The following is a 56365-nucleotide window of genomic DNA, read 5'->3' on the forward strand; positions in this document are numbered from 1 at the left end:
GCGTCGGCGTCTGCACCCGCCCGACCGTGGTCAGGAAGAAGCCGCCGCCCTTGCTGTTGAACGCGGTCATGGCCCGCGTGCCGTTGATGCCGACCAGCCAGTCGGCTTCCGAACGGCAGCGCGCGGCGTCGGCGAGCGGTTGCATTTCCTCGTCGCTGCGCAGACGGGCGAAGCCGTCGCGGATCGCGCCGGCTGTCATGGACTGCAGCCAAAGACGCTGCACCGGCTGCTTGGCCTTAGCGTGCTGCGCGATCAGGCGGAAAATCAGCTCGCCCTCGCGCCCCGCGTCGCATGCGTTGATCAGGCGGTCGACGTCCTTGCGCTTGAGCAGCTTGGTCAGCACCTTCAGGCGCGACTCGCTCTTGGCGATCGGATTGAGATCGAAATGCGGTGGGATGACGGGCAGATTGGCGAAACTCCACTTGCCGCGTTTGACTTCATAGTCTTCGGGCGCGGCGATTTCCAGCAAGTGGCCGACTGCCGAGGAAAGGACGTAGTCGTCGCTTTCGTAGTACTCGTCATGCTTGGTAAAACCGCCCAAAGCGCGCGCGATGTCGTTCGCGACGGAAGGCTTTTCGGCGATGATCAGTGCTTTGGACATGACTCGATGTGAGGTTGGTAGATCCGGGTTGATGGCCTTGAGTGCGCTTTTGCCAGCGCGACCCTCGTTTGCGACCTTTGCGACCCATTAACGACCGCTTTATAGCACACGCCGCGCGGGCGGCGTGTCAAGTGCCATAAAAGCGCGCCATCATAATTGCGCGCCTGGCGCCTGGGCAAGCTGCGGAAAACGCGCCGTGAACGGCCCGCAACGCCCATGCCGGTGGTCTTGCCGCTCAGGCGACCGTCAGCGCCGGACGCAGCTTCGGCGCGCCGCTGACGCCCGGCACCGCCGTCAGGTCGGACAACATCCGCTCCACGATCGCCACCTGCGGTAATACCGTGCCGAAGAATCGTGTCGTTACCGAGTCTTCGATCAGGATGGTCGGAAAATTTTCGACATCCAGATCGTCGAAACGGTCCGCGTGGTTTTCGATGTCGATCCATGCGAAACAGATCTCCGGATGACGCTCGGCCAGCTTGTCGAAGGCGTCCCGGTAATCGCGGCAGGTCCCGCACCACTCCGCGCACAGGCAGGCGACCAGCAGCGTGTCGGGTTCGTTGACACGCTCGGCGATCCGGTCCTGGTCGGTGTCGAGGTTCAGCGCGGGCATGGTGGTTCCTTACGTTACGTATTGTGTCGGGTGCTTTGGCGCGAATGTAGCATGGCCGTTCCACGCGAGTGATCAACCCGGGCCGGAGTGAGGACGGTCGCGGCTCGCCCGTGTGAAGCGTCCGCCCGGCAGCAGCGTGATCTGGCCGGCGAGTTCGAGTTGCAGCAGGGCGGTCTGCAGCGCGGAGTCCTCCATCTCGGTTCGGGCGGCCAGAATTTCAAGCGTGGCCGGTGAATGACCCAGTGCGGCGAGGAGTTTTTCCGTCTCGACGGTGCCGGGAGCGGTAGTCCCCGATTCAACCTGCCCGGCTTGCGCTCCGGTCGTTGGCGCCGCTGCGTTCCCCGCTGTCGGCGCGATGCTCATTCTCGCCGTGTGCGCCGCTTCCGTCGCTTGCGCCGCCGCTGGCTGGCGTGCAAACCCAAGTTCCTCCAGCACCTCGCTGGGCGTTTCCACCAGTTTCGCACCCTGCTTGATGATGCGATGGCAGCCGCGTGACAACGGTGCGTGAATCGACCCTGGTAGCGCGAAAATGTCGCGTCCCATCTCGTTGGCGAGCCGCGCGGTGATCAGCGAGCCGGAGCGCATCGCCGCTTCGACGATCACCACGCCGCTGACCAGCCCCGCGATCAGCCGGTTGCGCTGAGGGAAGTGGGCGGCGCGGGCGGGCGTGCCGAGCGGCCATTCGGACAGGATGGCGCCTTCCTCGGCGATGCGTCGCGCCAGCGAATGATGCGCCGACGGGTACACGAGGTCCGCGCCGGTGCCGATCACCGCGACCGTGCTGCCGACTCCCGTCAGTCCACCGCGATGCGCCGCACCGTCGATGCCGAGCGCGAGGCCCGACACGATCGTCACGCCGGCCGCCGACAGCTCCCGCGCGAACCGTTCCGCGTCCTCGACGCCTTGCGGCGTCGCGCTGCGGCTGCCGACCAGCGCAACCGCGCGGGCATGCAGCAGCTCCAGCCGTCCCTTTATATATAGCAGCGGCGGCGGATCGGGCATGGTGAGCAACGCGGGCGGGTACGCCGGGTCGTCGAGCGTGACGAGCTGATTGCCGGCCGATGCGCGCCAGGCGAGCACCGCGTCGAGCTGGGCGTCGAACGACGGACCGGGCGGCGCCAGCGCCGCGCGCGCCGCGGCCATGCCGGCGACTTCCGCCAGTTCGTCCGGCGAGCGCTCGAGAATCGCTTGCGGCAGCCCGAAGGTGCATAACAGCAGACGTAGCGCGGCGGGTTTCAGGCCGGGAGCGAGCGACAGCCGCAGCCACGCGGCGAGTTCAAGATGGGTTGCAGGCAAGCTGTGCATTGCGGGTCGTTCCTCCTGCAGGGCCAGCGGGCAGGCGGGCGCCATGCTAAAATTTTCATCATCCGAAATAACAGTAGCGCCGCGCCCACCCGCGCGGGCTCGTCGTATCGCGCTGGTTGGCGCGTTGAATCGAACCGGTTCGACAGCATCTATCCTGTGCGGAACGCAGTCTGTCTACAACCTGGCCGAATGGCTAACGCAAGCCTTCCCAAGGTCAGCGGCGCCTAAAATCACACTCGAAATCATGGCTTTACTGAATATCCTCAATTACCCCGACAAACGGCTGCACAAGATCGCGAAGCCGGTCGACACGGTCAACGACCGCATCCGTCGCCTCGTCAAGGACATGGCCGAAACCATGTACGCGGCGCCCGGCGTCGGGCTCGCCGCCACCCAGGTCGACGTGCACGAGCGCGTGATCGTGATCGACGTATCGGACACGCACGACCAGTTGCTCGCGTTCATCAACCCGGAAATCATCTGGTCGAGCGACGAGCGGAAACTGTCGGAAGAAGGTTGCCTGTCGGTGCCGGGTATCTACGACAACGTCGAGCGCGCCGAGCAGGTGCGCGTGCGCGCGTTGAACGAGCAGGGCGAAACCTTCGAACTGGACTGCGAAGGCCTGCTCGCGGTGTGCATCCAGCATGAAATGGATCACTTGATGGGCCGCGTGTTCGTCGAATATCTGTCGTCGCTGAAGCAGACGCGCATCAAGAGCAAGATGAAGAAGCTCGCCCACGCGATGTAACGCGCGCCAACCGTCTACTGCCCACCCGTACATGAGTCATTCGTTGCGCGTCATCTTTGCCGGTACGCCGGAGTTCGCCGCGGCCGCGCTGGCCGCGATTCACGACGCCGGCTTTCCGGTGCCCCTCGTGCTGACGCAGCCGGACCGCCCGGCCGGTCGCGGCATGAAGTTGCAGGCGAGCCCGGTCAAGCGCTACGCCGAAGAACACGGCCTCGCGGTCGCGCAGCCGCCGTCGTTGCGTCGCGCCGGCAAGTATCCGGAGGAAGCCGCTGCCGCGATCGAGCAACTGCGTGCCACGCCGCACGACGTGATGGTCGTGGCCGCCTACGGCCTGATCCTGCCGCAGGAAGTGCTCGACATTCCGCCGCATGGCTGCATCAACATCCACGCTTCGTTGTTGCCGCGTTGGCGCGGCGCGGCGCCGATTCATCGCGCGATCGAAGCGGGCGACGCCGAAACCGGCATCACGCTGATGCAGATGGACGTCGGCCTCGACACCGGCGCGATGATCTCGGAAGCGCGCACGGCAATCGCTGGAGAGGACACCACCGCGACCTTGCACGACCGTCTCGCGCAAGACGGCGCGAAGCTGATCGTCGACGCGTTGATCGAACTCGAACGCAGCGGCAAGCTGGCCGCCACGCCGCAACCGGCGGATGGCGTGACCTATGCCGAGAAGATCGGCAAGCACGAAGCCGCGCTCGATTGGCGTCGCCCGGCGGCCGAACTCGCGCGCCAGGTGCGTGCGTTCGATCCGTTCCCCGGCGGCCTCGGCACGCTGGAGGACGGCACGTCGATCAAGATCTGGGCCGCCACGGCTCCGGCTGCGGTTCCCGCCTCGACGAATGCGTCCAGCGGTAAAGCCCCCGGCACCATCGTCGATGTATCGGCCGAAGGCGTGCTGGTGGCCTGCGGCGAAGGCGCGCTACGTCTCACGCAGTTGCAGAAACCCGGCGGCAAGCGTCTGCCGGTGCGCGAATTCCTGGCCGGCTCGACGCTGGCCACGGGCCAGCGTTTCCAGCTTCCCGACGCAAAATAACCGCGTCCCGCGGGTCTTGAACATCCCCCATCCGGCCGATGCTCGAGACCCTGCGTCACACCCTTCCCGCGCGTTAAAATCCTGCATGCAGTGGCCTACGTATCGAGGATTTTCATGTTCGGCATCACCCATTTCGGATTTTTCGTCGTCGCCGTTTTCCTGTTGAACGTGACGCCCGGCCCGGATACCGCTTACATCGTCGGGCGCAGCGTGGCGCAAGGGCGGGGTGCGGGCTTGATGTCCGCGCTCGGCATTTCGGCGGGTTGCTGCGTGCATTCGCTCGCCTGCGCGTTTGGCCTGACGGCGCTGCTGGCCGCATCGGCTACCGCGTTCACCGTCATCAAATTCGTCGGCGCCATTTATCTGATGTATCTCGGCGTGCGTCTGCTGCTGGCCAAGCCGGCGAACGATCAAGCCGATCAGGCCACGCAGGCGACGGGCGAGGCGCGCGCGGCCGGCGGCGCCAAATCGCTGCGGCAGCTGTTCCTGCAAGGGTTCTGGACCAACGTGCTGAATCCGAAGGTCGTGCTCTTTTTCGTGTCGTTCTTCCCTCAGTTCGTGACCACCGGCAGCGACCACAAAGCCTTGGCGTTCCTCACGCTCGGCGGCGTCTTCGTCGTGATGAGCATGGTGTGGAACAGCTTCGTCGCCTGGATCGCGGGAAGCGTGACGCAGCGCTTCGCCGGCAAGCAGTCGCTGAAGAAGTGGCTCGATCGCGGCGTCGGCAGCGCGTTCGTCGGGCTCGGCATCAAGCTGGCCACGGCATCGAGATAATTGAATTTTCCGTACGCGCCCATATCTAACAATTCGCTTACAATCGAGCGCCGCATGTGGTGGTGCAGATATGAACCCGCGTAGGGGCAAGGAGTAGCAGACATGTTCAATTGGGTCAAAACCGCGATGTTGATGGCCGCGATCACGGCCCTGTTCATCGTGATCGGCGGCATGATCGGCGGATCGCGCGGCATGACGATCGCGCTGGTGATCGCGCTCGGCATGAATTTCTTCTCGTACTGGTTCTCGGACAAGATGGTGCTGCGCATGTACAACGCGCAGGAAGTCGACGAAACCAGCGCGCCGCAGTTCTACCGCATGGTGCGCGAACTCGCCACGCGTGCGAATCTGCCGATGCCGCGCGTCTACCTGATCAACGAAGACGCGCCGAACGCGTTCGCCACTGGCCGTAATCCGGAGCACGCGGCGGTGGCCGCGACCACCGGCATTCTGCGCGTGTTGTCCGAGCGCGAAATGCGCGGCGTGATGGCGCACGAACTGGCGCACGTGAAGCATCGCGACATCCTGATCTCGACGGTGTCGGCCACGATGGCGGGCGCGATTTCCGCGCTGGCGAACTTCGCCATGTTCTTCGGCAGCCGCGACGAAAACGGCCGTCCCACGAATCCGATCGCGGGCATTGCGGTGGCGTTGCTGGCGCCGATCGCGGGCGCGCTGATCCAGATGGCGATTTCGCGTGCGCGCGAATTCGAAGCCGACCGTGGCGGCGCGCAGATTTCCGGCGATCCTCAGGCGCTGGCGTCGGCGCTCGACAAGATTCATCGCTATGCGAGCGGGATTCCGTTTCCGGTGGCCGAGCAGCACCCAGCCACGGCGCAGATGATGATCATGAATCCGCTGTCGGGCGGCGGCATCGCAAATCTGTTTTCGACCCACCCGGCGACTGAAGAACGCGTGGCGCGTCTGATGGAAATGGCGCGTACGGGGCGCTTCGAATAAGCATCCGCGGCGTTCAGGCGCTGTAACGAAAGGCGAGTCTTCGGGCTCGCTTTTTTATTGGCGGAATTCCGCGCGCGGGCGCATGTGCGTGTGCTCGCTTCACGTCGCAGGTAGGCGAGCAACGTCGCGCAATGGTTGCCGTTAAAACCGACGGCACCGCCGGCACTAACGCCAACGCCGGCGCCACTCCGCCGGGCCGCTCTCCCTGCCACGCTACAATGTGTGCAGTTTGCGCCGCGCGCACCGTGCGGCCTGTTTTTGTCTTTTTCATGACCCCAAAGCCTTCTTCGCGTTCCGCAACTTCCTCGGCGCGACCGCGCGAATCCCGTTTGTCGTTGCTGCATCTCGCGCCTGAATCGCTCGGTTTCGCGCTCGACTGCGCCGCTCAGGCGGTGGGCGCCGTGCGTACCGGTGCGGCGCTGCCGGCGGCGCTGCAATCCGTTTTCGCGTCCGCGCCAGAGGGCAGCGCGGCTGCCGCGCGCGGGGCGGTGCAGGACATCGCGTACCGGACCATGCGACGTCTGGCAACCGCCGAGTGGCTGATCGCGAAGCTGGTGAAAAAAGCGCCGCCGCCGCATGTCGGTCACGTGCTCGCGTGCGCATTCGCGCTTCTCATCGACGATGAAGCGAGCGCCGCCTACACGCCGTTCACCGTGGTCGATCAGGCCGTGAGCGCCATCAGCGCGCGTCGCGAATTCGCGTTCGCCAAGGGGCTGGTCAACGCCGTGCTGCGCAATTTCCTGCGCGATCGCGACACGCTGCTCGCGGCCGCGCAAGCCGATGAAGTCGCGCGCTGGAACTATCCGTCGTGGTGGATCGACGCAATCAAGCGCGCGTGGCCCGACGCCTGGCAGGCGGTGCTCGCCGCCGGCAACACGCATGGCCCGCTGACGCTGCGCGTCAACGCCCGTCATTCGACGGTCGACGCCTATCTGCAAACGCTGCGCAACCATCACATCGCCGCGACGCGAGCCGGCGACTACGCGGTCCGGCTCGCGACGCCGATGCCGGTCGACCGCATTCCCGGCTTCGCCGACGGCGTCGTCTCCGTGCAGGACGCCGGCGCGCAACTCGCCGCGCAACTGCTCAACGTGCGCGACGGCATGCGCGTGCTCGACGCGTGCGCGGCGCCCGGCGGCAAGACCGGTCATCTGCTCGAACTCGCGAACCTGCAGCTCGTCGCGCTGGAAAGCGACGCGTCGCGCGCGCGGCGCATCGGCGAAAATCTGCAGCGGCTCAAGCTCGAGGCGGAAGTGCGCATCGGTGACGCGGGTTCACCGGCGCAATGGCACGACGATCTCGACCAGCCGTTCGACCGCATTCTCGCCGACGTGCCGTGTTCCGCATCGGGCATCGTGCGGCGTCATCCGGATATTCGCTGGCTGCGCCGCGAGACCGATATCGCGGCGCTGGTCGCCGAGCAGCGGCGCATTCTCGGCGCGCTGTGGCCGCTCGTGAAACCGGGCGGCGAGTTGCTTTACGTTACGTGCTCGATCTTTCCCGAAGAAGGCGAGTTGCAGGCGCAGTGGTTTGGAGACAAGTACCCGGATGCGGTACGATTGGACGCGCCGGGGCAACTGCTGCCTGCAGTCGTCCGCGCGCCCGCCGATACATCGGCCGGTTCCGATGCCGGACCGCTCGTCGAAGAGCGTGCCGACGCGAACTCAGACCACGACGGATTTTTCTACGCGCGCTTTCAGAAACGGTGACCACCAAACGCTTCTTCCCGCTTCGGCTCGCTGCCGTGCTCTGGATCGCGCTGGCCTTCTGGCTTGCGGCACCGGGCGCGGCGCATGCCGACTCGATCGCGGTGCAGCGCGCGTCGCTGCAATCGGACAATACCGGCTGGAATCTCGACGCGCGTTTCGACTTCGACCTGAACAGCAATCTCGAAGACGCGGTCAATAAAGGCATCCCGCTTTATTTCACGACCGACTTCGAATTGAGCCGGCCGCGCTGGTACTGGTTCGACGAGCAACCGGTCAGCGTGTCGCAAAGCGTGCGGCTGTCGTTTCAGCCGTTGACGCGCGAGTACCGCGTGTCGAGCGTGTCGTCGGGTGGTTTGCAACTCGGCTTCGCGACGCTGAAGGAAGCGCTCGCCGTGATCAAGCACGTCACGTCGTGGCACGTGATCGAACGCAACGACGTGCGCGCCGGCGAGACCTACAACGCATCCGTGCGCATGCAACTCGACATCGCGCTGATGCCCAAGCCGTTCCAGATCGACGCGGTGAACAACCGCGACTGGAGCCTCTCTTCCGACTGGAAGCGTTTTACCTTCACGGTGACCGAACGTGCTAAATAAAGTGCGCCAGGCAACCAGCGTCAGCAGCATCGTCGTGCGCGTGCTGGTGTCGACGGTCGCGGTCACCGCCGTGCTGCTGCTCGTGCTGCTCGCGGCCGCGAGCGCCAACACCGAGTTCTTCGACCGCTATTACCAGTGGCTGTACGCGGCCAACCTCGTGGTCGCGATGATCTTCCTGCTGGTGGTGGCGACGCTCGTCATCATCATCATCGCGCGACTCAGGAAGGGGAAATTCGGCACACGGCTATTGGCGAAGCTCGCGTTCTTCATGGCGCTCGTCGGCGTCGTGCCGGGCGGGATCATCTACGTCGTTTCGTATCAGTTCGTGTCGCGCAGTATCGAATCGTGGTTCGACGTGAACGTCGAAACGGCGCTCACTTCCGGGTTGAATCTCGGGCGTGGCATGCTCGACGCGTCGCTGTCCGATCTGCAGACCAAGGGGCGGTTGATGTCGGAGCAGATCGCGAGCGCGGACGCCGCCGGCACCACGCTCACGCTGCTGCGGTTGCGCGATCAGTTCGGCGTGCAGGACGCGACCATCGTCGAGCCGACCCGCAGCATGTCCGGCGCGACGCCCGAGATGCACGTCGTCGCGCAGGCCTCCAGCAATTACGCGACGCTGGTGCCGAACGACCTGCCCACGCAGTTGATGATCGACCAGGCGCGCGGCCGCGGCTACGCGGCGATCGAAGGCGAAGTGGATGGCGATCCGAAAGAGCATGGCAGCAAGGGCGCCTTGCGGCTGCGCATCGTGCAGCGCATTCCCGATTCGAATGCCGCGTTGCTGCAGCCCGTCGAACGTTTCCTGCAACTCACGCAGCCCGTGTCGCCGACGCTCGCGCGCAATGCCGATGCGGTGCAACGCGCATATCGCGAATATCAGGAGAAGGCGCTGGGCCGCACGGGTCTGCGCAAGATGTATATCGGCACGCTGACGCTCGCGCTATTCCTCGCCACCTTCATCGCGATGATGCTGGCGCTCGCGCTCGGCAACCAGCTTGCGCGGCCGTTGTTCCTGCTCGCGCAGGGCACCAAGGAAATTACCGAAGGCGATTACACGCCGAAGCGCGAAATCAAATCGCGCGACGAACTCGGCTTTCTCACGCAGGCGTTCAATGCGATGACGCGCCAGTTGTCCGAGGCGCGCGCGGCGGTCGAGAACAACCGCATCGCGCTGGAACATTCGAAGGCCTATCTGGAAAGCATTCTCGCGAATCTGACCGCGGGTGTGTTCGTGTGCGACCGGCAGTTCCGACTCACTACCGCGAATCGCGGCGCCGAGCGGATTTTCCGTCAACCGTTCCAGGCGGCGATGGGCTCGGGCCTCGACCAGATCGCCGTGCTGAGCGAGTTCGGCGCGATGGTGCGCAAGGCGTTTGCCGATCGCGAAGCGGCCGTCGGCGACGGTCACGACGATCGCGGGCACTGGCAGCAGCAGTTCTCGATTCAGGTGCCGGGCGAAACCGAGCCATTGACGTTGCTGGTGCGCGGCGCGCGTCTCGTGTCGGCGACCGAGGGCGATACGGAAGACGTGCAAACTTCCGGCTACGTGGTCGTGTTCGACGATATCTCCGACGTGATCTCCGCACAGCGTTCGATCGCCTGGGGTGAAGTCGCGCGGCGTCTCGCGCACGAGATCAAGAATCCGCTCACGCCGATCCAGCTTTCCGCCGAGCGTTTGCAGATGAAGCTGGCCGACAAGCTGGCGCCGTCGGATGCGGACGTGCTCAAGCGCGGCGCGACCACCATCGTCAATCAGGTCGCGGCGATGAAGCAGATGGTCGACAATTTCCGCGACTACGCGCGCACGCCGCCGGCGGTGCTTGCGCATCTGCAACTGAACGATCTGGTCAGCGAAGTGCTGACGCTGTACGGTATCGAGGAAGGCAAGGGCGCGATCCAGGTGGAACTCGCCGCGTTGCCGGCGATCCGCGGCGACGCGACGCAACTGCGCCAGGTGATCCACAACCTGCTGCAGAACGCGCAGGATGCGGTGGCCGAGGTCCAGCAGCCGCGCGTGTTGCTCGAAACGAGGACAGTAGAATACGGAGACCCCGACGCGGAAGGCAAGGCGCGCGTCGCGGTGCGTTTGACCGTGTCGGATAACGGACCGGGCTTTCCCGCGCGTATCCTCACACGTGCATTCGAACCTTATGTCACGACCAAGGCCAAAGGTACGGGTCTGGGTCTTGCGATGGTCAAGAAGATCGTCGACGAACATGGCGCACGTATCGACATTCGCAATCGCATGAAAGCGGGCGACGTGATCGAGGGCGCGCAGATCTCGATCCTCTTCCTTCAACTCGCGGACGACACCGCGGCGCCCGGTACGGGACCGCGTCCGGCGCACGGTGGTGCGTCGCAGGGAAAGACAAAAGCAACAGTGCAGACAAGGGCAGCGTAAATGGCAACCATCCTGGTGGTAGATGATGAAATGGGCATCCGGGAATTGCTCTCGGAGATCCTGAGCGACGAAGGGCATGTCGTGGAGGCCGCGGAAAACGCGCAGGAAGCGCGCGAATTCCGTTTGCGTCAGGCGCCGGACCTGGTGCTGCTCGACATCTGGATGCCCGACACCGACGGCGTGACCCTGCTGAAGGAATGGGCCGCGCAAGGTCAGTTGACCATGCCGGTGATCATGATGTCCGGTCACGCGACCATCGACACGGCTGTCGAGGCGACCAAGATCGGCGCGCTCAACTTCCTCGAGAAACCGATCGCGCTGCAGAAGCTGTTGAAGGCGGTCGAGCAGGGTCTCGCGCGCGGCAATGCGGCCAGCGCGCCGGGCGGCGCGGCGGCCAAGCCGGTGCTGCCGGTCAGCGCGTCGGCGGTGGCGTCCGCGGCCGCGCTGCCGATGCTCTCCACCGACGGCCTGGGCAGCGGCGCACTGGCGGCGCAAACCGCATCGATCTCGTTCGACATCCCGTTGCGCGACGCACGCGATGCATTCGAGCGCGCGTACTTCGAGTATCACCTCGCGCGCGAGAACGGCAGCATGACGCGCGTCGCCGAAAAGACCGGGCTCGAACGCACGCATCTGTATCGCAAGCTCAAGCAGCTCGGCGTCGATCTCGGCAAGAACAAAGGCGAGTGAAACCCCCGCGCGGCGCGGCGAAACCGCTCCGCGCAGATTTTTTCGACGAGGGGCTTGCCGACCTGCCGACCCTTTGATATGATTTCGTTCTTCGTTGGCCCGGTAGCTCAGTTGGTAGAGCAGCGGATTGAAAATCCGCGTGTCGATGGTTCGATTCCGTCCCAGGCCACCAGGATTCAGCCCCAGGAAATCGCAAGATTCCTGGGGCTTTTCCTTTTTCAGGCGGGCATGCGTTATTGCGGTGTGGTTGGCCGCCGAGGCCTTGCGGGTGCGTCGGCAGGCTCGCGGCGAGCTTGAGCATCGCATGATAAAATCGCGCCAGTTCAAGGACTTGCATGTCCGGTGCGGCGCGTGAACGGTTGAGCGAAGCACCGTGTGAACGGCACCCGGGAGCGTGGTCCGAAGCGCAGTCCGATTGCCGCGCGGTCGAGCCGGCACAGCAAGGCCGACGCCCGCCGAATCCTTCGCCCGACGATTAACGGTATAAGCGCCCAGCGGCTTCGCATGCGGAAGCCGCCGCCTATACTGCTTTGGGCCGGCGCAGTGCCGGCACGCGTCGCGCCGCGTTGCTTGCATGGCGCACCTCGCGCAGCGCGACGTGGCACTCATCATTCACGGAGTTTCACGGTGATCCGCAACGACGCTAAACGTAGCGCTCTGGTGCTGTTTTCAGGCGGCCAGGATTCCGCCACGTGCCTCGCATGGGCACTCGATCGCTACGACACGGTCGAGACGCTCGGCTTCGATTACGGTCAACGGCATCGCGTCGAGCTCGAATGCCGCGAAGGGTTCCGCAACGCGGTGGCTCGCGATTTCCCGGCATGGACCGAGCGCCTCGGCGACGATCACATGATCGACCTGTCGGTACTTGGCTCGATCAGCGAGACCGCGATGACGCGCGAGATCGAGATCGAAGCCTCGGCCAGCGGCCTGCCGAATACGTTCGTGCCGGGCCGCAATCTGATGTTCATGACCATCGCCGCCGCGATTGCGTATCGGCGTGGTTTGCAGGTGCTGGTCGGTGGAATGTGCGAAACGGACTTCTCGGGCTATCCCGATTGCCGCGACGACACGATGAAGGCGTTGCAGGTCGCGCTGAACCTCGGCATGGACACGCGTCTCTCGCTCGAAACGCCGTTGATGTGGCTCGACAAGGGCGACACGTGGCGCCTCGCGCACGCATTGGGCGGTGACGAACTGGTCGAGCTGGTGCGCGTCGAGACGCATACCTGCTATGTCGGTGAACGCTCGGAGTTGCACGATTGGGGCTTCGGTTGCGGTGAGTGCCCCGCGTGCCGTTTGCGCAAGCGTGGCTACGAGGCGTACCTGTCCGGTGAGAAGGTCACCGAGGCGCCGGCCTGACGCGGTGACGTTCGAGCCCGGCGCGACGGCGTGCAAGCACCACACGCACAAGCACGCACGAGCACGCTGTCGCGCCGTCACCGTCGCCGTCACGCAGCAGCAACGCAACTCAGGCAACCATTTTTCAGGAACACAAAGGCAGAACGCAGCATGACGTACGCGGTCAAGGAAATCTTCTACACATTGCAAGGCGAGGGCGCGAATGCCGGGCGTCCGGCCGTGTTCTGCCGCTTCGCCGGCTGCAATCTGTGGTCGGGCCGCGAAGAAGATCGCGCTGACGCGGTGTGCCGCTTCTGCGATACGGACTTCGTCGGCACCGACGGCGAGAACGGCGGCAAGTACCGCACGCCCGAGGAACTCGTGCAGATGATCGCGTCGCAATGGCCGGAAGGCGAAGGCCAACGCTTCGTCGTGTGCACGGGCGGCGAGCCGATGTTGCAGATCGACCCGCCGCTGGTCGACGCGCTGCATGCCGCCGGCTTCGAAATCGCGATCGAAACTAATGGCTCGCTGCCGGTGCTCGACACCATCGACTGGATCTGCGTGAGTCCGAAGGCGGATGCGCCGCTCGTCGTGACGAAGGGCAACGAGCTGAAGGTCGTGATTCCGCAGGACAACCAGCGTCTGTCCGACTATGCGAAGCTCGACTTCGAGTATTTCCTCGTCCAGCCGATGGACGGTCCGTCGCGCGATCTCAACACCAGGCTCGCGATCGACTGGTGCAAACGCCATCCGCAATGGCGCCTGTCGATGCAGACCCACAAGTATCTGAACATTCCCTGATTTGCCGTGCTGACGATTACACGAAAACTCGAATTCGACGCGGGTCACCGCATCCCCGATCACCGCAGCCAGTGCCGCAATCTGCACGGGCATCGCTACGTGCTCGAAATCACGCTGCAAGGCGATCTGGTCGACACCGAAGGCGCGCCCGATCGCGGCATGGTGATGGACTTCGCCGACGTCAAGTCGCTGGCCGTCGAGCATCTGGTCGACCGCTGGGACCACGCGTTTCTGGTCTATGAAGGCGACACGCAGGTGCGCGGCTTTCTGGAGACCATGGCCGGTCACAAGACCGTCGTGCTCGACCGTATTCCGACCGTCGAAAATCTGGCCGCCGTCGCGTTCGACATTCTCGCGAACGTCTACGACGCGCACTATGGCGTGAATCTGCGTCTGCACAAGGTGCGGTTGTACGAGACGCCGAATTGCTGGGCCGACGTGGTCCGCGATTAATCTCTCGTCCGTCCTGAGATTCCCCACGAGTCCCTGATAGGGACTCGCTCAACCCTCGCGTTTTTGTCACGGTATGATCGCTCCGATAACCACACGGAGCGAGACATGCCGGTCATCGCGTTGCGTCGCAGCAAGCCAGCCGGTAGCGGCGACTTCCGCTACTGCCGTCATCGCCCAGGAGTACGGCGATGAGCACCTTCACCAATCCCCTCAAGCAGCGTCTCAAGGAAACCGATCCATTGTTCGGTTTGTGGCTGTCGCTCGGCAGCGATGCGGCCGCCGAGGCGCTCGCGCATGCCGGCTACGACTGGCTGCTGATCGACATGGAACACGCGCCGAACGATAGCGGCGACGTCACCTCGCAATTGCGCGCGATTGCCGCCGCGCATCTGCCGAGCGAACCCGTGGTGCGCGTGCCCGCCAGCGAGGCGTGGCTCGTCAAGCGCGTGCTGGATGCCGGCGCGCGCACGCTGATGTTCCCGAACATCGAATCCGCGGAAGAAGCGGCGCAGGCCGTGCGCCTCACGCGGTATCCGGGCGCCGATGCGCCCGACGGTCAGCGTGGCGTCGCCGGCGTCGTGCGCGCGGCGGGCTACGGCATGCGGCGCGATTACGTGCAGACCGCCAACGCGCAGATTGCGACCATCGTGCAGATCGAGTCGGCGCGCGGTCTGCAGGAAGTGGAAAAGATCGCAGCGACGCCGGGCGTCGATTGCCTGTTCGTCGGACCGGCCGATCTGGCCGCGAGCCTCGGTCATCTCGGCGATTCGAAGCATGCCGACGTGCAGGCGGCGATGGCGCGCATCGTCAGCGCCGCCCAACACGCCGGCATCGCCGCCGGCATTTTTGCCATGGACGTCGCGAGTGCCCGGCAGCATCGCGATGCAGGTTTTCGGTTTATCGCTCTGGCCGCCGACGTCATCTGGATGTTGCGCGCGACTCGCCAGGCGTTGCAGGAGGTGAGGTCATGAAGGGGAAGGTACGGTGCGCCGCGATGCGTGCGGCGCTGAGCGCAGCGTTGCTGGCGGGTGCGGCGGCGAGCATGACGGCAAGCATGGCCGCTCAGGCGCAGGGCAATGTCGCGAAGTCCAACGATCCGCAGACGCAGACGGCGGTCGCGGATTACAACGCGGGCAATTTCGGCGCGGCGCTGACCGAGTTCCGCAAGGCGGCCGAACACGGCAGCCGGCTCGCCGAGTTCAACTACGCGATGATGCTGCTGAACGGCGAAGGCACCACGGCGAACGTCGACGAGGGCAAGAAATGGCTGCGCAAGGCCGCCGACGCCAACATGTCGCACGCGCAATACGTGTACGGCAAGATGTATGACGATGGCGAGTTCGTCGGGCGCGATCCGGTCGAGGCGCATCGCTGGTTCCTCAAGGCCGCGCAGCAGGGCCACGTGCAGGCGGAGCTGGCGCTGGCCAATCAGTTCCTCGATGGACGCGGCACCGGGCGCGACAACAAGCAGGCGTTCGTCTGGTACAAGAAGGCGGCTCAGGGCGGCGATATGACCGCGCAGTACGTGGCCGGCTCGTTCTATGAGCGTGGTGGCGACGGTGTCGAAAAGAATCTCAACGTGGCGCGCGCGTATTACGCGGCGGCGGCGGCGCAAGGCGATCCGGCGGCGCGGCTCAAGTACCAGCAGCTCAGCGCGCAGTTGAGGGATCAACAGGAAGTGAAGCCGCAGTAAATGCGGTGCATCGCGTTCTTCAAAGCAGAAGGGGCGCTCCACCGGAGCGCCCCTTCTGCTTTTCGCCGCCTTTTTTCGTAACGCTCGCCGCTAGCTCTGCATCAACCGCTTCTGCCGCGCGACGCTCATGATGAGGCCGACCGCGACACCCAGCGTCGTCAGTGCCGTACCGCCGTAACTCATGAACGGCAACGGTACGCCGACCACCGGCAGAATGCCGCTCACCATGCCGATATTGACGAACGCATAGGTGAAGAACGCCATGGTCAGCGAGCCCGCCAGCAGGCGCCCGAACAGCGTCGCGCCATTGGCCGCGATATACAGCCCGCGCGCGATCAGCAGCATGTAGAGCGTCAGCAGCACGACGCCCCCCGCCAGACCGAATTCCTCCGAGAACACCGCGAAAATGAAGTCGGTGTGCTTCTCCGGAATGAACTCCAGATGCGCCTGGGTGCCCTTCAGCCAGCCCTTGCCGAGCGGGCCGCCCGAGCCGATCGCGATCACCGCCTGAATCGTGTGGAAGCCCTTGCCGAGCGGGTCCGAGGTCGGGTCGAGCAGCGTGCAGATGCGGTGCTTCTGATAGTCGTGCATCAGCGGCCATTGCACTTCGGGCTGACAGATCTTGTCCTGGAACGTCGCGATCGCCGCGACGCCGATCACGGCCGCGATCAGCACCGGCACGATCAGCTTGAAACTCAGGCCGGCGAAGTAGATCACGAAGAGGCCCGCCGCGAACACCAGCACGGCGGTGCCGAGGTCCGGCTGCTTGGCGATCAGGCCGACCGGCACCGCGAGGATCACGAAACCGACCAGATAGTCGTACCAGCGCATCACGCCTTCGCGCCGCTGGTAGTACCAGGCGAGCATCAAGGGCGTGGCGATCTTCAGGATCTCGGACGGCTGGATCACCACGCCGACGTTGATCCAGCGCTTCGCGCCCTTGCGCGTGAGCCCGAACAGCGCGACCGCGACCAGTAACGCGATCCCGAAAGTGTAGAGCGGGACGGCGAAGCGCATCAGCGTGGTGGGTGGCACATTGGCAAGCGCCCACATCAGCACGAAGGTCAGCATGATGTTGCGCAACTGGTCTTCCACGCGGCCGGGCACGTCCAGACTCGCGCTATACAGCGTGACGATGCCGACGCACAGCAGCAGAAACACGATCAGCGCGAGCGGACGGTCGAAGCCCGCGAACATCCGCTTGATGCGGTCGAGCCAGGCGCGCTTGTCGAATTGCATGCCTTTCTCCTTATTCGTCGATGCCGCCGGTCGCCGGCTGGCGCGGCGACGTGGCGTCGGTGCCGTCGTCACGCGACGGCGCCGTCGCGGTCGGCGCCGGTTCGCTGGCGGGGCGGGGCTTATGGGGTGTGCTGGGTTTGCGCGGCGGCGAATTTTTGGCGGCGGCCGTGCCGGTATCGGTACCGGCTGCATCGGCGCTGGAAGCCGGCGTTACCGAGGACGCCGAGCGGGCCTTGCCCGCTGTCTTCATGCCTTTGGCGCCCGATGCGCCCGCAGGCCCCGTAGCGGCCCCCGCCGGCGCGGTGGACGAGCCCGCCACCGGCGCCGAGGCCGCCGCAGCAGCGGACGCTGCCGAGGCAGCCGCCGCCGCCGATGCCGCGCCCGGAATCGGCAACGCGGTAAAGCCCGCGGCGATCTTGACCGGTTGCGCGCCGGCGTCCGGCTCGGGCGCCCCGCCGACTTCCGGCGCGGACGCATCCTGCGTCGCCGAGGCGGCGGCAGCAACCGCCGCCGCCTCGGCGCCCGGCTTGTTCTTGCCGACGAGGTAGTAATCGAGCACCTTGCGCGCGATCGGCCCCGCCGCCTCCGCGCCCCAACCGCCGTTTTCGACGATCAGCGCGACCGCGATCTTCGGCTGGTCGACCGGCGCGAACGCGATGAACAACGCGTGGTCGCGCAGATGCTCGGCGACCGCATGGCCCTTGTAGTTCGCGCCTTGCAGCGAGTAGACCTGGGCGGTACCGGTCTTGCCGGCGGCCTGGTACTGCGCGCCGATAAAGAGCTTGGACGCCGTGCCGTTGGTGACCACGCCTTCCATCGCGCGCTTGATGATGTCGATGTCCGACTGCTTGACGGCGATCTTGTCGCTAGGATCGCGCACCACCGCGCGGGTGTCCTTGGTGATCGGATTCTCGATGTCGCGCACGAGGTGCGGTTTCATCACGATGCCGTTGTTCGCGAGCGTCGCCGTGGCGTGCGCGAGTTGCAGGATGGTGAATGAGTTATAGCCCTGGCCGATGCCGAGGCTGATCGTTTCGCCTTCGTACCAGCGCTGCTGTTCGGGCTTGCGGTACGCCTTGCGCTTCCATTCCGTGGACGGCAGGATGCCGCGCGCTTCGCCCGAAATGTCGATGCCGGTGATCTGTCCGAAGCCCCACGGCTTCATGAAGTTGGCGATGTTGTTGACGCCGAGATCGTGCGCGAGCATGTAGAAATACGTGTCGTTCGACACGACGATCGCGCGGTTCATGTCCACCCAGCCCTGGCCCGAGCGCACGTCGTTGCGGAACGTGTGGCCGCCGAAGGTGTACGAACCCGGATCCTGGAAGCCCCAGCCCGGCGTGCGCTTGTGCAGCGTCAGCGCGGCGAGCGCCATGAACGGCTTGTACGTGGAGCCCGGCGGATAGGTGCCGTGCAGCGGACGGTTCAGCAGCGGGTGATCCGGCGAGTTGTTGAGGTCGTCCCAGGTCTGCTGGTCGATCCCGTCGACGAACGAATTCGGATCGAAGCTCGGTGCGGACACGAACGCGAGCACGTCGCCGGTGGCTGGCTCGATCGCGACCAGCGCGCCGCGCCGGCCCGCGAACGCCTGCTCCGCGACCTGCTGCAAGCCAATGTCCAGCGACAGCACGAGATTGTTGCCCGGCGTGGCCTGGGTGCGCGACAGCGTGCGCACCGGCCGGCCGCCGGCGGTCACTTCCACTTCCTCGAAACCGGTCTGGCCGTGCAGTTCCGTCTCGTAGCTCTGCTCGACGCCGATCTTGCCGATGTAGTCGGTGCCCTTGTAGTTGTTCGCGTCGAGGCGCGGATCGTAGTGATCCGGATCGCTGTCGTTCTGATCGCTGGCGTCGTCGATACGGTCCTGATCGCGCTGCGAAATCCGCCCGATGTAGCCGATCACGTGCGCGGCCGTCGGCCCGAGCGGATATTGGCGGAACAGGCGCGCGCGCACTTCCACGCCGGGGAAACGGAAGCGCTGCGCGGTGAAGCGCGCGACTTCGTCGTCGGTCAGACGGGTGCGGATCGGCAGGCTTTCGAAGTTCTTCGAGTCTTCCTGCAGCTTCTTGAAGCGGCGGCGGTCGCGCGCGTCGATCGACACGACCGTGGCCAGATTGTCGATCACGTTTTCGAGCGAGTCGTTCAGCTTCGATGGCGTGATTTCCAGCGTGTACGCCGAGTAGTTCTTGGCCAGCACCACGCCGTTCCGGTCGGTGATGATGCCGCGGTTCGGCACGATCGGCGCGACCGAAATGCGGTTTTCATCGGCCTGCAGCGAGTATTTGCTGTAGTGCCAGACCTGCAGGAACAGGAAGCGGAAGCCGATCAGCCCGAAGCAGACGAACACGAACAGGCCCGCCGCCGCGACGCGCAGGCGGAACTTCGAGAGCTGTTGCTGAGTGTCCTTGAATTCGGTCATGCGATTCTGCAAAAGGCCAGTGAAGGCCAGGTGAGGGCCACGTGATGGCCTTCATGAGTGTGCGCCTGATCCGGCCGGAACCGGAAGGCATGAACGGCGGCGCGGACTACGCGCGCCGTGCGTGCTGGCGGCGCGGGTGGCTCGGCCACTTGCGCGGCGCCACCGCCGCCGCGCCTGCGCGCGGTTAAATCGGCCGGGTGTCGTCCGGATCGGCCGGACGGCGCTGCGGCATCAGCAACAACACGCTGGCCACCGGCCACAGCGCGGCTTCGACGAAACCGTCGATCAGATAACCCCAGCCCGGAAACGCCGCGCCGGTCAGCAGACGGATCACGAACGGCACCAGTTGCGCGACCACCAGCAGCGGCATCACCGCAAAAGTCTGCACGCCGAGCGACATCCACAGCACGCGGCGGTGAATCGTGATCGCGCCGTACGACAGCAACGTGTACGCCAGCGCGTGCTCGCCGAGCAGGCTGGCGTTATGCACGTCCATCAGCAAGCCGAGGAAAAACGCGATGCCCATGCCGACCTTGCGCGGCTGGTGCACGTTCCAGAACAGCAGCACGAGCGCGACGAAGTCCGGCACGCCGATCAGGCGGCCCCACGGCATCAGGTTCAGCAGGAACGCGGCGGCGAGGCTGAAGGCGATGAAGTACGGATTGACCGGCTGCAGGATGTATTGCGGACGGTTCATGGCTGCGCCCCCGGCGTGGCTTGCGGCTTCGCGTTCCTGTCGGCGGCCGGCTTTTTCTCGGCGGCCGGTTTCTTCTCCGCGGCGCTGGGTTTGGCGGGCGATTTTTCGCCTGCCTTGGGCGCTGCCGGTTTTTCCGCGGCGGTTTTATCGCCCGCAGCTTTTTCGCCTGGCTTCGGCGCGGCGGACTTGTCGGCCGCGGCCTTGCCGTCAGCCGGCTTGGCGCCTTTCTTCGACTTCGCGTCCTTGGCGACGGTCGCGGCGTCGGGTTCGTCGGCGGGGCGCGGCGGCACGTTGTTCACGTAGTGCAGCACCAGCAGTTGACGCGCGCCGCGCACCGGAGCGACCGGCAGGCAAATCACGCGCGCGAATGCCGTGTCCGCCTGTTTGTCGACCCGCACGACCTTCGCGACCGGCAACCCGGGCGGATACGTACCGTCGAGCCCGCTGGTGACGAGTTCGTCGCCGGTCTGCACGTCGGCGCTGATCGGCACGAAGCGCAGGTCGAGCGTGTCGCCCTTCGGCGTGCCGTAAATCACGCTGCGCAAACCCGTCCGCACGATCTGCACGGGCACCGCCTGATCCTTGTCGGTGAGCAGCGTGACTTCGGCCTGCAGCGGGAACACGCGCGTGACCTGACCGATCACGCCGTCTTCGTTGACGACCGGCGAGCCGTTCTGAATGCCCTGTTGCGCGCCGCGGCCAATCACGACCTTCTGCGTGAACGGATCGCGCGTGTCGTACTGGATTTCGGCGGGCAGGGATTCGGTGGTCGAGCGCTGCGACAGTTGCAGCAAGGCACGCAGATGAGCGTTTTCGGCAGCCAGCCCGGCGGCCGTGTTGGCCTGTTGCGAGAGCTGCAGATCCTTGGTGCGAAGCTTGTCGTTTTCGCTGCGCAACGTGGCGCTGGTCACAGCCAGATCGGCGGCGCCCATGAAGACGTCGCGCGGCACGAGCGCCGCGCGTTGCAACGGATAAAGACCCGCGCCGAGCACGCCGCGAACGATTTCGAGCGTTTTGAAGCGTGCATCGGAGATCAGCAGGGCCAGCGCCAGCACGACGAAAAACACCAGTCGGGCGAGGGCGGAAGGGCCTTGCTTGAACAGGGGCGGCGGACTGTATTCCATGGTCGGCGCCGGGGGCGTGAGCGGTTGGGTGAGACGGCGGCGCGCGAGGAACGCGCGTTCAGCGCGCGGAGGCCGGTAGGCCCAGCCAATGGCAAACCGGCCCGCAAGGGGCCGTGTGCCAGATCCGCGCTACTGACATGGAGACGGGCTCGCTTACTCGTACGAGAAGATGCTGCCCAGCTTGTCCATGCGTTCGAGCGCCATGCCCGAGCCGCGCACAACGCAGGTCAGCGGGTCTTCGGCGACGAGCACCGGCAGGCCGGTTTCCTCGGCGAGCAGGCGGTCGAGGTCGCGCAGCAGTGCGCCGCCGCCCGTGAGCATCATGCCGCGTTCGGCGATGTCCGCGCCCAGTTCCGGCGGCGTCTGTTCCAGCGCGATCTTGACCGACGACACGATCTGGTTCAGCGGATCGGTGAGGGCTTCGAGGATTTCGTTGCTGGAGATGGTGAAGCTGCGCGGAATGCCTTCCGACAGATTGCGGCCCTTCACTTCCATTTCCTTGACTTCGGAACCCGGGAAGGCGGAGCCGATTTCCTTCTTGATGGCTTCGGCGGTTTGCTCGCCGATCAGCATGCCGTAGTTGCGGCGGATGTAGTTGACGATGGCTTCGTCGAACTTGTCGCCGCCGACGCGCACCGAGCCTTTATAGACGATGCCGCCCAGCGAGATCACGCCGACTTCGGTCGTGCCGCCGCCGATGTCCACCACCATGGAGCCGGTTGCTTCCGACACCGGCAGACCGGCGCCGATGGCGGCCGCCATGGGTTCTTCGATCAGGTACACCTGCGAGGCGCCGGCGCCGTGCGCCGCTTCCTTGATCGCGCGACGCTCGACCTGGGTCGAACCGCACGGCACGCAGATGATGATGCGCGGCGACGGCGAGAACATGCGCGATTCGTGAGCGGTCTTGATGAACTGCTTGATCATCTGCTCGGTGACCGTGAAGTCGGCGATCACGCCGTCTTTCATCGGGCGGATCGCCTCGATGTTGCCCGGCACCTTGCCGAGCATCTGCTTGGCTTCCTTACCGACTGCCTGAATGGTTTTCTTGCCGTTGGGACCGCCTTCCTGGCGGATCGATACCACCGACGGTTCGTCTAGAACGATGCCCTTGCCACGCATGTAGATGAGCGTGTTGGCGGTGCCGAGGTCAATCGCCAGATCGTTGGAGAAGTAGCTGCGCAAAAAACCGAACATTCAAAATCCTGTCTCGCTTGGGGCCGGGCCTCGCAACTTATGCGCAGGGCGGCAGCGGAAAAAATAACAGCTTCAACCGGGCGGAAGCGGCGCCACAGGAACTTGAAGCTGCGAGGGAGTCTACCGGAGGCCGTTGCAAAGCCAGGCCGGAAATCCGAACGATCTTGTGGGAATTGTCCAGAAAGGCCTTGGTAAGTCGGTCCGGGTTTGGGTCGAACGCGTAATGATACCTTATAATTTTGGATGTTTTGAAGGAAACGGACGGCACTTTTTGCCACCGCTGGCCCCTTTTTCGAGGTCTTCCTCCAGTGTCGTAACCCGCTGTCGCAGCATTGTTTTTTCCCTTGCGGCGGCGTTCCACCACAATTTCCGGTGACTGCATGGCTCTGACCCTGACCGATGTTAAGCGCATCGCGCATCTTGCGCGGCTCGAACTGGCTGATGCCGACGCCGAGCACACGCTCGTCCAGCTCAATGATTTCTTCGGCCTCGTCGAGCAGATGCAGGCGGTCGATACCACCGGCATCGCGCCGCTTGCCCATCCGATCGAACAGATCGAAGACGTCGCGCTGCGTCTGCGTAACGACGCGGTGAGCGAGACGATCGAACGCGAAGCGTTCCAGCGCCCCGCGCCCGCCGTGCAGGATGGCCTGTACCTCGTGCCCAAGGTGATCGAGTAAGACCCGCGCGGCGAGCCCGGCGCGATGTGCTGGCGCAGCCGCGCTCTTCAGGATAAAAACGCAATGCATGAAAAAAGTCTGACCGAACTGCGCGCCGCGCTGGCGGCCAAGGAATACTCCGCAGTCGAACTGGCGCAGCACTATCTGAAGCGGATCGACGCGGCCAACGGCCTGAACGCGTTCATCCAGGTCGATCCCGAACTGACGCTCGCCCAGGCGAAAGCTGCCGACGCGCTGCTGCACACCGGCCACGCCGGTCCGCTGGTCGGCCTGCCGATCGCGCACAAAGACGTGTTCGTCACCAAGGGCTGGCGTTCCACCGCCGGCTCGAAGATGCTGGCGAACTACGAAAGCCCGTTCGACGCGACCGTCGTCGCGCGTCTGCAGCACGCCGGCATGGTGTGCGTCGGCAAAACCAATATGGACGAGTTCGCGATGGGCTCGTCCAACGAGAATTCGCATTTCGGTCCGGTGCAGAATCCGTGGGACGTCAAGGCCGTGCCGGGCGGTTCGTCGGGCGGCTCGGCGGCGGCCGTGGCCGCGCGTCTCGCGCCCGCCGCGACCGGTACCGACACTGGTGGCTCGATCCGTCAGCCCGCGTCGTTCTCCGGCATCACCGGCATCAAGCCGACGTACGGCCGCGTGTCGCGTTACGGAATGATCGCGTTCGCGTCGTCGCTCGATCAGGGCGGCCCGATGGCGCGCAGCGCCGCCGATTGCGCCACGCTGCTCAACGCCATGGCCGGCTTCGACGAACGCGATTCGACCAGCCTCGCGCGCGAAGACGAAGACTACACGCGCTATCTCGGCCAGCCCTGGCAGGCGGATAACGCGAGCAAGCCGCTCGCCGGTCTGCGCATCGGTCTGCCGAAGGAATATTTCGGCGCCGGTCTCGCCGACGACGTGCGCGCTTCGATCGACGCCGCGCTCAAACAGTACGAAGCGCTCGGCGCCACGCTGGTCGAGGTATCGCTGCCGAAAACCGAGCTGTCGATTCCGGTGTACTACGTGATCGCGCCGGCCGAAGCCTCGTCGAACCTGTCGCGTTTCGACGGCGTGCGCTTCGGCCATCGCGCCGCGGAGTATCGCGATCTGCTCGACATGTACAAGAAGTCGCGCGCCGAGGGGTTCGGCCCGGAAGTGAAGCGCCGCATTCTGGTCGGCGCATACGTGCTGTCGCACGGCTACTACGACGCGTATTACCTGCAGGCGCAGAAGATCCGCCGCATCATCGCGCAGGACTTCCAGGAAGCGTTCAAGCAGTGCGACGTGATCATGGGTCCGGTCGCGCCGTCGGTGGCGTGGGATCTCGGCGCGAAGGGCGACGATCCGGTGCAGATGTATCTGGCCGACATCTACACGCTGTCGGTGAGCCTCGCCGGTCTGCCGGGCATGAGCGTGCCGTGCGGTTTCGGCGTGGGCGCGAATGCGCAGCGCCCGGTGGGTTTGCAGATCATCGGCAACTATTTCAATGAAGCCCGGATGCTGCAGGTGGCCGACGCGTTCCAGCGTGCGACCGACTGGCACCGTCAGGCACCGGCTGGAGTGTGAGCACCATGACCAAGCAATGGGAAGTCGTGATCGGTCTGGAGACCCACGCGCAACTGTCGACCGAGTCGAAAATCTTCTCGGGCTCGCCGACCCGCTTCGGCGCCGCGCCGAACACGCAGGCGAGCCCCGTCGATCTGGCGTTGCCGGGCACGTTGCCGGTGATGAACCGCGGCGCCGTCGAGCGCGCGATCCAGTTCGGCCTCGCGATCGGCGCGACGGTCGCGCCGCGCAGCATCTTCGCGCGCAAGAATTATTTCTATCCCGATCTGCCGAAGGGCTACCAGATCAGCCAGTACGAGATCCCGGTCGTGCAGGGCGGCCAGGTGACGATTCAGGTCCCGGCCAACGAGAAGGCGGGCAAGGAAGCGTACGAGAAGGTCGTCAACCTGACGCGCGCGCACCTTGAGGAAGACGCGGGCAAGTCGCTGCACGAAGACTTCGCGGGCATGACCGGCATCGATCTGAATCGCGCGGGCACGCCGCTGCTCGAAATCGTCACCGAGCCGGAAATGCGCAGCGCGGCCGAAGCGGTCGCCTATGCGAAGACGCTGCATACGCTCGTCACATGGCTCGGCATCTGCGACGGCAACATGCAGGAAGGCTCGTTCCGTTGCGATGCGAACGTGTCGGTGCGTCCGGTCGGTCAGGTCGAATTCGGCACGCGCGCCGAGATCAAGAACCTGAACTCGTTCCGCTTCCTCGAAGAAGCGATTCAGTACGAAGTGCGCCGTCAGATCGAACTGATCGAAGACGGTGGCACCGTGGTGCAGGAAACGCGTCTGTACGATCCGGACAAGCGCGAGACCCGTTCCATGCGCAGCAAGGAAGACGCGCACGACTACCGCTATTTCCCCGACCCCGATCTGATGCCGCTCGTGATCGACGCCGCGTGGATCGAGCGTGTGAAGAGCGAGATGACCGAGCTGCCGGAAGCGATCCAGCAGCGCTTCGTGTCGCAATACGGGTTGACGCCGTACGACGCGAACGTGCTGACGTCGAGCAAGGCGATGGCGGCGTACTACGAAGCGGTGGTCGTCAAGGTCGGCCCGTCGCATGCGAAGGTCGCGGCGAACTGGGTGATGGGCGAAGTGTCGTCGCAACTGAATCGCGAAGGGCTGGAGATCGGCGACTGCCCGGTGTCGGCCGCGCAACTCGCGCTGGTGCTGCAACGTATCGCCGACGGCACGATCTCGAACAAGATCGCCAAGGAGATTTTCCTCGCGATCTGGGAAGAGAAAGCCACCGACGAAACCGCCGCTGACCGCATCATCGAAGCGAAGGGTTTGAAGCAGATTTCGGATACCGGCGCGCTGGAAGCGATCATCGACGAAGTGCTGGCCGCCAACCAGAAGTCGGTCGAGGAATTCCGCGCGGGCAAGGAAAAGGCGTTCAACGCGCTGATCGGCCAGGCGATGAAGGCGACCAAGGGCAAGGCCAACCCGGCGCAGGTGAACGAACTGCTGAAGAAGAAGCTGTCCTGAGTCGACAGATCAATTGAGTTGACCGGCAACGGCTCGGGCTGAACGTCCGCGCCGGATGTCCGGACACCGCGGGCCGTTGCCGGAAACGAAAGTGGGGCAACGGCCCGTTTTATTTTGCAAGCGCTGCCCCGGTGGTGGCGCAAACCGTTGAACGCTAATCAGGGAGTGTGTGGATGGCGAAGCAACCCGAACTCGACGATTTCCGCGTGCCGTTTTTCGACGACGGCAAGAAAAACAGCAAATTCTCGCTCGACGCTTTCGACCCCGGCGCGAAGCCGTTTTCCACCGGCTCGAAGGATTCCGACAAGGCGCGTTTGTCGGAGATCGGCGAGAAGCTCGACCAGTCGCAGGAGCGTCTGCACGCGCAGCGCAAACGTCGCGTCTTGCTGGTGCTGCAAGGCATGGACACGAGCGGCAAGGACGGCACGATACGCGCGGTGTTTCATGAAGTCGATCCGCTCGGTTTGCGCATCGTGCCGTTCAAGGCGCCGACGCCCGTCGAACTCGCGCACGACTTCCTGTGGCGCGTGCATTCGCAGGCGCCTGCCGCCGGCGAACTGACCATCTTCAACCGCAGCCATTACGAAGATCTGCTGGTGCCGACCGTGCTCGGCACGCTGGACGAGCAGGCCTTCGAGCAGCGTTGCTGCCATATCCGCCAGTTCGAGGAATTGCTCGCGTACAGCGGCACGACGATCATCAAGTGCATGCTGCACATTTCGAAGGACGAGCAGCGCGCGCGTTTGCAGGCGCGCATCGACGACCCGAGCAAGCACTGGAAATTCGACGAATCCGATCTCGACGCGCGCAAGCAGTGGGACAAATATCAGGCCGCGTATCGCGATGCGCTGGCCGTGACGTCGACCGAATACGCGCCGTGGTACGTGATTCCAGCGGATTCGAAAACGCATCGCAACGTGATGGTCGCGGAATTGCTGTTGCGCACTTTCGAAGCGTTGAAGCTCGACTATCCACCGGCCAGGGAATCGCTGAAGGGCATCAAGGTCGAGTGAGCGTGCGTGGCCACGGGGTCGAGGAATCCCGCTATTCAACCCTATCCAGAGAATCGAACATAAAAAGGAACGACATGTTGCGTGTCATCACCGCCAACCTGAACGGCATTCGCTCAGCGGCGAAAAAAGGTTTTTTCGACTGGTTCGGCGAACAGAAAGCCGACGTGCTGTGCGTGCAGGAAATCAAATGCTCGCAGGACGACATGACGCCGGAATTCCTGGCGCCGCACAATTTCACCGGCTATTTCCAGCATGCGGTGAAAAAAGGCTATAGCGGCGCGGGCGTCTACACGCGCCACGAACCGGACGAAGTGGTGATCGGTTTCGGCAGCGAGGAATTCGATCCGGAAGGGCGCTATGTCGAACTGCGCTTCGGCAAGCTGTCGGTGATCTCGGTGTATGTGCCGTCGGGATCGAGCGGCGACGAGCGTCAGCAGGCCAAATTCCGCTTCATGGACGAGTTCATGCCGCATCTCGCCGAACTGGCCAAGGAGCGCGAAGTGATCGTGTGCGGCGACGTGAACATCGTCCACAAGGAAATCGACATCAAGAACTGGAAGAGCAACCAGAAGAACTCGGGCTGCCTGCCGGAAGAGCGCGCGTGGCTCGACAAGCTGTTCGACGAAGTGGGGTACGTCGACGTGTTCCGCACGCTCGACCAGCGGCCCGAACAGTACACGTGGTGGAGCAATCGCGGCGCGGCGTATGCGAAGAACGTCGGGTGGCGGATCGATTATCAGATCGCGACGAAGGAGATCGCGAGCAAGGCGAAACGCACCGACGTGTTCCGCGACATCAAGTTCAGCGACCACGCGCCGCTGACGGTCGACTATGACCATAAGGTCAAGAAGTGAACTGAGGACGTGAGGTCAAGCCGTGGCGTACCGCGGTGGCTTGCCCCTTAACTTAATCCACCCTATCCACTCAATCGCGCGGTGTTTTGCGCTTCGGCCTGCCGATGCCGGCGTAGTCCGGCAGCGCATCCACCGATTTGCCGATGGCCTTTGCGTACAGCGGCAGCATGTCCGGCAGGCGCTTCACGATGTCCTGGCGGCGCACCGGTGTGTACGGGTGCACGTAGATAAAGCCCTGATTGCGGTTGCTCTGCGTCGCCTGCGCGAGCTTGTCCCACAGCGTGACCGCCGCGCGCGGATCGAAGCCCGCGCGCGAGGCGATGTCGCTGCCGATCACGTCGGCTTCGGTTTCGTCGGTCGGCGCGTACTTCATTTCCAGCAACCGCGAGCCGATCCCGAGCGGCGCCGCGCCTAGATCGGCGAGGCCGAACAACTGCGGAATCGTGCCGGACGAATCGAGCTGGCTCGACTGCAACTGGCCAAGCCGTTCGCGCGCATGTTCGCGCAATGCATGCGCGATCTCGTGGCCGATCAGCATGCCGAGTTCGTTGTCGTTCAGTCGCGCACGGTCGAGCAGCCCGCCATACACGACGATCTTGCCGCCCGGCAGACAGTACATGCGGATGTCGGGCGAGCGGATCACGGCCACTTCCCACTTCCAGTTCTTCGCCCGCTCGTTCCATTTGAGCGAGTAGGGAACCAGCTTGTCGACGATCGAGCGCACGCGCGTGACGTGCGCGTCGGTGTCGGCGTACAGACGGTTCGCGTGTTCCGCGCCGTAAGTGATCTGGCTGAATTCCTCGGCGGCCTGCGCTTCGAGCACCGGCGACGGGATCAGGTTGCGAAACACCATATAGCCGCCGAATCGCAATTGCGGGCTCGGACTATACGAGCCGGCGGCGGTCGACGGCATGGTGTTGGCGACGGGCGCTTTAGCGCCCGCTGCCGGTGCGGCCGACGGTGCCGACATGGCGGCGGGCGTGCGCGCCGTGACCGGCGTTTGAGGCGCGGACGTCTGGGCAGGCTGGGCCGATGGCGACAAAGGTGAGGAGCTCGATGTCGCGGCGGCTGGTGCGCTGCCGGCGTTGCTGTTGCTGGTGGCGCCATTCGGCGCGGCCGGTGTCGCATTCTCCGCGCCGTTCACGCCTGCGGAAGATTTCGCGGCCGGCGCGGTAGCGGCTGAGTTGGCATTAGCGTTGGCGTTTGCGTTCGCCGCGCTGGTTGCCGTTGCCGCACTGTTGGCCGTGGCGGCGGGCATCGCGGTCGCATAGGCGCTCATCGGCACGACGCACGCCGGGACGAACCATACGATCGCCAATGCCGCACGCAACGAGGCCACGCGATCGCCGGACTTCAGGGACGAACCGCGCGCCCAACCGTGCAATGCCCTCGCGCGTTGCAACTTGCGCAAGGCCAACGACATCGACATCGACGCGGACATCGACGTGGACAAGCGCGCGCTCACGAGCGGGTTCTCCACGGCGCGATGCGCAGCAGAAGCAGCATGCCGGGCAGCGCCAGCGCGGTACAGACGATGAAGTAATCGAACCAGCCGATCTTCGCGACCACATAGCCGCTCGCCGCCGACGCCAGCGTGCGCGGCACCGACGCGAGGCTCGTGAACAGCGCGAATTGCGTGGCGGTGTAGCGAGGATCGGTGGTGCTGGCGATATAGGCGGTGAAGGCCGCCATCGTCAGACCGGTGGCAAAGGTTTCGAGGCCGTAGATCAGCGCCAGCGCGACCGAGCGCGGATCGAGCTGCACGGTCCAGTCGATGCCGACCAGCGCCAGCAGTTTCGTCGTCGCCTGACTCACGCCCACGGCGACGTCGTAAATCGCGGCGAGACCCGGCGAAGCCGGTCCGAGATGCGCGAGCCACGCGAAGCCGAGCGTCGACACCATCTGCAGGATGCCGAAGATCCACAGGCCGCGGCCAATGCCGATCTTCATCAGCCACACCCCGCCGACAATCCCGCCCGCCACGCTCGCGACGAGCGCGGTGGTCTTCGCGATCACGCCGATCTGCGTCCGCGAATAGCCGATGTCGAGGAAGAACGAGGTGGACAGCGTGGTCGCCATCGTATCGCCGAGCTTGTACAGAAAGATGAAGCCGAGCACGAACAGCGCGCCGCGCCAGCCGTCGCGCTGAATGAATTCCTTGAACGGCTGCACGATCGCTTCGCGCAGGTTCTTCGGCGGCGTGCCGTGCACTTCGGGTTCGCGCACCACCAGCGTCATCACCATGCCCGGCAGCATGAATGCCGCCGTTACCATGAACACGGTGGTCCACGGCAAATGATCGGACAGGATCAGCGCGAGCGAACCGGGCACCAGCGCCGCGAGTTTGTACGCGTTCACATGCACCGCGTTGCCGAGGCCTTGCTGCGTATCGCTCAGCAATTCACGCCGGTACGCGTCGATGACGATGTCCTGGCTCGCGCCGAAAAACGCCACCAGCGCGGTCAGCGCCGCGACCGTCCAGATCGAGTCGCGCGGCGACACGAAACCCAGCGTGGCGATCGCGCCGCCCACCAGAATCTGCGTGACCAGCATCCAGCCGCGCCGCCGGCCCGGCCGCCAGCCCGGCAGACGCGGCACGTAGCGGTCCATCAGCGGCGCCCAGACGAATTTCCACGTGTACGGAAACTGGATCAGCGCAAAGAGGCCGATTTCCTTCAGATTGACGCCTTCGGAACGCAGCCACGCCTGCACCAGATAGACGAGCGTGAACAGCGGCAAGCCGGACGTGAAGCCGAGAAAGACGCAGATCAGCATGCGCGTATTCAGGAACGCGCGCCAGCCGGGATGTTCTTCGTGAGCGGTAAGTGCGGGCGCCTCGTGCGGCGGGTTCGACATGTGGATAACTTGGCGTTAGCTTTTCTTGACGCGATAGACCGCAAGACTACCACGCCAGTTCACGCCCCAGCGGACCACCTGGCCGTCGTGGAGCACCACGCGGTCGAGAATTTCGATGCCGACTTCCGGCGCCAGCGCCTCGAAATCCTCGATGGTCAGCACCCGCACGTTCGGCGTGTTGTGCCACTGATACGGCAGCGACTTCGACACCGGCATGCGCCCCTTCAGCACCGACAGCCGATGCGCCCAGTAGCCGAAATTCGGAAACGACACGATGCATTCCTTGCCGACGCGCACCGTCTCGCGCAGGATCGCCGCGGTCTGATGAATGGTTTGCAGCGTCTGCGACAGGATCGCGAAATCGAAGCTCGCGTCCTCGAACAGGCGCAAGCCGTCTTCCAGATTCTGCTGGATCACGTTGATGCCGTTCTGCGTCGACGCCAGCACGCCGGCGTCGTTGATCTCGATGCCGTAGCCTTGCACGTCGAGTTCCTCGGTCAGCAGCGACAGCAGCGAGCCGTCGCCGCACCCGAGATCGAGCACCGTCGCGCGCGGTTCGACCCAGCGGGCGATCGCGCGGAAGTCCGGGCGCAGCGCCAGATAGTCCAGGGCACGCTGGTTCATGCGTTCACCTCGTTCGCAATACGTTCGTAGTAGGCGCGCATCACGTTGTGATAGCGGGCGTCGTCGAGCAGGAACGCGTCGTGGCCGTGCGGCGCGTCGATTTCCGCGTAGGTGACCGTGCGCTTGTGGTCGAGCAGCGCCTTCACCAGTTCGCGCGAGCGGGCGGGCGCGAAGCGCCAGTCGGTCGTGAAACTGGCGATCAGGTATTTCGCCGTGGTGTGCGCGACGGCGGCGGTCAGGTCGCCGTCGAAGGCCTTGGCCGGGTCGAAATAGTCCAGCGCGCGGGTGATCAGCAGGTACGTGTTCGCGTCGAAGTAATCGGCGAATTTGTCGCCCTGATAGCGCAGGTACGACTCCACTTCGAATTCCACGTCGAAGTTGAAGTTGTAGGCGTCCACCGCGCCTTCCGCGCGGCGCAGCGAGCGGCCGAATTTCTCGGCCATGTCGTCGTCCGACAGATACGTGATGTGGCCGATCATCCGCGCGACACGCAGGCCGCGTTTTGGCTTCACGTTGTGCGCGTAGTAGTTGCCGCCGTGAAAATCCGGGTCCGACAGGATTGCCGAGCGCGCCACCTCGTTGAACGCGATGTTCTGCGCGGACAGCTTCGGCGTGGAGGCGACCACGATGCAATGCGCGACCCGCTCCGGATACATCACGCTCCACGCGAGCGCCTGCATGCCGCCGAGGCTGCCGCCCATCACGGCGGCAAAGCGCGTGATGCCGAATTCATCGGCGACGCGCGCCTGGGCGTTGACCCAGTCTTCCACGGTGACGACGGGAAACGCCGCGCCGTACGGCTGGCCGGTCGCCGGATCGATGCTCATCGGTCCGGTCGAGCCGAAGCACGAGCCGAGATTGTTCACGCCGATCACGAAGAACCGGTTGGTGTCGAGCGGCTTGCCCGGCCCGACCATGTTGTCCCACCAGCCGACGTCTTTCGGCTTGTCCGCGTACACGCCCGCCACGTGATGCGACGCGTTGAGCGCGTGACAGACGAGCACCGCATTGCTGCGCGCGGCGTTCAGCGTGCCGTAGGTCTCGACCATGAGGTCGTAGCCGGCCAGCGAACTGCCGTTCTGCAGACGCAGCGGCTCGTTGAAATGCATTTTTTGGGGAGCGACGATACCGATCGATTCCATTCATTCCGCCATTTAACAAATACAGGGCGGCTAGACGGCGTCGGCGAGGCACGGAGGGAACAGCGGTGTGCGCGGCTGACGACCTCTTTAGCCGCATTTATAGTGAACCGCGCGGGAGATATTCCCGGTAGTTCGCGCGCCCGCAATCGAGTCAGCAAATCGGCGCGTAATCAATGTGCAACGTGGCGTGCGGCGCATTCAGCAAGGCGCCCGCCTGTCGCGATCAGGCGCAAAGTATAGCGGAAAATCCGGAGCGGCAACGTCGAGCGCCTGACGGCGGCGCGACGTCTGCCGCGTGGACTACTGAAGAATCAGCAGGATCTGCGCGTCGGCGTGCTCGGCGGGAAGCCGTGCGAAACCGCTACGCACGTACCGGTGCCACCGGCCGATGATGTAGCTCAGCAGCAGACTCGCGCGAATCGCCGGCTCGTAGCCGGCTTCCCGTTGCGCGACGCGCAGGCACTGCTTCAACGAGACCTCGACGCGCTCCAGCATCTGGTTGACGCGCTCGGTGAGCCGTTCGTGTTCGCCGACCAGCGCCTCGCAGGTCAGCACGCGCGTCATGCCGGGATTTTTCGCGGGGAAGTTGAGCAGCATCAAGGCGATCGCGCGGGCCTGCAGCACGCCGTCGCTTTCCTTGCTGGTGATCTGGTTGATCAGGCCGAAGAGGGTCTGCTCGATGAACTCGATCAGCCCTTCGAACATTTGCGCCTTGCTGGCGAAATGGCGGTACAGCGCGGCTTCCGACACGCCGAGCCGGGCGGCCAGCGCCGCCGTGGTGATTTTTTCGCTTTTGGGCGTTTCCAGCATCGCGGCGAGCGTCTGCAGGATATGCACGCGGCGCTCGCCCGGCTTCAGGCGCTGCGCGCGTGGCGCGGCCGGGGCCGAGGCCGCCGGCTGGTGGTCCGGGTCGTGTTCGGTTAAGACTTCGTCAGGCTTGATCGGCTGCATGGCTGTCGTCCCGTCTGCTGTCCCTTCAATCGAACCGAGCGGGTGCCCAGTCGTAGCGATTTTAACGAACGAATGCTCTGGTCGACATAGTGCGGCCGGCCGGTACCCGGCAGACGTGTCGGCACGCCGTCCACGTGCGGTTTGCGCGGCAGATGGCCGGTGATCCAGATGGTGCGGATGCCGAGTTGCCGGTAGTTCTTCAGATGCGAGCGCGTGTCTTCGACGAGGATCGCGTCCTTGAGCGACACGTGGGCGTCGCGCATGGCTTTGCGCAGCATCGCGTGGTCGGGTTTGGCGCGCCAGCGGCGGCGGTCGGCCATGTGTTCGATCGCGATCACCCGTTCGAACAGGCGTTCGATGCGCAGTTCCGCGAGCACCGCGCGCGCGTACGCCTCGGGCGCGTTGGTCAGCACGATCTTGCGGCCCGGCAGCGCCGCGACGAGACGCGCGACGCCGCGTTCGTGACGGATCATCGAGCCGAGATCCGGGAACGTGTGGACAAACTTCAGGAAGTCGTGCGGATCGAGCGGATGGTGGCGCGTGAGGCCGAGCAGCGCCGCGCCGTAACGTTCGGTGTAGACGCGGCGCAGGCGGCTGGCTTCATCGACGTCCACCTTCAGCGTGTCGATGATGTACTGGTTCATGCCCGCGTTGATCGCCGGAAAGATCGCGTGCGATGCGTGGTGCAGCGTGTTGTCGAGATCGAACAGCCAGACCGGCTTGCCGCCGGCCACATGCGGACGACGGCGCCGCGAAGTGGGAGTGCGCATGACGAAGAGCGCCGGATGGGCGCGATGTGAAGTGTGGCGTTGGTGTGGCGAGAAGCAGCGAACGAGGCGGGTTCGTGCGGCGGAGAGGGCGAGCGGTGAGGCCGCGCGCGGCGCGGGCGCGCCGGATGGCGAGTTGCCTTGCGGGCCGGGTCTTGAAGGCGGTGAAGTTCAGCCCCAACAAAGCAAACGGCACACAGAACACGCCCTCGGGACGCGCGCTGTGTGCCGTTTGTGAGGCAGGGATCAATGCGAGCGGATCATCGTGCCGAACGGCTGTTCGGTGAGAATTTCCAGCAGCACCGAGTGCTCGATGCGGCCGTCGATGATGTGCACCGAACGCACGCCGCTCTTGGCCGCGTCCAGCGCCGACGAGATTTTCGGCAGCATGCCGCCGGAGATCGTGCCGTCGGCGAACAGACCGTCGATTTCGCGTGCCGACAGATCGGTCAGCAGATTGCCTTCCTTGTCCATCACACCGGGGATGTTGGTCATCATCACGAGCTTTTCGGCGTTCAGCACGACCGCCAGCTTGCCCGCGACCAGGTCCGCGTTGATGTTGTACGACAGGCCGTCTTCGCCGAAACCGATCGGCGAGATCACGGGGATGAACGCGTCGTCCTGCAGCGCCTTCACGACCGCCGGGTTGATCGCCTCGACCTCGCCGACCTGACCGATGTCGACGTACTGGCCGGGATTCTCGCGATCCGGCATCAGCATCTTGCGCGCGTGGATCAAGCCGCCGTCCTTGCCGGTCAAGCCGACCGCGTGGCCGCCGAAATGGTTGATCAGCGTGACGATGTCCTGCTGCACTTCGCCGCCGAGCACCCATTCGACGACTTCCATCGTCTCTTCGTCGGTGACGCGCATGCCCTGGATGAACGTGCCCTGTTTGCCGATCTTTTTCAGCGCGGTGTCGATTTGCGGGCCGCCGCCGTGCACGATGACCGGATTGATACCGACCAGCTTCAGCAGAATCACGTCGCGCGCGAAGCCTTGCTTCAGGCGCTCTTCGGTCATGGCGTTGCCGCCGTATTTGATGACCACGGTTTTACCGTGATATTGACGAATGTAGGGCAGCGCCTCGGCCAGGATTTCAGCCTTCAGGGTGGGCGCGATCTGCGAAAGGTCAGGTAGCTCGGACATGGCGGCAGGCTCAGGCACGGGACAGTTAAAACACGGCGAATTGTACAGGACTGGCGCGCTGCAGCAGGGTTTTCCATAGCGGCGCCGGCAGCGGGCGGCGTGGACTTTTGCGCAGCGCGCCATGACGGCGCACTGACGGTCCGCCGCCGACCCGCGCAAGCCGGCCGACGTGCAAGAGTACGCGGTCCGCTCGCGCCTGTGTATTAGCCGAATGGACGACTGCCGTTAGGACGCCCGTGGTGGCATCATTTGCGAGTCGAAGCCCGATTCAGCCGGATGATCCGGCGCTTGCCGCCATGAACACGCCTGCTTTTCGCCGAGAATCCAGCCGCAAAAACAGTGCGCGCTGCCCGCGCTGCGGCAATGCGTTCGATTGCGCGAGACACGCGCAGCCGTTCGATTGCTGGTGCGCCGAGATGCCCGTGTTGCCGGTGGAGCGAGTGGACCCGGCTGGCGGCTGTCTGTGTCCGGAATGTCTGGCGGCGGAAATCGCGCGCGCGACGCAAGGACGGCTACCAGGGGCGGATTCGCCGTGAGTTCGCGGTGGCCGCGCGTCGATTCTCGCGTCGAATTAGTTAAAGATTGGCCGCCGTACCGTACTTATGCCTCGCTGTGCTTCATCGCGAGCGCGTTCAAATCGCCGGCCACTTCGGCCAGCACCGGCTCCCATTGACCGAAGCGCGGCTGCCGGTAAAGCTTCGCGCTCGAATACCACGGGCTGTCGCGGCGATCCAGTTGCCAGACCCAGTGCGGATTGACGTCGAGCAATATCCACGTGCGCTGACCGAGCGCACCGCTCAAATGCGCCGCCGACGTGCATACGGTGATCACGAGATCGAGCGTGCTGACGAAGGCGGCGGTGTCGTCGAAGGTCGCGAATTCGGCGGTGAAGTCGGTGATGGCGAAACCGGCGGCGCGAGCAGCGGCCACATCGGCGTCGGCGCCCGGCTGCAACGAATAGAAGGCGACGTTTCGCATCGCGCCGAAATGCGCGGCATAGCGTTCCCAGCCGACGCGCCGAAACGGATTGCGCTGATGCCCGATGCTGCCGGTCCACGTCAGCCCGACTTTGAGCCGGGTTTCCTTGTTCATCCTGACGCGCCACGATTCGCGGGCCGTTTCATCGGCGCGCAGATAGGCGGTGGGCGCAGGGATCGAGGTGTCGCGCGTGTCGAAGATCGACGGCAGGCTGAGCAACGGGATCTCGTAGTCGAACGGCATAAGTGACTCGACCTTGGCGCTGCTGGAATAGGCGTCCACGTGATTGCCGAAGCTGCGCGTCAGCAGTGCCCCCATCTGCGGAAACGAATTCCAGAAGACGCGCCCGCCCTCGCGATGAACGCGATCCGCTAGCATCGGGATATAGCGGCTGAACTGGAGCACGTCGCCCATGCCCTGTTCGCCCCACACCAGCAGCGTCTTGCCGGCGAGCGGTTCGCCTCGCCATGTCGGCACCGGGAATGCGGGACGGTTGCCGCCGAGTTCCGCCGAACCATCCCAGCGTGCTTCGTGCGATTGCCAGCCGGCGGCATAGTTGCCGCGCATCAATTGCAGCATCGCGAGATTGGAGCGCATCGTCGCGTTGCCGGGCGCCGCCGCGCACGCGCTTTGCGCGGCCTCGTCGGCGTCGTCCCAGCGTTGCGCTTCGCGGAGCGCCAACGCATGGTTGTTGAGCGCCAGCGGGCTGTGCGGCGCGCAGCGTACGGCTGCCGCGCCGGCGTCGAGCGCACGCGGCAGGTCCATGGCCATGCGGTAAGCGTGCGCGAGATTGGTCCACGCATCGCCGTCGCCGGGGTCGTTTTGCACCGCGCTTTCGAGCAGCGCGAGTTGTTCGCGCGCGTCGCCGCCGGTCAGCATCAATGCGCCGGCCAGGTTGTTGCGCAGGCGCGGCAGCGTTGGGTCGAGCGAGAGCGCACGGCGGTACGGCCCGATTGCGCCGCGGTGACGATTTGCCATCTGCAGCGCGTGCCCCAGCCGGAAGTGCGCCGGGGCGTGAGCGGGATCGAGTTGGGCAATAATGGCGGCGAGTTCGATCGCTTCGTCATGTCGCTGACGATCGGACAGCCTGCCGCTGAACAGGTCGAGCGACGGTTCGTCGAGTGGCCACAGCCGGCTCGCGGCGTCGAGCCAGCGGGCGGCGGTGTCGGCGGCGCCGTTCTGGCGGGCTGCGGCAGCATGTCGCAGAAAGGTCAGGAAAGCTGACGAGACGTCGGTGTCGCGATCGAAGGTAGGCAGCATGGGCGGCGGCGCGCGTTGCGCGAGCCGGGATGGACGGCAATGACGCGTGGCGCTGGATTGAAAACCCGCCATGCTATCGACGCGATGCCACGTGGTATGTCGGACTAGTCTGAACGGGTACACTCAAGTCATCATGCATCGAATCACCAACACCGGCCGCGTCAATCTCGGTCATCTGTTCTGGCTGCGCTGCCTCGCGATCATCGGGCAGTTGGTGACCATCGCGGTCGTGCAGATCTTCATCGGCGTGAAATTGCCGTTGCCGGCCATGCTGCTCGTGATCGCGCTCGAAGTGATCTTCAACGGCATCACATGGTGGCGCGTCTCGCAACAGCGGCCCGAGTCCAACATCGAGTTGTTCGGGCAGATCTGGGTGGATCTGGGCGCCTTGTCCGCGTTGCTGTTTCTATCGGGCGGCACCACCAATCCGTTCGTATCGCTCTATCTGCCTTCGCTCGCGATTGCCGCCGCGGTGTTGCCGTGGCACCTGATGGCGTGGCTCGCCGCCTTCGCGGTGGCCTGCTACGCGGTGCTCGGTTTCGATTCGGTGCCGCTGAATCTGGATAACCCCGCGAATCTGTTCGATTACTACCGCGCCGGCATGTGGGTCAACTTCATGGTCAGCGTGGGCTTGATCGCGTGGTTCGTCGCACGCATGTCGCGTGCGCTGCGACTACGTGACGCAGCGCTTGGAGATGCGCAGCAGCGCTTGCTTCACGACGAACGAGCGGTCGCGCTGGGCGTGCAGGCGGCCACCGTCGCGCACGAAATCGGCACGCCGCTGTCTACAATTGCCATGTTGTCCGAAGAATTGCGCGACGCGGCCCGTACCGACAAGGGGCTCGCGCCGTACAGCGCCGACTTCGAACTGCTCGAACAACAGATGTCGCTGTGCACGTCGGCGTTGGCAAGATTGCGCAGCCGCGCATCGACGACCACCAGCCGGCAGCCGGTCGGCGAATGGCTCGAATCGTTCGGCGAACAGTGGCGCTTGCGGCATCCGCATGTCAAATTCGAGCGGATCGGCGTACCGCCGGCCGGCGTCAATCTTGACGACACGGTAGCCGTCAGTCAGATTCTGACGATCCTGCTCGACAACGCGGCGCGCGCGAGCCGCGATCACGTGACGCTGTCCTGCTCGCTTGCCGCACGCGGCGATCAGATCGTTTTCGAAGTCTGCGATGCGGGCCCCGGCATTCCGTCCACCTTGCGCGGCTCGCTCGGTGCGATGCCGGTGGAGAGCACGCAAGGCGGACACGGCGTCGGCCTGTACCTGGCGTTTTCGGCGGCGGCGCGGCTCAGAGGCTCGATCGAACTGACCGACGTCAGTCCGATCAAGCCGCGTGGCACGCGCGCGCTGCTGAAGTTGCCGCTCGGCGGCCGCAAATTATCCGGCGCGGGCCGTCAAGGCGCCGCGCCATCCAACACGGAGAAACAGGCATGAGCGAAATGAATTTTCTGGTGATCGACGACGATGAGGTGTTCTCCGGCATCCTCGCTCGCGGTTTGACCCGGCGCGGCTACACGGTGAGCGAAGCGCACAACGCGGACGAAGCGATCAAGCTGGCGAATCAGCAGAAATTCAGCCAGATCACCGTGGATCTGCATCTCGGCAACGACTCCGGTCTCACCCTCGTCGCGCCCTTGCGCGATCTTCAACCGGACGCGCGCATGCTGGTGCTGACCGGCTATGCGAGTATCGCCACGGCGGTGCAGGCGGTGAAGGACGGCGCGGACAACTATCTCGCGAAGCCCGCCAACGTCGAGACGATCCTGTCGGCGCTGCAAAGCGAAGCGAGCGCGCTGCAGGCGGAAGAAGCGCTTGAGCATCCCACGCCGCTGTCGGTGGCGCGGCTGGAGTGGGAGCACATTCAGCGCGTGCTCGCCGAGCACGGCGGCAATATTTCGGCGACCGCGCGTGCGTTGAACATGCATCGGCGGACGTTGCAGCGGAAGCTGGCCAAGCGGCCGGTCAAGCAGTAAGTCGTCAGGCAATCGGCGCGGCCTGTTCGCTCGCTTGCGCGATTGCCGGATTTGCTTGCTGCAAAAAAACCGGGCTGCCTTTTTACGGGCAGCCCGGTTTTTTATGCTTCGGGTTTGATCGGCATCAGTCGATCATGATCGGCACGCGGCGGTCCGCACGTGCGTTGGCGTCGACATCACAGCACGTAGCGCGACAGATCCTCGTCTTCGGCCACTTCGTTCAACGCGCGATCCACATACGCCGCGTCGATCTGCACCGTCTTGCCCGAGTGATTGCCGGCCGAGAACGACACTTCCTCGAGCAGTTTTTCGATCACCGTGTACAACCGGCGTGCACCGATGTTTTCGGTCTTCTCGTTCACCGAATACGCGATCTCGGCGAGACGGCGAATGCCGTCGTCGGCGAATTCGAGGTGCACGTCTTCCGTGGCGAGCAGCGCCTGGTATTGCTTGACGAGGCTCGCGTCCGTGGACACCAGGATCGACTCGAAATCGTTCACCGACAGCGAGTCCAGTTCGACGCGAATCGGGAAACGGCCCTGCAGCTCGGGAATCAGATCGCTCGGCTTGGCCAGGTGGAACGCGCCGCTCGCGATAAATAGAATGTGGTCGGTCTTCACCATGCCGTACTTGGTGTTGATCGTGGTGCCTTCGACGAGCGGCAGCAGATCGCGCTGCACGCCTTGACGGGATACTTCGCCGCCACCGGCTTCCGCGCGCGACGCGATCTTGTCGATCTCGTCGAGGAACACGATGCCGTTCTGCTCGACGTTCTGGACCGCCTTGGTCTTCACCTCCTCGTCGTTCAGCATCTTGCCGGCTTCTTCGTCGGTGAGGACCTTCAGCGCTTCCTTTACCTTCATCTTGCGGCGCGTTTTCTTGCCGCCGCCGATGTTCGCGAACATCGAACGGATCTGCTCGGTCATGTCTTCCATGCCCGGCGGCCCCATGATGTCCATGCCCACTTGCGGCTGTTCGACGTCCAGCTCGATTTCCTTGTCGTCGAGCAGGCCTTCGCGCAGACGCTTGCGGAACGTCTGACGCGTGGTGCCGCCTTCGTCCGCGGTGTCGGTCGCGCTCGAACTCGCGCCGAAACCGACCGGGCGGGCGCTCGGCAGCAGAATGTCGAGGATGCGGTCTTCGGCCTGATCTTCCGCCTTGGTCCGCACTTTGCGCATTTCCGTTTCGCGGGTCTGCTTGACGGAGATTTCGATCAGATCGCGCACGATGCTGTCGACGTCGCGGCCCACGTAGCCGACTTCGGTGAACTTGGTCGCTTCGATCTTGATGAACGGCGCGTCGGCCAGTTTCGCCAGACGCCGCGCGATTTCGGTTTTACCGACACCCGTCGGTCCGATCATCAGAATATTCTTCGGCGTGATTTCCTGACGCAGCGGTTCCTCGACCTGCTGACGCCGCCAGCGATTGCGCAGCGCCACCGCCACCGCCTTCTTCGCGCGGCCTTGGCCGATGATGTGTTTGTCGAGTTCCGAGACGATCTCGGCAGGGGTCATGGTGCTCATCGTGGGTCCTTACTCGATCGTCTCGATGACGCGGTTGTGGTTCGTGTAGATGCACATGTCGCCGGCAATCTGCAGCGACTTCTCCACGATGTCGCGGGGCGACAGGTCGGTGTTTTGCGCGAGCGCGAGTGCCGCGGCCTGCGCATACGAGCCACCCGAGCCGATCGCGCAGATGCCGCCTTCGGGATCGAGCACGTCGCCGTTGCCGGTGATGACGAGGGTGGTGGTGGCGTCGGCGGTGATCAGCATGGCTTCGAGCCGGCGCAGCATGCGGTCGGTGCGCCAGTCTTTCGCGAGTTCGACGGCCGCGCGCGTGAGATTGCCCTGATGTTTTTCCAGCTTCGCTTCGAAACGGTCGAGCAGGGAGAAGGCGTCCGCCGTGCCGCCGGCGAAGCCGACCAGCACCTTGCCGTTGTAGATGCGCCGGACCTTCTTCGCACCGCCCTTCATGACGATGTTGCCCAGCGTCACCTGGCCGTCGCCGCCGAGCGCGACCTTGTCGCCGCGGCGCACGGAGACGATCGTCGTGCCGTGAAATTGCTCCATATGCGTTCCTCTTTGCAAAACGGGTAGGACGCGGCAGCGCGATGCGCGGCCGCATGAATCCTGAAAGCGGACGGCGCGCGACGCAGGGATCGAAACCGGCCGCTCGCGCGCACGTGCTGCGCATGTCCGGTTTATTTTAGGGCGTGCGCGGTCATATCAAGACCCGCTGGCTGGCATGGGAGAAAAAACGTGTGGGCGATGGCCCGGCAGTCTGCGTCATATCGCGCGCGGCAATGAGCGCTGGCGGCACGCGCTTGACGACAGAAGAAGGAAGAGGAACACGCGCATAAGCGCTGAAAAACGCAAAACAGAAACGCCCCGCATCGCGTGAAAAACGACGTGCGCCGAACACGCATAAAAGAAAAAAGGCGCACGGATCACCGTGCGCCTCTCGACGAAGCAGCGTTTCAGGGCGCGGAGCCGAAGCCGCGCCGCAGGCGTTCAGTCGCCGAACAGCTTCTGGCGCAGCTCGCGGCGTTCCTGCGCTTCCAGCGACAGGGTAGCCGTGGGCCGTGCGAGCAGACGCGGAATGCCGATCGGCTCGCCGGTTTCTTCGCACCAGCCGTAGTCGCCCGAATCGATACGTGCGATCGATTGCTGCACTTTCTTCAGCAGCTTGCGTTCGCGGTCGCGCGTGCGCAGTTCGAGCGCATGCTCTTCCTCGATCGTTGCGCGGTCGGCCGGGTCCGGCACGATCACCGTTTCGCGCAGATTTTCGGTGGTTTGGCCGGCATTGCGGAGAATGTCCGCTTGCAGCTGTTCGAGCTTGTTCTTGAAGAAGGCGAGCTGATCCTCATTCATGTAATCCTTGTCGCTCATCTTCAGGATTTCGGCTTCGGTCAAGAGTCGTTTCGTCGTCATCTGGCTTGCTTCTTCAATGTGAGGCAAAACTCTTACATAGTGCCCGCACTTTCGTATTGCCCGCAAAGGCACCTTGAGGACGCGGAGCGCCAAGGCGGGCACGGACGATGGACTGTCGTGACGCCGAAGCGCCTGGCGCCCACACGCCGGGCGTCGCAACGCCAATGCGGGGCCGAACTCCTCTGGAAACCGATTCTCAAATGCTCCTGAGGCATTGCTTGCCGGCAGCGCGCCTTTTCAGGCGCCGCTACCCGGCATTCTCGGCGTATTGTCCGGACAAGATTTTCCGGCGCCGTTTCAGGCCCGGCGCGGGATACGCGCTGACCGGGCAATTCGTTGTCATTCTCCAGTGGGCACGTATTGTAACTGAATCACAATCCGGCACCGCATCTCGCGAAAATCCCCGGCGGCGCACTGATATCCCGAAAATATAACGCGCGTCCGATCAAAAAGCGATGGTCGTGCACGCTTTAATACAGCAGGGTTTTCACGCGCTTTTCACACGCCCGACATTTCAGGCGGCTTTCGGCCAAAGCGGGCTGCATTCAGCAGATGATTTCTGCTTCGGCCGCCGGCCGCACGCCTTGTAGCACGGGTGTTTGAGCGCTATCAGCATGATGCGTGCCGCGCTCGGCGAAAAGCGCGGCACAGGCTGACAAATTGGCGAGATACGGATATTCCGGGCGCGAGGCCCGAGACTTGACGTTCAACACCGCGCGCGGCGCAGAGCGCACCGCGCGGTGGAACGCAAAACCAGCCGGCTGGATTGGATATCGGTATCAGGCGAGACAGGCGTCCAGACCGTCGGTGATCAGGTCCTGCGGCAGTTCGATACCGATGAACACCATCTTGTTGGTCTTCTTCTCGATCGGCTGCCATTTCGCGGCGAGGTCGCTGCCCATCATCTGATGCACGCCCTGGAACACCACCTTGCGATCGACGCCCTTCATATACAGCACGCCCTTGTAGCGCAGCAGGCGTTCGCCGTAAATCTGCAGGATGCCGCCGAGGAAGTCTTCCAGCTTGTTCGGATCGAACGGCCGGTCGTTGCGGTACACGAACGACTTGATCTTGTCGTCGTGATGCGCGTGATGGTGATGCGCATGATCGTGGCCTTCGTGGTCGCACTTGCCATGATCGTGATCGCAGTTGGCATGATCGTGGTCGTCATGCGCATGCGTGTGGCCGTGTTCGTCGTGCGCGTGGGCGTGGCTATGCGCGTGCTCGTCTTCGGCGAGGAAGTCCGGATCGATTTCGAGCTTCGAATTCAGGTTGAAGCCGCGCAGGTCGAAGATTTCCTTGATGTCCGCTTCGCCGAAATTGACGACCTTGATCGCCGCCTTCGGGTTCATGTGCAGCAGACGGTGACGCAGCGCATCCACGTGTTTTTCATCGACGAGATCGGCCTTCGTGATGAACAGGCGATCGGCGAAACCGACCTGACGCTGTACCACTTCGTGCTCGTCCAATTGATGGTTCGCGTGCTTCGCGTCGACCAGCGTGATGATCGCGTCGAGCAGGAATTCGTCGGCGATCTGGTTATCCATGAAGAAGGTCTGCGCGACCGGGCCCGGATTCGCGAGACCAGTGGTTTCGATCACCACGCGGTCGAAGTCGAACTCGCCCGCCTGCTTTTTCGCCGCCAGATCGCCCAGCACGCGCGCGAGGTCGCCGCGGATCGTGCAGCAGATGCAGCCGTTGCTCATCTGGATGATCTGTTCGGTCGTGTCCTGCACGAGAATTTCGTTGTCGATGTTCTCTTCGCCGAACTCGTTTTCGATCACGGCGATCTTCATGCCGTGCTTTTCGTTCAGGATGCGCTTGAGCAGGGTGGTTTTGCCGCTGCCGAGAAAGCCGGTGAGGATGGTGACTGGGATCATGAGGGTCGCCTGTGTGTGTTCGTGAAACGTGCGTAATCGAGCGCCGGAAGCGCGGATGCCTGAAGCGTCGATGCCCGAGACGCCGAAGCGTCAAGCGTCGAAGCCTGAGGCGCGGCGGCCGGATGGCGCGCAGCCCCGCCTGAGCCGGTTATTGAAACATATCTGCCGGGCGGTTGCAGGGGAGGGCGGGTTGTGTACCCGCGCGGCGCCGTTCGGCCTCCCGCGTTGCCCGTCCCGCATCGCCCGGCACGACAAATAAGCCTGAATGTAAGGGCAGTCAGGCGATTTGCAACAGCAGCCCCTTCAGGTATTCGCCTTCCGGGAACGCGGTGAGCAGCGGATGATCGACGCCCGCGCCGAGCCGCTTGAGAATCCGCGCATCGACGCGCGCGTCGGCGGCCGCGCCGGAGACGATCTTCTGGAACAGCTCGGCATCGATCGCACCGGAGCACGAGTACGTGAACAGCAGGCCGCCCGGCCGCAGCAGCTTCAACCCCGTCAGGTTGATGTCCTTGTACGCCCGCGCCGCGCGATCCACATGTTCCTTCGACGGCGCGAACTTCGGCGGATCGAGCACCACCAGGTCGAAGCGCTCGCCCTCGTCGTGCAGACGGCGCAGCGTCTTGAATGCGTCGGCGTCGAGCCACGTCGCGCGTTCGGCGTCGAAGCCGTTGGCGGCCACGTTCTGCTGCGCGATGGCCAGCGCGTCGCCGGACGAATCGATCGACACGACCCGTTTGGCGCCGCCCTTGAGCGCCGCCAGCGAAAACCCGCCGGTGTAGCAGAAGCAGTTCAGCACTTCACGATCCTGCGCGAGTTGCTGTACCAGCAGGCGGTTGTCGCGCTGATCGACGTAGAAGCCGGTCTTGTGGCCGTTGCGCACGTCGACGTGATAGCGCACGCCGTTTTCGCTCGCGATCAGCGCGTCGGATGGCGCTTCGCCCGCCAGCACGCCGGTGATCTGTTCGAGGCCTTCCTTCTGGCGGATCGACACGTCCGAGCGCTCGTAGACGTTCGGGCAGCCGGTCGCGCCGACCAGCGCCGCGACGATCGCCTCTTTCCACGCCTCGACGCCCGTCGCCATGAACTGGCAGACGAGCTGGCTGCGCTGGCCCGCGTCCTCGGCGACGTAGTGGTCGACGATCAGGCCGGGCAGGCCGTCCGCCTCGCCGAAAATCAGCCGCACCGCGCCGGTGTCGTGCACCATCGTTTGCCGATGCGAGAGCGCGCGCTGCACGCGGCGCTTGAAGAACGCGTGATCGATCGGCTCGCTTTCGTCGAAGCTCCACACCCGCGCGCGGATCTGCGAATGCGGGCTGTAGGCGGCGCGCGCGAGGAACCGGCCGTCGTGCGCGCGCACCAGCACGGTGGCGCCGGGCGCGGGATTGCCGTCGACGCGGTCGATCGCGTTGGCATAGACCCACGGATGACGGCGCAGCAGCGACTTTTCTTTCGACGGTTTGAGCGTAACGGTATTCATCGGCGGTTCAGTGAAGCAGTGAGCAGTGAAGCAATGATCCGCGTGGCAATGCGCACGCGGCGAGTAATCCGGCAGCAGCGGGTGGAACGGAAGCGGCGAGTCGATCGGAAGCCGCCGCCGCCATGCGATCTCAGTCGCGTTTCTTGGCGCGCGGATGCGCCTGATCGTAGACGCGCGCGAGATGCTGGAAATCGAGCGCGGTGTACACCTGCGTGGCGGTGATGCTGGCGTGGCCGAGCAACTCCTGCACGGCGCGCAGATCGCCGCTCGATTGCAGCACATGCGTGGCGAACGAATGCCGCAGCACGTGCGGATGCACGTTGGCCGGAATGCCGGCCTGCATCGCCGCGCGCTTGACGCGTTCGCGCACCACGTTCGGCGACAGCCGGTTGCCGCGCGCCGACAGAAACAGCGGATGCGGATCGTGCTTGACCATCTGGTCGCGCACCGCGAGCCACGCGTTCAGCGCGGCGAGCGCCTTGCTGCCGACCGGCACGATACGGCGACGGTTGCCCTTGCCGAGCACTTCGACTTCGGCGGCATCGAGCTTGAGCCAGCCGGCCGAGCGGTAGCCGTCGGCATCGGCGAAACGCGCGTCGAGGCCGACCAGTTCCGACAGGCGCAGACCCGACGAGTAGAACAGTTCGAGCATCGCGTGATCGCGCAAACCTTCGAGCGATTCGGGCGGCGGGTTGTCCATCAGGCGCGTGGCGTCGTCGACGGACAGCGCCTTGGGCAGCGTTTTGGCCTGCTTCGGCGCGCGCACGGTGGCGACCGGATTGGCCGGCAGATCGACACGCCCCGCCAGCCAGCGGTAGAACGCGCGCCATGCCGACAGACGGTGACCGATCGAGCGCGCGCTCAGGCCGCCCGCATGCGCGCGCACGACCGCGCCGCGCATATCCACCGCCGTCAGACTTTCGAGCGGCCGGCCCTTGGCCAGCAGGCGGAGTTCGTCGAGTTCGTGGGTGTAGGCGCGCAGCGTGTGCGCCGACAGGCGCCGCTCGTGTTCGAGATTCGACAGATAGGCGGCGATCGGGTCGGCTTCGGTCACGTTGGGCTCGATTTCAGGCTCGGGATACGGCTAGCGGGACCGGCCGCGGCCGACGTGGACAACGTGGCCGGCATGGACGACCCGGCCGGCACGGCGCACGGGTAATCGGACACGGTGCGCGATCGGCCATGTCGCGGCGCTCAGCGCGGCAACAACCGGCTCAGCGCGGCGCTGGCCAGCGCGCCGATCTGCGTCAGGAAGTCGGTGGCCATGCCGTCGTGGAAGCGGCGCGCGTCGGCCGAGCCCATCACCAGCAGGCCGAAGGTGGCGGCTTCTTCCTTGCCCTCGGGGTCGCGCAGCGCGAGCAGCGCGATCGATTCGGTCACGTGGGCCGACTCCGGCGCTGCCGTGCCCGACGCGTTGTCTTCCCCGGCGGTGTGCGCGGCATGCGCGGCGCCAGCCGACGGCGTCAACCATTGCGCCGCCTCGAAGCCGGTATTCGCGCCGCAATACGGCGCGGTCAGGCTGTTGGCGAAAATCCGCACTTCCTCGCCGACGTGGCGCGCGAAGTCGGCCTGCGCATACGGTTCGGCGACGTCCCACACGCGCAGCGCGGCTTGCGGCACGTCGAAAATATCGCGCAATCCGCCGGCGATGGTCCGCGGCAGCGCGTACGGATCGCGCTCGGCCATCACGCGGATGGTCCAGCGGTTGAATTTCGCGGCGATGCTGTCGTTCTCGTGGCCGTAGCGCAGCAACTCGGCGAGACGGCGTTCGAGATGCTTGTTCTTGTCGCGCAGCATGTCCATCTGCCGTTCCTGCAGCGACACCGCGGCCTTGCCGTGCGGGTTCGCAAGCCGGATGGTCGCGAGTGTTTCCGCGTGGTCGGCGAAGAATTCGGGATTGGCGAGCAGGTAGTCGGCGACTTCGCGATCGTTCATGGTTTCGGCTAAAGGACTACGGGGCGACGCCTTGCGGCGGCGCGTCGGTCAAGGAAGTTCAGGCGGCGGCCGGGGTTGCCGCTGGGTTGGCCAGCGTGTTGGTCAACTCGTCGGCCAACTCGATTTCGCCTTCGAAAACAGTGGCCGCGGGGCCAGCCATCAGCAACGGGTCGCCGGCTTGTTCGCCGCTCCACGTGATGGTCAGCGTGCCGCCATGCGTATGCACGCGCACCGGCGCGTCCAGCAAGCCGCGCCGGATGCCGGCCGCGACCGCGGCGCATGCGCCCGTGCCGCACGCCAGCGTTTCGCCGGCGCCGCGCTCGAACACGCGCAATTTGACTTCGCTACGGCCGATGATCTGCATGAAGCCTGCGTTCACGCGCTGCGGAAAACGCGCGTGACGCTCGATCACCGGACCGTCGACCAGCACGGGAAACGCTTCGACGTCGTCGACGATCTGCACCGCGTGCGGATTGCCCATCGACACCACCGACACCCAGCGCGTCGCGCCGTTCACATCCAGCGGCCAGAGCGTGTCCGCGCCTTCGCGACGGCCTTCGAGGCCCTTGGTGGCGAACGGCACGTGTTCCGGATCGAACACCGGCACGCCCATGTCGACCAGCACCTCGCCGTTTTCCTGCATGGTCAGCGTGATGGTGCCGTTCTGCACCTGCACGCGCACGCTGCGCTGATCGGTCAGACCGCGTTCACGCACGAACTTCACGAAGCAGCGCGCGCCGTTGCCGCAATGCTCGACCTCGCCGCCGTCGCAATTGAAGATGCGATATCTGAAATCGACGCCCGGCACCGTGGGCTTCTCGACCAGCAGCAACTGGTCGGCGCCGACGCCGAAATGCCGGTCCGCGAGCGCGCGCACCTGCGCCGGGCTCAGGTTGACCGGTTGGGTGTAGCCGTCGAGCACGACGAAGTCGTTGCCCGCGCCGTGCATTTTGGTGAATTTCAGTTTCATCGCGCTATTGTAAGTGACGCGCCCATGGCTGCGCCGGCGGCCGCGTTATTTCGGCCTTCGGCGGTTTTTCCGCGTGCCGGCGGGATCGGCGCCGGCCCTGCCTGAATCCGTCCGGCTCTGTTCGTCCCGGCAGCGAGCACGGCCGGCAGGACGGCAGGCGGCAAGACGGGCGAGGCCGCGCAAAGGCCCTTCAAATGCCCTCGACGGCCGTTCAACGACCGCTCAATACACGCTCGGCTCGCCCGGCGGCCGGGTCTTGAAGCGCTTGTGCACCCAGTAGTACTGCTCGGGCATCAACGGAATGTGCTGTTCGAGGAATTCGTTCATGCGACGCGCGTCCGCGTCGTCGTCGCCGGTCGGGTAGTTGTCCCACGGCTTGAAGACTTTCAGCCGGTAACCCTTGTAGTTCGGCAGCACCTCGCCGATGAACGGCACGACCTGCGCGTGGCCGACCTTCGCGAGACGGCCCACGGCGGTCAGCGTGCAGGTCGGCACGCCGAAGAACGGCACGAAGGTCGAATTGCGCGCGCCGTAGTCCATGTCCGCGCCAAGCATGACCGGCTTGCGCTCGCGCAGCCAGCGCAGCACGATGCGCGCGCTGTCGGCGCGGCTCGCCATGTCCGCGCCGAAACGGCCGCGGGCGGTTTTAGCCACTTCTTCGAGTTCGGGGTTCGACATCGGCTGGTAGAGCGAACCACATTGGCGATCGAGGGCGTAGTTCAGAAAAATCGACCCGGCTTCGATCCCGACAAAATGAAAGCCGAGCAGCAGCGTAGGCGGCATGTCGGGGTCGGTGAGATCGACTTCGCTGTCGACCACGATCAGCTTCTCCAGCTTCTTCGCCGAGCCGAACCACTGGACGCTGCGCTCCAGATAGCTGCGAATCGCGTGCCGGAAGTGCTTGCCGGCCACTTCTTCGCGGCGCTCGTCGCTCCACTCGGGAAAGCACAACTTCAGGTTGATGTGGACGATGCGTTTGCGCTTGCTCGGAATCTGGTAGAGCAGCCAGCCGAGCCCGTCGCCGAGACGCGCGATCAGGCCGTACGGCAACAGCGCAAACAGTTTCAGCAGCGCGATGGCGAGTTTGGTGGCGTACCGGCTTAGCATGCCGATTCTCCAGATGAGGCGCGGCACCGGACGGATTTCAGGAAAGCGGAAGAGTTGACGTAATACGGCACTCGTAGACACTCGGTGACAATCTTGGGAAGTCGCTATAATAATGGCTTCGCCGAGTTAATAGACAACTTGCGGGGCGAAGCTGGCAGGTGCGGTCCACGTGGTTTCACGCGGTTCGAGCCGGTCAGTAAGGTAATCCGCTAAAGCGTCGCCGCTTCAAGGCTCCCGAAGCTGGCTACGTGAAACTCAACCGTAACCACACAACAGGAGTCTGCAACGTGGCAAACGACTATCTCTTCACTTCCGAATCCGTTTCCGAAGGCCATCCCGACAAAGTCGCGGATCAGATCTCGGATGCGATCCTCGACGCCATCCTGACGCAAGACAAATATTCGCGCGTTGCCGCGGAAACGCTTTGCAATACGGGTCTCGTCGTGCTGGCCGGTGAAATCACCACCACCGCGAACGTCGACTACATCCAGGTCGCGCGCAATACGATCAAGCGCATCGGCTACGACAACACCGATTACGGCATCGACTACCGCGGCTGCGCGGTGCTGGTCGCGTACGACAAGCAATCGCCGGACATCGCGCAGGGCGTGGACCGCGCGCACGACAACAACCTCGATCAAGGCGCGGGCGACCAGGGCCTGATGTTCGGCTTCGCGTGCGAGGAAACGCCGGAACTGATGCCGCTGCCGATCCACCTGTCGCACCGTCTGGTCGAGCGCCAGGCGAATCTGCGCCGCGACGGCCGTCTGCCCTGGCTGCGCCCGGACGCGAAGTCGCAGGTCACCGTGCGTTATGTCGACGGCAAGCCGCATTCCATCGACACCGTCGTGCTGTCCACCCAGCACTCGCCGGACATCGATCTGGCCACGCTGCGCGAAGCCGTGATCGAGGAAGTCATCAAGCCGACGCTGCCGGCCGATCTGATCAAGGGCGACATCAAGTTCCTGGTCAACCCGACCGGGCGTTTCGTGATCGGCGGTCCGCAAGGCGATTGCGGTCTGACCGGCCGCAAGATCATCGTCGATACGTACGGTGGCGCGGCGCCGCACGGCGGTGGCGCGTTCTCGGGCAAGGATCCGTCGAAGGTCGATCGTTCGGCTGCGTATGCGGGCCGTTACGTCGCGAAGAACATCGTGGCCGCCGGCCTCGCGTCGCGCTGCCTGATCCAGGTGTCGTACGCGATCGGCGTCGCCCAGCCGACTTCGGTGATGGTCAACACGTTCGGCACGGGCCGCGTGTCGGATGCGACGATCACGCGTCTGGTGCAGGAACACTTCGATCTGCGTCCGAAGGGCATCATCCAGATGCTCGACCTGCTGCGTCCGATCTACGAGAAGAGCGCGGCGTATGGCCACTTCGGCCGCGAAGAGCCGGAATTCACGTGGGAAGCCACGGACAAGGCGTTGGCGCTGGCCGAAGCGGCCGGCACGGAACCGGTGGCTGCGCTGGCTGAATAAGCGCCGACGGTTCGCTGCTGTAAAGAAAAACCCCGCCCGTGCGTCGATGCACGGGCGGGGTTTTTCGTTTTGGGGCAGTCAATGCGCTGCGGCGCGAGTTTCGCAATAGCAGCGCGTTACCGGGCCGTGTCTGTCGCGAGTCGCGGACGGGTCGCTTACCGCGTCTTACCGGCTGGCGAACGCAAACGCGAACCAGCCGGTGCTGCCGTTGATCGACATGCGGCGCGGACGCCGGCTCGTGTTCTGCGGCGCGGCGAGTTGCGGACGCCGCGGGGCGGCGAGGCGTTGCGGCGTCGGCTTGCGCAGCAGCGTGCGCAGCGAGAAGCGGCGCGAACTGCCATGCAGACGCAGGGCGGAAAAGAAGGTGTGAAACCACGTGCGGATGCCGTCGACGGCCCTGGCATCGCGCCATTGCTCGCCGAGCGCGCGGGTGCGCGTGGCGTGGTGACGCAGCGCGCTCACCACATGGCGGCGTGCCGGACGCGCCGCTTTGAGTGCGGCGCGGGTGAGGCGGGTATTCAAAAGAGTGTGCATGGCTTCAGAGTGGGGCAACGTGTCGCGCGACGAATGGTGCGCCTGTCGCAGCAGCAAATGTGCCAATGACAGGTTCGCAAAGCGCGGCATGAACGCCGGGAATTCGATCGGAGAAAAAACGCGGAGTGCGCAGGCCGCCGGGAGCGGCGCTGACGGCCAGTATGCGGCGCATGAGCGCGGGAATGGCGTTAAACATGTATGCAGGCTACACGTGATTCATGACGTCAGAAAGTCGGTTTTTACCCTGCGAATCGGGGTTTTTACGGAGAACGGCCATGGTGCGCACCACGCGGGGTCGCGCCCTTTGCGACCGGTTATCGTGCGCGTTTGCCCGGTTGATGTGCGGGCAGTTTGATGTGTGGACTGCGGACAAATGGCCGCCGGAGAAATTGATGCATTTCGGATCCATGGCAAGTAGACGGGTTAATCAAGGCGCATCTTTATTCATTTTTTCAGTGATGCCTTGATGCTCCAGGCTTGCTCGTGAGGTAAATCGTCTGACTTAAGTTTATGATCACGCTCGAAGATTTACTAAACGAGTTGCTTGAAATTTACCTGTACGTTTCTTCGTCACTTTCAACGGAGGAAGAATGCCTTACGTAGCGAATCTTGCCGTGGCCAACGCGCTGAAAGGGCAACTTGTTGGCGATGGCCAATGTGTGTCGTTCGTCCACGAAGTGGTATCCATACCGGCTTCCTCACTCTGGAACCAGGGGGATCTCGTGAAGGGCTCCAGTTCGATAGCGCCCGGGACTGTCATCGCAACTTTCGATTCCAACGGGCGATATGGGAATCACACGGATGGGCGTAGCCACGCCGCGATCTATCTTGGACAAAACGAAACTGGCATTCGTGTTCTGGATCAATGGAATGGACACACGCAGCAGCCTGTACACGAGAGGACCATCCGATTCAGAAATGGACATGGCCCCAAAGTGAACGACGGAGATCAATTCTATGTGGTCCGTTAAGGCAATTTCCATGACGCTGTGTCTTGGTGCGATGAGCGTGTCCGCCACCGCACGGGTCGTATGTCCTGCCAGCGTGGTGGATGTCGGTACGCGACACGCGTTGATCAACGCGTCGTTGTTCGACGGGCCTCCAGAGCAGGAGGCTGATCTGGTTCCCGAACCTGCCGGGCGAGTGGATCGCTGGAATCTGGACGGCGTCGACCCCTATCTTGTCTGTAAATACAAGAACACGGCAAAGACGATCACGCTCCACGCGCCAACGCAGAAAGTCTGCGAGGCGGGAAATAAACCGTTCCAGGCGTATTGCCGCTGAATTGGCGATCGAAGTCGCGTCCCACAGCGCATGTCGGCAACACGCCGATATGCGCGCAGCGATAATCAACGCCCGAAAATCGACACTGAAAAAATCCCCCGATTTCTCGTTCGGGTCGGCGAGCTTTAAGTCGAAATTTTCTTGACCTCGATCATCCTCCCCGCCACGCTCCGCAATTCCCGCTTTCCCTACGCGTTCCCGCTTGCCGAAACCGCGCGCAGTCCGATCGCGCCCGTTTTACAATCGAGCATCAGCTAGTCGACAGTAACGGAACACCATGTCACTCCATTCGAAGAAAGAGCAGATTCAGACGTTGCGGGAGCAAGGTTTTGTCGTCGTGCCCGGTTTGGTGTCGCCCGAACGTTGCGCCGAATTGAAACAGCTTGCGGTGCAGCAGTTGCACGAAGCGGCCACGCCGATCGAGTTCGAAGCGGATCTGAAATATCCCGGCGCGCCGAGTTCGAGGCAGGCGGCGGGCGGTCATACGGTGCGTCGGCTGCTGGATGCGTATGGTCGCGCGCCGGCCTTCGCGCAGTGGGCGACCGCGCCGGAAATTCGCGGCTGGATGGAATTGTACTTTGGCGAAGCGCCGCGTCTTTCGCGCGCGCATCACAACTGCATGATGACCAAGCATCCGGCGTACGGCAGTCTGACCGGCTGGCATCGCGACGTGCGCTACTGGTCGTTCGAGCGCGACGATCTGGTGTCGGTGTGGCTCGCGCTTGGCGATGAAACCGTCGACAACGGCGCGCTATGGCTGGTGCCGAAGTCGCATGACGCGCCGTTTACGTCCGATCGTTTCGACGAGGCCAAGTTTTTCCGCTCGGACCTCGACGACAACCAGGCCTGGATTCGTACCGCCGTTTCGCCCACGCTCAAGGCCGGCGACGTGGTGTTTTTCCACTGCAACACGCTGCATTCGGCGGGCAAGAACCTGAGCGATCAAGTGAAGTTCTCGCTGGTGTACACCTATCACGGCGCGAGCAACGTGCCGTTGCCGGGCACCCGCTCGGCCGCCAAGCCTGAAGTGGCGTTCTGACTGGAACTCGCGGCGTAAGGCCGCGAGATTTGCCTTTACCGTTTGCGCCCCGACAACGCCACGCCGGTCAGCCCCGCGATCGTGGCCACCACGCCGGCGACGATCAGCATGATTGCCTTGTTGGTCGGCGAACCGGTGAACACGCGCGAGACGTCGCTGCTCACCGAGTTGAACGCCTGTCCGCCGAAATACAGCAGCACGATGCCGCCGACAATCAGCGCGATGGAAATCGCCTTTGCCATCCCCTTCTCCCGTCTGTCTGGATTCTGAACCGCGCAGAGTGTAGGGTAGCCGCAAGCAATCGTCCATCCCGCAGCCGTCCCGCCAGCATCCCGTGTTCATCCGCATAACGCGTGTCTGCAAGGTTCACATCGATTGGCTAACATAGCGGACTAGCCGCACATAACCACGCATCGAGCGGATTTCCTTTACAGCATTGATGCGGCTCATCCAGCACCACCGCCTCCCGCAGCAAGTGATTGCCTCACGCCCGCACTGGTTGGGCAACCTCAACTTCAAGGACACAAGCAATGGCTTACGAAGCAGCTTCAGAACGCTATTCGGACATGCAGTACCGCGTCTGCGGCAAGTCGGGTCTCAAACTGCCGGCGCTCTCCATCGGTCTGTGGCACAACTTCGGCGACACCACGCCGATCTCCACGCAGCGCGACATTCTGCGCACCGCCTTCGATCTCGGCATTACCCACTTCGACCTCGCCAACAACTACGGGCCGCCGTACGGTAGCGCCGAAACCAACTTCGGCCGTCTGTTCAAGGACGACTTCAAACCGTACCGCGACGAGCTGCTGATTTCGTCGAAGGCAGGTTGGGACATGTGGCCGGGTCCGTACGGCCAGGGCGGCGGCTCGCGCAAATACGTGCTCGCGAGTCTCGACCAGAGCCTGCAACGCATGGGCCTCGACTACGTCGATATTTTCTATTCGCATCGTTTCGATGCGGACACGCCGCTGGAAGAAACCGCGGGTGCGCTGGCGACCGCCGTGCAGCAAGGCAAGGCGCTCTACATCGGCATTTCGTCGTATTCGGCCGGCAAGACGCTTGAAATGGCGAAGCTGCTCGCCGAATACAAGGTGCCGCTGCTGATCCACCAACCGGCGTACAACATGCTCAACCGCTGGATCGAGCACGAGTTGCTGGACACGCTGGAAAAGACCGGCACGGGTGCGATCGCGTTCACGCCGCTCGCGCAGGGTTTGCTGACAGGCAAGTATCTGAACGGCGTGCCGCAGGACGCGCGCGTGAACAAAGCGGGCGGCGGCTCGTTGAAGCAGGAGCATTTGAGCGAGCAGAACATCGAGCACGTGCGCAAGCTCAACGACATCGCGCAGCGGCGCGGACAAAGTCTTGCGCAGATGGCGCTGGCGTGGGCGCTGCGCGATCCGCGCGTGACCTCGGTGCTGATCGGCGCGAGCCGCGCGGAGCAGGTGCGCGAGAACGTCGGCGCGCTGAAGAACCTCGCGTTCTCGAAGGACGAACTCGCGGAAATCGATCGTTATGCGACCGAAGGCGGCATCAACCTGTGGGAAAAACCGTCGACGGATCAGGCGATCTGATCCCCCGGCACGCCGGCGTGACCCCGTCGGCGTAACCAGAAAAGCCGCCCATGGCGTTGGCCCATGTGGCGGCTTTTTCGTTGTTGCGGCGCTAGACCAGCGCCGGCAAACCTTCGACCAGGACGACGGCGAACACCACGCCGATCAGCGCGCCGATCACGCGCAGCACGTTGTGCCGGAACTCCGTCTTGCACGGCAACGCGCCGACGAACAGGGCGCCGGCCAGCGCCATCGGAATCACCAGGATGAAATCGCCGATCGTGAAGTAGGTCGTCATAGTCGTCTCCTTATCTGATACTGGCGAAGGCAGGCGCCCCGTTTATTGGCATCGCGCGGCTGCCTTGCGAGTTTCGAGTATAGGAGACGGTTAGACCAACATAACATCGTCATGCGGCGCCGCAGCGGCTATTCGCAAGGCGCTGAAGCCGATCCATCTAGGCGCGCCGCGATTGGTGCAACGCGGCA

General features: G+C 64.3%; 55 protein-coding genes and 1 tRNA gene (1 of these 56 running past the window's edge). 28 read left to right on the forward strand and 28 right to left on the reverse strand.

The features are described 5' to 3' along the window. From LFL96_RS00395 to dprA, 3 genes are all read right to left on the reverse strand, one after another. A protein-coding gene (locus LFL96_RS00395) for a DNA topoisomerase III (RefSeq protein WP_280996957.1) crosses the window boundary here: on the reverse strand, positions 1-601 show its start. 2063 nt of this gene lie to the left of the window's left edge; the window shows 601 of its 2664 coding nt (coding positions 1-601); the start codon lies at positions 599-601; its stop codon lies off the left edge, out of view. A gap of 235 nt (positions 602-836) precedes the next feature. Then, complete coding sequence (locus tag LFL96_RS00400; protein ID WP_280996958.1) at positions 837-1214, reverse strand: thioredoxin family protein; 378 nt, start codon at positions 1212-1214, stop codon at positions 837-839. 72 nt (positions 1215-1286) lie between these two features. Then, positions 1287-2519, reverse strand: coding sequence for a DNA-processing protein DprA (gene dprA / locus LFL96_RS00405; protein WP_280996959.1), 1233 nt, complete (start codon positions 2517-2519; stop codon positions 1287-1289). A 244-nt stretch (positions 2520-2763) separates the two neighbouring features. On the opposite strand from dprA, the gene def reads away from it, so the two are divergent. The 14 genes from def (at position 2764) to LFL96_RS00475 (ending at position 15730) form a co-directional block, all read left to right on the forward strand. Next, positions 2764-3267, forward strand: coding sequence for a peptide deformylase (gene def, locus LFL96_RS00410; protein ID WP_280996960.1), 504 nt, complete (start codon positions 2764-2766; stop codon positions 3265-3267). 31 nt (positions 3268-3298) lie between these two features. Next, complete coding sequence (gene fmt / locus LFL96_RS00415; protein WP_280996961.1) at positions 3299-4306, forward strand: methionyl-tRNA formyltransferase; 1008 nt, start codon at positions 3299-3301, stop codon at positions 4304-4306. 114 nt (positions 4307-4420) lie between these two features. Continuing rightward, the gene (locus LFL96_RS00420) at positions 4421-5080 is read left to right on the forward strand and encodes a LysE family translocator (RefSeq protein WP_280996962.1); all 660 of its coding nucleotides are present in this window, start codon (positions 4421-4423) and stop codon (positions 5078-5080) included. A gap of 102 nt (positions 5081-5182) precedes the next feature. Beyond that, entirely contained in the window at positions 5183-6040 is an 858-nt protein-coding gene (gene htpX / locus LFL96_RS00425; protein WP_280996963.1) for a zinc metalloprotease HtpX, read from the forward strand. A gap of 269 nt (positions 6041-6309) precedes the next feature. Continuing rightward, positions 6310-7749, forward strand: a complete 1440-nt coding sequence (gene rsmB, locus LFL96_RS00430) for a 16S rRNA (cytosine(967)-C(5))-methyltransferase RsmB (RefSeq protein WP_280996964.1) — start codon at positions 6310-6312, stop codon at positions 7747-7749. Continuing rightward, a complete protein-coding gene (locus LFL96_RS00435; RefSeq protein ID WP_280996965.1) occupies positions 7746-8345 on the forward strand; it encodes a DUF4390 domain-containing protein in 600 nt (199 codons plus the stop codon). Before rsmB ends, LFL96_RS00435 begins: the two co-directional genes overlap by 4 nt. Then, complete coding sequence (locus tag LFL96_RS00440) at positions 8335-10749, forward strand: PAS domain-containing sensor histidine kinase (RefSeq protein ID WP_280996966.1); 2415 nt, start codon at positions 8335-8337, stop codon at positions 10747-10749. The genes LFL96_RS00435 and LFL96_RS00440 overlap by 11 nt, the downstream gene beginning before the upstream one ends. Continuing rightward, complete coding sequence (gene esaR, locus LFL96_RS00445; protein WP_280996967.1) at positions 10750-11439, forward strand: response regulator transcription factor EsaR; 690 nt, start codon at positions 10750-10752, stop codon at positions 11437-11439. It begins immediately after the preceding gene. Positions 11440-11535: 96 nt separating this feature from the next. Beyond that, positions 11536-11611 (forward strand) — tRNA-Phe (locus LFL96_RS00450). Positions 11612-12066: 455 nt separating this feature from the next. Further along, positions 12067-12801 carry a 7-cyano-7-deazaguanine synthase QueC gene (gene queC / locus LFL96_RS00455; protein ID WP_280996968.1) on the forward strand — a complete coding sequence of 245 codons (735 nt, stop codon included), beginning with the start codon at positions 12067-12069 and terminating at the stop codon, positions 12799-12801. 150 nt (positions 12802-12951) lie between these two features. Continuing rightward, complete coding sequence (gene queE, locus LFL96_RS00460) at positions 12952-13584, forward strand: 7-carboxy-7-deazaguanine synthase (RefSeq protein WP_280996969.1); 633 nt, start codon at positions 12952-12954, stop codon at positions 13582-13584. A gap of 9 nt (positions 13585-13593) precedes the next feature. Continuing rightward, positions 13594-14037 (forward strand): 6-carboxytetrahydropterin synthase QueD, encoded by a 444-nt coding sequence (queD, locus tag LFL96_RS00465; RefSeq protein ID WP_281000847.1) that lies wholly within the window; start codon positions 13594-13596, stop codon positions 14035-14037. A gap of 188 nt (positions 14038-14225) precedes the next feature. Then, on the forward strand, positions 14226-15008 hold the full coding sequence (locus LFL96_RS00470; protein WP_280996970.1) for an aldolase/citrate lyase family protein: 783 nt from the start codon (positions 14226-14228) through the stop codon (positions 15006-15008). Beyond that, positions 15005-15730, forward strand: coding sequence for a tetratricopeptide repeat protein (locus tag LFL96_RS00475; RefSeq protein WP_280996971.1), 726 nt, complete (start codon positions 15005-15007; stop codon positions 15728-15730). The genes LFL96_RS00470 and LFL96_RS00475 overlap by 4 nt, the downstream gene beginning before the upstream one ends. A gap of 90 nt (positions 15731-15820) precedes the next feature. Here the strand turns inward: LFL96_RS00475 and rodA are convergent, their stop codons facing one another. After that, positions 15821-16969 carry a rod shape-determining protein RodA gene (rodA, locus tag LFL96_RS00480; RefSeq protein WP_280996972.1) on the reverse strand — a complete coding sequence of 383 codons (1149 nt, stop codon included), beginning with the start codon at positions 16967-16969 and terminating at the stop codon, positions 15821-15823. A 10-nt stretch (positions 16970-16979) separates the two neighbouring features. Next, positions 16980-19385 (reverse strand): penicillin-binding protein 2, encoded by a 2406-nt coding sequence (gene mrdA, locus LFL96_RS00485; protein WP_280996973.1) that lies wholly within the window; start codon positions 19383-19385, stop codon positions 16980-16982. Positions 19386-19438: 53 nt separating this feature from the next. Here mrdA and LFL96_RS00490 point away from each other — a divergent pair, with 53 nt between their 5' ends. Next, complete coding sequence (locus LFL96_RS00490) at positions 19439-19573, forward strand: hypothetical protein (protein ID WP_280996974.1); 135 nt, start codon at positions 19439-19441, stop codon at positions 19571-19573. On the opposite strand, the gene mreD is transcribed toward LFL96_RS00490, so the two are convergent. The 3 genes from mreD to LFL96_RS00505 all read right to left on the reverse strand — a co-directional run bounded on the left by mreD (position 19570) and on the right by LFL96_RS00505 (position 22403). Then, positions 19570-20082, reverse strand: a complete 513-nt coding sequence (mreD, locus tag LFL96_RS00495) for a rod shape-determining protein MreD (protein ID WP_280996975.1) — start codon at positions 20080-20082, stop codon at positions 19570-19572. The two genes, LFL96_RS00490 and mreD, sit on opposite strands and share 4 nt — an antisense overlap. Next, positions 20079-21206, reverse strand: coding sequence for a rod shape-determining protein MreC (gene mreC, locus LFL96_RS00500; protein WP_280996976.1), 1128 nt, complete (start codon positions 21204-21206; stop codon positions 20079-20081). Before mreC ends, mreD begins: the two co-directional genes overlap by 4 nt. A gap of 153 nt (positions 21207-21359) precedes the next feature. Next, positions 21360-22403: a rod shape-determining protein gene (locus LFL96_RS00505; protein ID WP_004189550.1), complete on the reverse strand. Its 1044-nt coding sequence runs from the start codon at positions 22401-22403 to the stop codon at positions 21360-21362. Between the two features lie 380 nt (positions 22404-22783). Here LFL96_RS00505 and gatC point away from each other — a divergent pair, with 380 nt between their 5' ends. The 5 genes from gatC to LFL96_RS00530 all read left to right on the forward strand — a co-directional run bounded on the left by gatC (position 22784) and on the right by LFL96_RS00530 (position 27982). Then, entirely contained in the window at positions 22784-23083 is a 300-nt protein-coding gene (gatC, locus tag LFL96_RS00510; protein ID WP_280996977.1) for an Asp-tRNA(Asn)/Glu-tRNA(Gln) amidotransferase subunit GatC, read from the forward strand. Positions 23084-23146: 63 nt separating this feature from the next. After that, positions 23147-24634, forward strand: a complete 1488-nt coding sequence (gatA, locus tag LFL96_RS00515; RefSeq protein WP_280996978.1) for an Asp-tRNA(Asn)/Glu-tRNA(Gln) amidotransferase subunit GatA — start codon at positions 23147-23149, stop codon at positions 24632-24634. Positions 24635-24639: 5 nt separating this feature from the next. Beyond that, positions 24640-26115 carry an Asp-tRNA(Asn)/Glu-tRNA(Gln) amidotransferase subunit GatB gene (gene gatB / locus LFL96_RS00520; RefSeq protein WP_280996979.1) on the forward strand — a complete coding sequence of 492 codons (1476 nt, stop codon included), beginning with the start codon at positions 24640-24642 and terminating at the stop codon, positions 26113-26115. A gap of 173 nt (positions 26116-26288) precedes the next feature. Then, positions 26289-27128, forward strand: coding sequence for a PPK2 family polyphosphate kinase (locus tag LFL96_RS00525; RefSeq protein ID WP_280996980.1), 840 nt, complete (start codon positions 26289-26291; stop codon positions 27126-27128). Between the two features lie 74 nt (positions 27129-27202). Continuing rightward, positions 27203-27982, forward strand: a complete 780-nt coding sequence (locus LFL96_RS00530; RefSeq protein ID WP_280996981.1) for an exodeoxyribonuclease III — start codon at positions 27203-27205, stop codon at positions 27980-27982. Between the two features lie 70 nt (positions 27983-28052). Here the strand turns inward: LFL96_RS00530 and LFL96_RS00535 are convergent, their stop codons facing one another. The 7 genes from LFL96_RS00535 to argB form a co-directional block, all read right to left on the reverse strand. Then, positions 28053-29261, reverse strand: coding sequence for a M48 family metallopeptidase (locus LFL96_RS00535; protein ID WP_281000849.1), 1209 nt, complete (start codon positions 29259-29261; stop codon positions 28053-28055). 182 nt (positions 29262-29443) lie between these two features. After that, positions 29444-30838, reverse strand: coding sequence for an AmpG family muropeptide MFS transporter (locus tag LFL96_RS00540; protein WP_280996982.1), 1395 nt, complete (start codon positions 30836-30838; stop codon positions 29444-29446). 15 nt (positions 30839-30853) lie between these two features. Then, a complete protein-coding gene (gene metW, locus LFL96_RS00545; RefSeq protein WP_280996983.1) occupies positions 30854-31462 on the reverse strand; it encodes a methionine biosynthesis protein MetW in 609 nt (202 codons plus the stop codon). Then, entirely contained in the window at positions 31459-32604 is a 1146-nt protein-coding gene (locus LFL96_RS00550) for a homoserine O-acetyltransferase (protein ID WP_280996984.1), read from the reverse strand. Before LFL96_RS00550 ends, metW begins: the two co-directional genes overlap by 4 nt. Positions 32605-32904: 300 nt before the next feature. Continuing rightward, positions 32905-33555, reverse strand: a complete 651-nt coding sequence (gene slmA, locus LFL96_RS00555) for a nucleoid occlusion factor SlmA (protein WP_280996985.1) — start codon at positions 33553-33555, stop codon at positions 32905-32907. Next, a complete protein-coding gene (locus LFL96_RS00560) occupies positions 33525-34325 on the reverse strand; it encodes a pyrimidine 5'-nucleotidase (protein ID WP_280996986.1) in 801 nt (266 codons plus the stop codon). The genes slmA and LFL96_RS00560 overlap by 31 nt, the downstream gene beginning before the upstream one ends. Before the next feature lie 243 nt (positions 34326-34568). Next, the gene (argB, locus tag LFL96_RS00565) at positions 34569-35468 is read right to left on the reverse strand and encodes an acetylglutamate kinase (protein WP_280996987.1); all 900 of its coding nucleotides are present in this window, start codon (positions 35466-35468) and stop codon (positions 34569-34571) included. Positions 35469-35764: 296 nt separating this feature from the next. On the opposite strand from argB, the gene LFL96_RS00570 reads away from it, so the two are divergent. After that, entirely contained in the window at positions 35765-36004 is a 240-nt protein-coding gene (locus tag LFL96_RS00570; protein ID WP_280996988.1) for a cysteine-rich CWC family protein, read from the forward strand. 64 nt (positions 36005-36068) lie between these two features. Here LFL96_RS00570 and LFL96_RS00575 read toward each other — a convergent pair whose 3' ends face one another. After that, on the reverse strand, positions 36069-37706 hold the full coding sequence (locus tag LFL96_RS00575; protein WP_281000851.1) for a tetratricopeptide repeat protein: 1638 nt from the start codon (positions 37704-37706) through the stop codon (positions 36069-36071). Positions 37707-37839: 133 nt separating this feature from the next. Here LFL96_RS00575 and LFL96_RS00580 point away from each other — a divergent pair, with 133 nt between their 5' ends. Further along, positions 37840-39150, forward strand: a complete 1311-nt coding sequence (locus LFL96_RS00580; protein WP_280996989.1) for an ATP-binding protein — start codon at positions 37840-37842, stop codon at positions 39148-39150. Beyond that, positions 39147-39689 (forward strand): response regulator transcription factor, encoded by a 543-nt coding sequence (locus LFL96_RS00585; protein WP_280996990.1) that lies wholly within the window; start codon positions 39147-39149, stop codon positions 39687-39689. Before LFL96_RS00580 ends, LFL96_RS00585 begins: the two co-directional genes overlap by 4 nt. A 176-nt stretch (positions 39690-39865) precedes the next feature. Here LFL96_RS00585 and hslU read toward each other — a convergent pair whose 3' ends face one another. The 9 genes from hslU to LFL96_RS00630 all read right to left on the reverse strand — a co-directional run bounded on the left by hslU (position 39866) and on the right by LFL96_RS00630 (position 49991). Next, positions 39866-41212, reverse strand: coding sequence for an ATP-dependent protease ATPase subunit HslU (gene hslU, locus LFL96_RS00590; RefSeq protein WP_280996991.1), 1347 nt, complete (start codon positions 41210-41212; stop codon positions 39866-39868). A 9-nt stretch (positions 41213-41221) separates the two neighbouring features. Continuing rightward, positions 41222-41758: an ATP-dependent protease subunit HslV gene (hslV, locus tag LFL96_RS00595; RefSeq protein WP_280996992.1), complete on the reverse strand. Its 537-nt coding sequence runs from the start codon at positions 41756-41758 to the stop codon at positions 41222-41224. 441 nt (positions 41759-42199) lie between these two features. Continuing rightward, positions 42200-42619, reverse strand: coding sequence for an RNA polymerase-binding protein DksA (gene dksA / locus LFL96_RS00600; RefSeq protein WP_012431412.1), 420 nt, complete (start codon positions 42617-42619; stop codon positions 42200-42202). A gap of 779 nt (positions 42620-43398) precedes the next feature. After that, positions 43399-44499 (reverse strand): GTP-binding protein, encoded by a 1101-nt coding sequence (locus tag LFL96_RS00605; protein ID WP_280996993.1) that lies wholly within the window; start codon positions 44497-44499, stop codon positions 43399-43401. Positions 44500-44776: 277 nt separating this feature from the next. Next, positions 44777-45979 (reverse strand): class I SAM-dependent rRNA methyltransferase, encoded by a 1203-nt coding sequence (locus LFL96_RS00610; protein WP_280996994.1) that lies wholly within the window; start codon positions 45977-45979, stop codon positions 44777-44779. Positions 45980-46109: 130 nt separating this feature from the next. Continuing rightward, positions 46110-47033, reverse strand: coding sequence for a tyrosine recombinase XerC (gene xerC, locus LFL96_RS00615; RefSeq protein WP_280996995.1), 924 nt, complete (start codon positions 47031-47033; stop codon positions 46110-46112). Between the two features lie 140 nt (positions 47034-47173). Further along, entirely contained in the window at positions 47174-47914 is a 741-nt protein-coding gene (locus LFL96_RS00620; protein WP_280996996.1) for a DUF484 family protein, read from the reverse strand. A gap of 58 nt (positions 47915-47972) precedes the next feature. Then, on the reverse strand, positions 47973-48884 hold the full coding sequence (gene dapF, locus LFL96_RS00625) for a diaminopimelate epimerase (protein WP_280996997.1): 912 nt from the start codon (positions 48882-48884) through the stop codon (positions 47973-47975). Positions 48885-49106: 222 nt separating this feature from the next. Then, complete coding sequence (locus LFL96_RS00630; RefSeq protein ID WP_280996998.1) at positions 49107-49991, reverse strand: lipid A biosynthesis lauroyl acyltransferase; 885 nt, start codon at positions 49989-49991, stop codon at positions 49107-49109. Between the two features lie 287 nt (positions 49992-50278). On the opposite strand from LFL96_RS00630, the gene metK reads away from it, so the two are divergent. Next, positions 50279-51469, forward strand: a complete 1191-nt coding sequence (metK, locus tag LFL96_RS00635) for a methionine adenosyltransferase (RefSeq protein ID WP_280996999.1) — start codon at positions 50279-50281, stop codon at positions 51467-51469. 165 nt (positions 51470-51634) lie between these two features. On the opposite strand, the gene LFL96_RS00640 is transcribed toward metK, so the two are convergent. Continuing rightward, positions 51635-52003: a hypothetical protein gene (locus LFL96_RS00640; RefSeq protein WP_280997000.1), complete on the reverse strand. Its 369-nt coding sequence runs from the start codon at positions 52001-52003 to the stop codon at positions 51635-51637. A gap of 590 nt (positions 52004-52593) precedes the next feature. Here LFL96_RS00640 and LFL96_RS00645 point away from each other — a divergent pair. From LFL96_RS00645 to LFL96_RS00655, 3 genes are all read left to right on the forward strand, one after another. Then, entirely contained in the window at positions 52594-52974 is a 381-nt protein-coding gene (locus LFL96_RS00645) for a BPSL0067 family protein (protein ID WP_280997001.1), read from the forward strand. After that, a complete protein-coding gene (locus LFL96_RS00650) occupies positions 52961-53287 on the forward strand; it encodes an STY0301 family protein (protein ID WP_280997002.1) in 327 nt (108 codons plus the stop codon). The genes LFL96_RS00645 and LFL96_RS00650 overlap by 14 nt, the downstream gene beginning before the upstream one ends. Positions 53288-53564: 277 nt before the next feature. Continuing rightward, entirely contained in the window at positions 53565-54326 is a 762-nt protein-coding gene (locus LFL96_RS00655) for a phytanoyl-CoA dioxygenase family protein (protein ID WP_280997003.1), read from the forward strand. Positions 54327-54361: 35 nt separating this feature from the next. Here the strand turns inward: LFL96_RS00655 and LFL96_RS00660 are convergent, their stop codons facing one another. Beyond that, positions 54362-54568, reverse strand: coding sequence for a DUF3185 family protein (locus LFL96_RS00660; RefSeq protein ID WP_280997004.1), 207 nt, complete (start codon positions 54566-54568; stop codon positions 54362-54364). Between the two features lie 288 nt (positions 54569-54856). Here LFL96_RS00660 and mgrA point away from each other — a divergent pair, with 288 nt between their 5' ends. Further along, the gene (mgrA, locus tag LFL96_RS00665) at positions 54857-55900 is read left to right on the forward strand and encodes an L-glyceraldehyde 3-phosphate reductase (RefSeq protein WP_280997005.1); all 1044 of its coding nucleotides are present in this window, start codon (positions 54857-54859) and stop codon (positions 55898-55900) included. Between the two features lie 91 nt (positions 55901-55991). Here mgrA and LFL96_RS00670 read toward each other — a convergent pair whose 3' ends face one another. After that, positions 55992-56177, reverse strand: coding sequence for a hypothetical protein (locus LFL96_RS00670; protein ID WP_280997006.1), 186 nt, complete (start codon positions 56175-56177; stop codon positions 55992-55994). Positions 56178-56365: the final 188 nt, after the last annotated feature.

The sequence above is a fragment of the Paraburkholderia sp. D15 genome, assembly GCF_029910215.1.
Classification (GTDB): domain Bacteria; phylum Pseudomonadota; class Gammaproteobacteria; order Burkholderiales; family Burkholderiaceae; genus Paraburkholderia.

Coding starts and splice junctions, on each gene's coding strand:
- LFL96_RS00570 (WP_280996988.1), top strand. CDS start 35,765: ATGAACACGCCTGCTTTTCGCCGAGAATCCAGCCGCAAAAACAGTGCG.
- LFL96_RS00550 (WP_280996984.1), bottom strand. CDS start 32,604: ATGGAATCGATCGGTATCGTCGCTCCCCAAAAAATGCATTTCAACGAG.
- LFL96_RS00620 (WP_280996996.1), bottom strand. CDS start 47,914: ATGAACGATCGCGAAGTCGCCGACTACCTGCTCGCCAATCCCGAATTC.
- argB (WP_280996987.1), bottom strand. CDS start 35,468: ATGTCCGAGCTACCTGACCTTTCGCAGATCGCGCCCACCCTGAAGGCT.
- LFL96_RS00630 (WP_280996998.1), bottom strand. CDS start 49,991: ATGCTAAGCCGGTACGCCACCAAACTCGCCATCGCGCTGCTGAAACTG.
- LFL96_RS00530 (WP_280996981.1), top strand. CDS start 27,203: ATGTTGCGTGTCATCACCGCCAACCTGAACGGCATTCGCTCAGCGGCG.
- LFL96_RS00585 (WP_280996990.1), top strand. CDS start 39,147: ATGAGCGAAATGAATTTTCTGGTGATCGACGACGATGAGGTGTTCTCC.
- mrdA (WP_280996973.1), bottom strand. CDS start 19,385: ATGACCGAATTCAAGGACACTCAGCAACAGCTCTCGAAGTTCCGCCTG.
- LFL96_RS00505 (WP_004189550.1), bottom strand. CDS start 22,403: ATGTTCGGTTTTTTGCGCAGCTACTTCTCCAACGATCTGGCGATTGAC.
- LFL96_RS00605 (WP_280996993.1), bottom strand. CDS start 44,499: ATGATCCCAGTCACCATCCTCACCGGCTTTCTCGGCAGCGGCAAAACC.
- queE (WP_280996969.1), top strand. CDS start 12,952: ATGACGTACGCGGTCAAGGAAATCTTCTACACATTGCAAGGCGAGGGC.
- LFL96_RS00540 (WP_280996982.1), bottom strand. CDS start 30,838: ATGTCGAACCCGCCGCACGAGGCGCCCGCACTTACCGCTCACGAAGAA.
- def (WP_280996960.1), top strand. CDS start 2,764: ATGGCTTTACTGAATATCCTCAATTACCCCGACAAACGGCTGCACAAG.
- gatA (WP_280996978.1), top strand. CDS start 23,147: ATGCATGAAAAAAGTCTGACCGAACTGCGCGCCGCGCTGGCGGCCAAG.
- LFL96_RS00660 (WP_280997004.1), bottom strand. CDS start 54,568: ATGGCAAAGGCGATTTCCATCGCGCTGATTGTCGGCGGCATCGTGCTG.
- LFL96_RS00670 (WP_280997006.1), bottom strand. CDS start 56,177: ATGACGACCTACTTCACGATCGGCGATTTCATCCTGGTGATTCCGATG.
- gatB (WP_280996979.1), top strand. CDS start 24,640: ATGACCAAGCAATGGGAAGTCGTGATCGGTCTGGAGACCCACGCGCAA.
- dksA (WP_012431412.1), bottom strand. CDS start 42,619: ATGACGACGAAACGACTCTTGACCGAAGCCGAAATCCTGAAGATGAGC.
- dprA (WP_280996959.1), bottom strand. CDS start 2,519: ATGCACAGCTTGCCTGCAACCCATCTTGAACTCGCCGCGTGGCTGCGG.
- mgrA (WP_280997005.1), top strand. CDS start 54,857: ATGGCTTACGAAGCAGCTTCAGAACGCTATTCGGACATGCAGTACCGC.
- LFL96_RS00470 (WP_280996970.1), top strand. CDS start 14,226: ATGAGCACCTTCACCAATCCCCTCAAGCAGCGTCTCAAGGAAACCGAT.
- LFL96_RS00490 (WP_280996974.1), top strand. CDS start 19,439: ATGAGTGTGCGCCTGATCCGGCCGGAACCGGAAGGCATGAACGGCGGC.
- dapF (WP_280996997.1), bottom strand. CDS start 48,884: ATGAAACTGAAATTCACCAAAATGCACGGCGCGGGCAACGACTTCGTC.
- LFL96_RS00535 (WP_281000849.1), bottom strand. CDS start 29,261: ATGAGCGCCTATGCGACCGCGATGCCCGCCGCCACGGCCAACAGTGCG.
- LFL96_RS00655 (WP_280997003.1), top strand. CDS start 53,565: ATGTCACTCCATTCGAAGAAAGAGCAGATTCAGACGTTGCGGGAGCAA.
- LFL96_RS00650 (WP_280997002.1), top strand. CDS start 52,961: ATGTGGTCCGTTAAGGCAATTTCCATGACGCTGTGTCTTGGTGCGATG.
- hslU (WP_280996991.1), bottom strand. CDS start 41,212: ATGAGCACCATGACCCCTGCCGAGATCGTCTCGGAACTCGACAAACAC.
- LFL96_RS00475 (WP_280996971.1), top strand. CDS start 15,005: ATGAAGGGGAAGGTACGGTGCGCCGCGATGCGTGCGGCGCTGAGCGCA.
- mreC (WP_280996976.1), bottom strand. CDS start 21,206: ATGGAATACAGTCCGCCGCCCCTGTTCAAGCAAGGCCCTTCCGCCCTC.
- LFL96_RS00610 (WP_280996994.1), bottom strand. CDS start 45,979: ATGAATACCGTTACGCTCAAACCGTCGAAAGAAAAGTCGCTGCTGCGC.
- hslV (WP_280996992.1), bottom strand. CDS start 41,758: ATGGAGCAATTTCACGGCACGACGATCGTCTCCGTGCGCCGCGGCGAC.
- LFL96_RS00640 (WP_280997000.1), bottom strand. CDS start 52,003: ATGCACACTCTTTTGAATACCCGCCTCACCCGCGCCGCACTCAAAGCG.
- rodA (WP_280996972.1), bottom strand. CDS start 16,969: ATGCAATTCGACAAGCGCGCCTGGCTCGACCGCATCAAGCGGATGTTC.
- LFL96_RS00400 (WP_280996958.1), bottom strand. CDS start 1,214: ATGCCCGCGCTGAACCTCGACACCGACCAGGACCGGATCGCCGAGCGT.
- slmA (WP_280996985.1), bottom strand. CDS start 33,555: ATGCAGCCGATCAAGCCTGACGAAGTCTTAACCGAACACGACCCGGAC.
- LFL96_RS00525 (WP_280996980.1), top strand. CDS start 26,289: ATGGCGAAGCAACCCGAACTCGACGATTTCCGCGTGCCGTTTTTCGAC.
- fmt (WP_280996961.1), top strand. CDS start 3,299: ATGAGTCATTCGTTGCGCGTCATCTTTGCCGGTACGCCGGAGTTCGCC.
- LFL96_RS00645 (WP_280997001.1), top strand. CDS start 52,594: ATGCCTTACGTAGCGAATCTTGCCGTGGCCAACGCGCTGAAAGGGCAA.
- htpX (WP_280996963.1), top strand. CDS start 5,183: ATGTTCAATTGGGTCAAAACCGCGATGTTGATGGCCGCGATCACGGCC.
- LFL96_RS00560 (WP_280996986.1), bottom strand. CDS start 34,325: ATGCGCACTCCCACTTCGCGGCGCCGTCGTCCGCATGTGGCCGGCGGC.
- LFL96_RS00580 (WP_280996989.1), top strand. CDS start 37,840: ATGCATCGAATCACCAACACCGGCCGCGTCAATCTCGGTCATCTGTTC.
- LFL96_RS00575 (WP_281000851.1), bottom strand. CDS start 37,706: ATGCTGCCTACCTTCGATCGCGACACCGACGTCTCGTCAGCTTTCCTG.
- esaR (WP_280996967.1), top strand. CDS start 10,750: ATGGCAACCATCCTGGTGGTAGATGATGAAATGGGCATCCGGGAATTG.
- rsmB (WP_280996964.1), top strand. CDS start 6,310: ATGACCCCAAAGCCTTCTTCGCGTTCCGCAACTTCCTCGGCGCGACCG.
- metW (WP_280996983.1), bottom strand. CDS start 31,462: ATGAACCAGCGTGCCCTGGACTATCTGGCGCTGCGCCCGGACTTCCGC.
- gatC (WP_280996977.1), top strand. CDS start 22,784: ATGGCTCTGACCCTGACCGATGTTAAGCGCATCGCGCATCTTGCGCGG.
- mreD (WP_280996975.1), bottom strand. CDS start 20,082: ATGAACCGTCCGCAATACATCCTGCAGCCGGTCAATCCGTACTTCATC.
- LFL96_RS00420 (WP_280996962.1), top strand. CDS start 4,421: ATGTTCGGCATCACCCATTTCGGATTTTTCGTCGTCGCCGTTTTCCTG.